We start from the raw sequence: 57,671 nt of genomic DNA on the forward strand, positions 1-57,671 counted from the left end.
CTCAGGGTTGTTGCGTGGCAGGTGACCGGGCTGAGAGATCGAGCCCGGCCTGGGCGCTCAGCCGCCGTGGGCATGGGCAAGGTGCTGCGCCTGGGTGCGGCGCGCGTTCGGCCCGGCAGATTCTTCGTCTGCTGGTGGTGCGCCTGCCTGCGTGGCCTCCCCGGATTCCCCCAGGGGCAGCCTCTGTGGTGGGAGGAGGCAACGTCACCTCCGCTTGAGCAGAGGTGAACCGCCGTGCAGCAGCACCGGGCGACCTCCGGGCGGTGCTGCTGCACGATCGCGTCGAACACGCCCGTACTCGAGGAGAGGCTCAGGCGGGTCGGATCCACCTCTTCATACCGACTGGTCGGTAGCCTCAGATGGGGAGGATGGCTGTCAAGACCTGGCCGCTGTTGAACATGACGCCGAATTCAACTATAACGATCGGAAGGTCGACTCCCTGTCGCTGCCGCGGCCATGACTCACGTCGAAGGTCGATCGAGGAGACGGTCGATGGGCCATCTCCGCACGACAGTTGGCGTTCGGCGCCCCCTGTCGGCAATCGAGCCCGGCTCACGGCGCTCGGAATCCCGGCCCCGAAGCTCCCGGACGAACCGGACCAACAGGAAACAGTGAGGCGACATGAGGGAAGCAGTCATCGTTTCGACGGCACGGACGCCGATCGGAAAGGCCTACCGCGGCGCGTTCAACGACACCCAGGCGCAGGAGCTTGCCGCTCACGCCCTTTCGCACGCGGTGCGACGCGCCGGGCTCGAGGGAGGCGAGGTCGAGGATGTGATCTTCGGCTGCGCCGTGCAGCAGGGGGCCTCGGGTTTCAATGTCGCGCGTCAGGCCGCTCTCCGTGCCGGACTTCCGGACGTCGTGTCGGGGATGACGATCGACCGGCAGTGCTCGTCGGGCCTGATGGCCGTGGCGACGGCCGCCAAGCAGATTGTCACGGACGGCATGCAGGTCGCAGTCGGCGGCGGCGTCGAGTCGATCTCCCTGGTGCAGAACGACCACATGAACACCCATCGCATGACGGATCCCTGGCTGGTCGAGCACAAGCCGGGCATCTACATGCCGATGTTGCAGACGGCGGAGATCGTCGCCGAACGCTACGGCGTGAGCCGGGAACGTCAGGACGAGTTCGCGCTGGTGTCGCAGCAGCGCACCGCGGCGGCGCAGGAGGCCGGCCGGTTCGACCGGGAGATCGTCGCGCTCACCAGCACCAAGAAGGTTCTTGACAAGCAGTCCGGGGAGGTGCGGGACGAGGAGTTCACCCTGGTCCGGGACGAGGGCAACCGCGCGTCGACGACGCTCGAAGGCCTGGCCGGGTTGGTCCCGGTGCTGCCCGACGGTCGGGTGAGCGCGCGTTCCAGCGTGACGGCGGGCAACTCCTCGCAGTTGTCGGACGGGGCTTCGGCGTCGGTGCTGATGGAGTCGAGGGAGGCCGAACGCCGCGGACTGGAACCGCTCGGCGTCTACCGGGGTATGACCGTTGCCGGATGCGGGCCGGACGAGATGGGCATCGGACCGGTGTTCGCCATTCCGAAACTGCTGAAGCAGCACAACCTCACCATCGACGACATCGGTCTGTGGGAACTCAATGAGGCGTTCGCCTCCCAGGCGCTGTACTGCCGGGACGAACTGCACATCGATCCGGAGCGGTTCAACGTCGATGGCGGCGCCATCTCGGTCGGTCATCCGTACGGAATGACCGGTGCCCGGCTGGTGGGGCATGCCCTCGTCGAGGGGAAGCGCAGGGGTGTTCGGTATGTGGTGATCTCGATGTGTGTCGGCGGCGGAATGGGCGCAGCCGGACTGTTCGAGGTCGTCTGAGGTCCCCGTCCCCGCTGGAGAACGTGGCTGCCGTCGGATTGCGCGGCAGCAGGCCGATCGTGAGGAGAGACGTGGATACCGTGTCGAAGTCGCCGGCAGAACCCCGAACCGCGGTCCTGGTGGACTTCGGTGGGGTCATCACCTCCAGTGTGCTGCGGGCTTTCACCGCCTTCGGCGCCTCGCTGGGCGGCGACCCGAACCTGCCGCTCGACCTCCTCGCCCGGGACCAGCGATCACGCACCCTCCTGGCCGATCACGAGTGCGGCCGGCTCGACGCCGGGGGCTTCGAGCGGGGATTCGCCGAACGCCTCCGCGTCCACGGCGCAGACGTACCGGCCGAGGGGCTCACGGCCCGGATGCAGGCGGGTATGTCGATCGACCAGGACATGCTCGCGCTGCTCGGTGATCTTCGAGCCGCCGGCCGTCCCGTCGCGCTCGTCTCCAATTCGTTCGGTACCGGAACCTACGACGGCGTCGACCTCTCCGCCGTCGCCGACGCGGTCGTGATCTCCGCGGAGGTCGGGATCCGCAAGCCCTCCCGGCGGATCTACGCGATCGCATGTGAACGCCTGGGCGTCGAACCCGAAGAGGCGGTCATGGTCGACGATCTGCGGCAGAACCTCGACGGAGCGGCACGGATCGGAATAGGGGGCGTACTGCACACCAGTGCCGTCGACACTCGCCGCCAACTCGCCGAACGCTTCGGGATCACCGCCTGATCGCGATTCGGCGGGGGTGGGACCCGCACGCCATCTGCTCGCATCCTCGGCAGGCGCCGCCAGCGGTCAGCGATTTCGATCCTGTGTGCCGCTACGCGCCGTCACCGTCGACACCGTTGCGCTGCGCGCGCCGGGGATCAGCCGCACCTTTGTGACTATGGCGTCGGATTCAAGTACCGTTTCCGGAATGGACACCACCGCGCCCGAGGAGATCGACGGCGAGTACGCGCCTCCCATGGCGCCCCTCTCGAACCTTCGCGAGCCGCCCACGACGAAGCGCGGAGCGCGGACACGGGCCGCATTGGTGAAGGCCGCGCGGAAGGTGTTCGAACGGGACGGCTACCTCGACACTCGCCTGACCGACATCACCAAAGAAGCTCAATGCGCGGCGGGATCCTTTTACACCTACTTCGCCAACAAGGAGGAGGTCCTCGCCGCCGTCCTCCTGGAGGCGCAGGAGGACATGATGCACCCCGGCATGGGCCGGGTGCAGGGTGCCGACGATCCCTATGCGGTACTCGAGGCGAGCAACCGCGCGTATCTCGAGGCGTACAAGCGGAATGCGAAGCTGATGGCCCTCCTTGAGCAGGTCGCACAAGTGGAGCCGGAGTTCCGCGAGTTCCGGAGCCGGCGCGCTGACGCGTTCATCCGCCGCAATGCCCGCGGCATCGCCGACCTGCAGGCGCGGGATGTCGCAGACCGCGGGGTCGATCCGATGATGGCCTCCCGCGCCCTGTCGGGCATGGTCAGCGTCCTGGCCTACAACGCCTTCGTGGTCGGCGAACGGCAAGAAGAAGGGGCACCGGTGGACTTCGAGGAACTCGTGTCCACGGTCACCCGTCTCTGGGCGAACGCCCTGCGGTTCCCCGGCCACCGCTGACCCCGGCAGCCTGGACAGCCTGGTCCACCGCACCCGGTACTGCCGGGTGCTTCTCATTTCTCGGCTCCCCTTGTCGTCCCCTCCGCAGGGGGCGGTCTTCTTCGCGCGTCGCCGTGTCCCTCGATATTGAACTTGACGCCAGATTCAACTATAAAGTTCGACAAGAGCATGGTCGCGCCGGCTCTCGGCCGTGCCCCGGCTTCGCACGCCAACCCGTCAGGAGCTCAGATGTCCCTGTTCGAGATACGGGATCGCGCCAAGGAGTACCAGGCGGATCTGCTCGAGTTCATGGATGCACACGTCTACCCCGCTGAGGCGGTGTACCACGCGCAGATGTGTGCGTCGGGTGACCCGCACTTCCAGCCTCCGATCATCGAGGAACTCAAGGCGGAGGCGCGAAGGCGCGGACTCTGGAACCTGTTTCACCCGCACCCGGAGTGGGGCCCCGGGCTGACGAACCTCGAGTACGCGCCGCTGGCGGAGATCATGGGGCGCAGTCACATCGCCCCCGAAGCGTGCAACTGCAACGCTCCCGACACCGGGAACATGGAGGTGCTCACGCTGTTCGGCAGCGACGAGCACAAGGAGAAGTACCTCGAGCCCCTGCTCGACGGCACGATGGCCTCGGCCTTCGCGATGACCGAGCCGCGTGTCGCCAGCTCCGACGCCACCAACATCGAGTTGCGGATGGAGCGCGACGGCGACGAGTACGTGCTCAACGGCCGCAAGTGGTTCGCCTCCAATGCCCTGCACCGCAACTGCAAGGTGCTCATCGTCATGGGAAAGACGGACCCTGATGCTGCTCCGCACAGGCAGCAGTCGATGATGGTCGTCCCCATCGACGCCCCCGGGATCACGGTGATGCGCGGCCTGCCGGTGTTCGGCTACCAGGACCGTGAGGGGCACGCCGAAATCGACTTCGCCGACGTACGGGTGCCGGCCAAGGACCTCCTCAAGGGCGAGGGCGAGGGTTTCGCGATCAGCCAGGCCCGGCTCGGGCCCGGTCGTATCCACCACTGCATGCGGGCCATCGGCGCGGCCGAGCGGGCGCTGGAGCTGATGTGCCGGCGCGCGCAGTCGCGGGTGACATTCGGCAGTCCGGTCGCCGAACGGTCCAACATCCAGGACTGGATCGCGGAAGCGCGCATCGACATCGAGATGATCCGGCTGCTCACGCTCAAGGCCGCGTATCTGATGGATACGGTCGGAAACAAGGAAGCGCGCACCGAGATCGCGGCCATCAAGGTGGCCGCCCCGAACATCGCCTTGAAGATCATCGACCGTGCGATCCAGGTGCATGGAGCAGCCGGAGTGACCGAGGACTTCCCACTGGCGATGATGTACGCGCAGTTGCGGACACTGCGGCTGGCGGACGGTCCCGACGAGGTCCACAAGCGGGCCATCGCCAGGCAGGAACTGCGGCGGTACCGCGACGGGGCCACCACGGCGGCGAGCGGCACGGACACCCCCGGCGGCCACAAGGCAGGGGTGAACTGAAATGGCAGGGCTGGACCTCAGTGGTCGCACCGCCGTCGTCACGGGCGCCTCCCGCGGTATCGGGTTGGCGATCGCCCAGGCCATCGCCGCCGCCGGCGGAAACGTCGTCCTCACCTCCCGGTCCCAGGAGGCGGCGGACGCCGCCGCGGCCCAGGTCGGGGGCACGGCGATCGGCGTCGGTGTGCACGCGGTCGACGAAGAAGCGGCCCGGCGCTGCGTCGATCTGACGCTCGAGCGCTTCGGAAGCCTCGACATCCTCGTCAACAACGCGGGGACCAACCCGGCCTTCGGACCCGTCATCGACCAGGACCACGTCCGGTTCGCCAAGACCTTCGACGTGAACGTGTGGGCTCCTGTCCTGTGGACGGGGCTGGCCGTGCGGGCCTGGATGGGCGAGCACGGAGGCGCCGTCGTCAACACCGCCTCGGTCGGCGGCATGACCCTCGAGGCGAACATCGGGTTGTACAACGCGTCGAAGGCCGCACTGATCCACCTCACGAAGCAACTGGCCCTGGAACTCTCGCCCAAGGTCCGCGTCAACGCGGTGGCGCCGGGTGTGGTGCGCACGAAGCTGGCCGAGGCTCTGTGGAAGGACCATGAGCAGGCCTTGTCCGCCGCGACGGCACTCGGGCGCATAGGGGAGCCGGCCGACATCGCCTCGGCGGTCGCCTTTCTCGTCTCGGACGCCGCGAGTTGGATCACCGGCGAGACGATGGTGATCGACGGCGGCCAGCTCCTCGGTGACGCGCTCCCGTTCAGACAGGGAGCCGACACCGGTGTCTAGGACCTGGCCGGCCGATCACGCCGCGGACGCAGCGCTGGACAGGCACCGTCCCTTTCCTGCGACTTGACCGGCCGGACAGGTCCTGGCCTGGACAGCGTCGCGATCGACGCCGAGGCGTACACCCCCGTGGCCGCTGTTGCCCTGAGGCAGCTCGGTGAGGAGGTCATCGGCGTGGAGGCGGCGGGCGAGGTCGATGGCGGCGCTCGGCGCGGGTTGTCCGGGGAGTGAGGCGTCGTCGGGCCGGGGCCGGTCCTGCCGCCTCCGCCCGGTGCCGGGCGTCTCAGCCGGGCGGCGCCGACAGATGGATCAGGATGCCGCACACCTCGTCCACGATCTCGCGGGCTTCCGTCTCGTCCCCGCAGTCACCCAGCTCGCGCGCAGTTCCTCCGATGACGGTGGTCAGCACGCTCACCCTGACCCGGCCGGCGCGTCGCCGCTCGTCGATCTCCAGGAGCCGGGCGTTGCGCCGTACCCATGCGCGGTCCCACTGCCGGCGCAGCGCGTCGAAGCCCGCGGGGCCGTCGTCCTCCACGAGGAGTCTGCCGAGCCTCCGGTTGTCCCAGGCACCCTCCAGATAGGCCCTGGCTCCCGCCATGAAGAGGGCGGCGGGGTCCTCCACACCGCGGTTGCGCTCGGCGGTCAGTGTGGCCGCGGTCCGACGCTCCTGCTCCTCCCGGAACTCCTCCCACAGGGCGAGATACAGCCCTCGCTTTCCGCCGTAGTGCTGAAAGAGGCTGCCCACCGGGATGCCGCAGCGCGCCGCGATCTCGGTGAGACCGGCGTCGGTGTAACCGCGCTCGGCGAACACCTCCAGCGCGGCGTCGAGCAGCGTGCGCCGGAGACTTCCGTCCTGCCCGGCGTATTCCTCGGGCAGACCCATGTCCCCCTGCCCGCCCGGTAGCTGATGTGCCGCTTCGGTCCCGTCGGACTCCACCGTGCCGCTCATTCGCCTTCCCCGCCTTCCTCGGCCCCGTCGCGGATGGCGAGGGCGACCAGTAGTTCCAGGAGGTCGGCGATCCGGCGCGGATTGCGGCCGGTGCGTTCCTCGATCCGGCGCAACCGGTAGTGCGCCGTGTTGTGGTGCACCCGCAAGCGCTCGGCGGCCAGCCGCAGGTTGAGGTCCGCCTCCGCGAAGGTCCGTATGGTGGCGGCCAGCGTGTCGCCGCGCCTGCGGTCCTCCTCCAGCATCGACCGCACCCGGGGATCGACCAGCTGGCGCGCGAGGTCGTCGGCGCGCAGTGCCAGGTAGTCGAACGGGGACAGCCGTGGCAGTGCCGCCACCCCGCCCCCGCTCGGCACCAGGTCGAGGGCGGCCCGCGCCTCCTGGTAGGCACGGGGCAGTTCACCTGCGCCCTGGGCGACCGTACTGATCCCCATGGAGAGCATGGTTCCGGCCCGCGCGAGCCGCCGCTGCACGGTCTCGAAGTGGGCGCATATGTCCTCCGCGTCCATGCCGGCCCGGACCACGGGCACGGCCACCACCTCGCCGTGCCGCACGACGACCAGCGTTCTGCCGGCCCAGGGCCCGGCGACGCTGATCGACGCGCTGGCGGCATACCCGTTCTCGGCCGAGGTCGGGTCGTCGGTGCGGGTGTCGCCGACGCACACCGCCACGACCGCCATCATCGGTGAGCGCGGTCCGACGCCGTACGCCTGAGCCGCGGCCATCAGCGGACCGCGCGTGGGTGCCACCCCGGCCAGGAGCTGGTCCAGGAGATCGCGGCGCTCCCGGTCCGCGTCCGCCACCACATGCTGCTGGTACTCGACGTAAGCCTGCGCGGCATGGGTGCTGGCGTAGTCGACGTACCGCATCAGCGGGGTGACGAGGGACAGCGCGGCCTGCTGGGCCTCGGCGGACGTGCCCGCGCAGTCCAGCAGCGCGTCCCACAGCACCTGCCGGCCGACCCGGAAGGCACTGATCCAGTCCTCCAGGGCGAACCCCGCGCGTGCTCGGCGCATCGCCGCCGCGCGGCTGAAGACCAGGTCCTCGGGGGCCATGTCCCGATCGCCGGCCAGTGCCGCGAGCTGCATCCGGTAGTGCTCGAGCACCTGGTCCCGTACGTCGCCGAAGAACCGTTCGTCCTGCAGTGCGTACGACGGGATCTCCGTGCGCATCACCTCGACGGCGGTCTCCGCCACCTCCTCGACCCGTTCGTGGACGGCGTGCAGGATCCGCCGCCGCTCGCGGCGGAGCGGTTCGGAGAGTCGGGGATCGCCCAGTGCGGGACCGCGCGGCATGGGGCCGATCGTCGCCGCCCTCCTCGTGCTTCGTCAACAGGTTCCACGTGAGACATCTCCCGGCACCTGTGCGCGGCGCACAGTTCGGCCACCGAGAAGTTGGGTGCTCACACCCAATGTGCGCCCGCGGCGCCCCCACCTACTGTGACGCTCGCCCACCCCCCCCAGCACGTCGGAAAGGGCGTCACTCATGCTCGCGGTCGAAGACATCACCGTGCGCTTCGGCGGGATCACGGCATTGGACGGTGTCGCTTTCACCGTCGAGCCGGGCACCGCCGTAGGGCTCATCGGGCCGAACGGAGCCGGCAAGACCACCTTGTTCAACTGCCTCACCAGGCGCTGCGCTCCCGACGGGGGAGAGGTGCGGTTCGAGGACGAGGACCTTCTCGCCCTCCCCCCGCACGCCGTGGCCGGGCGCGGCATCGCCCGCACCTTCCAGAACCTGGGCCTGTTCCCGCAGCTCACGGTCCGGGAGAACGTCATGGTCGGCGCCCACAGCCGGGGGCGCACCGGACACCTCGCCGCGGCGCTCCGGCTGCCCCGCGTCCGGCGGGAGGAGAGGGCACTACGTGACCAGGCGGACGACTTGCTGCGGCGGCTCGGCCTGGCGGACGTCGCCGACCATCCCGCCTCCGGACTGCCGTTCGGCACACTCAAACGCGTCGAACTCGCCCGGGCCCTCGCGGTACGGCCCCGGCTGCTGTTGCTCGACGAACCCGTCAACGGGCTCAGCCACGGCGAGGTGGACCAATTCGCGGATCTGGTCCGCTCGGTGCGCCAGGAGTTCGACCTCACGCTCGTTGTGGTCGAACACCACATGGCTTTCGTGATGGGCCTGTGCGACAAGGTGGTCTGCCTCGACTTCGGCCGCAAGATCGCCGAGGGCACGCCGGAGGAGATCCAGCGCGACCAGGCGGTCGTCGAGGCGTACCTGGGGGTGGCCGCGTGAGCGAGCCCACCACCGGCAGCACCGAGTCCGCGGCGGGTGCGGAGCCGGACTTCCTGAAGGTCTCCGACCTGCACGCCGGATACGGCCAGGCCCGCGTGCTCCAGGGTCTCGACTTCTCCGTCGCCCGCGGTGAGGTGTGCGCGATCCTCGGACCCAACGGCGCTGGCAAGACCACGACGCTGCGGGCGCTGTGCGGCATGGTCCGCGGTCGCGGGTCGGTCACCCTGAACGGCACGGAACTCCTGGGCCGCTCGCCCGAGCAGGCCGCCAGGCTCGGTGTGGCGCATGTGCCCGAGGGCCGGGGCACCTTCAACGACCTGACCGTCGAGGAGAACCTGCGCATCGGTGCCCATCTGCGCACCGGCCCACGGAGGCGGGGCCGCACCGAGCGCGCGGCCGTGGTGGCCGACCTGGAACGGATCTACGACTACTTCCCCAAGCTGCGCCAGCGGTCGCGGCAGGCCGCCGGCAGCCTCAGCGGCGGCGAGCAGCAGATGCTCGCCGTCGGCAGGGCGCTGATGCTGCGGCCCTCGCTGCTGCTCCTGGACGAACCGTCCCTGGGGCTCGCGCCGCTGGTCACCCGCGAGCTGTTCGAGATCGTCCGTGCCGTCAACGAGGAGGAACGCACCACCGTGGTCGTCGTCGAGCAGAACGCCCAGCTCGCGCTGGATATCGCGCACAGGGCCCACGTACTGGAGGCCGGCCGCCTGGTGCTGTCCGGACCGGCCGCACAGATCCGCGAGGACGGGCAGGTCGCCGAGGTTTACCTCGGGGTCTCCGTCCTCTCCCAAAAGGCCGGGTGAGCGCCGTGACCGATCTGCTCCAGCAAGTGGTGGAAGGACTGGGCTCCGGCGCCGTGTACGCCAGCCTGGCGCTGGCCCTGGTACTGATCCACCGGTTCACGGGGATCGTCAACTTCGCGCAGGGCGAGCTGGCCATGCTCTCGACGTACGTCGCTTGGCAGTTGGTGGCGTCCGGGATGCCGTACTGGCTGGCGCTGCCGGCCACCCTCGCGGTGTCCTTCGCCGGCGGCATGCTGCTCGAGCGGATCGTCATCCGCCCCGTACAGGGCGCGCCCGAGCTGACGGTGGTCATCGTCACGGTCGGCCTGTTCATCTTCGTCAACGCGCTGGCGGGCCTGATCTGGTCGTTCACCGTGAAGGACTTCCCGCAGCCCTTCCCCGACGGCGGACTCGACCTGTCCGGTGTGCGCATGGACTGGTCGACGCTCGGGATCATCGGTGTGGTGGCCGTCGTGATGGGCCTGCTGTATCTGCTGTTCCAGCACACCTCCATCGGCCTGGTGATGCGGGCGGTCGCCTGCAATCCGGCCTCCGCCCGGCTGTCGGGCATCCGGGTGGGTCGGGTGCTGATGCTCGGCTGGGGCCTGGCCGCGACGGTCGGCGCGGTGTCGGGCGTGCTCGTCGCCCCGGTGCTGTTCCTGGAGCCCAACATGATGGGCGGGGTGCTGATCTACGCGTTCGCCGCGGCCACCCTCGGAGGCTTCGACAGCCCGGTCGGCGCGGTCGTCGGCGGCCTGTTCGTGGGTGTCGCCGAGACCCTGACCGGGGCGTACGTGGACGTGATCGGCGCCGATCTGAAGGTGGGCGTCCCCTTGGTGATCATTCTGGCGGTGCTGCTGGTGCGGCCACAGGGCCTCTTCGGACGGGCGGCGGTGGAGCGCGCATGAGCACCATCACAGCGTCACTCGGCACCGACCGGGTCCGGTGGCTGCGGCCCACGCTCACCGTCCTCGTCGCGTCGGCGGTCGCCGTCGGCGCACCGTTCTACTTCGCCCCCTTCCAGGTCTTCCAGCTGACCATGGTGCTCGTGTATGCCGTGGCGCTGTCCGGCCTGAACCTGCTGACCGGCTTCGGCGGGCAGATCTCGCTCGGGCACGGCGCGTTCTTCGCGGCGGGCGCCTACACGGCGGCGGTCATGCTCGACCGGTACGGCACCGGCCACCTGGCCACGCTGCCGGCCGCGGCCGCCGGATGCTTCCTGCTGGGCCTCGGGTTCGGCGTGCCCGCGCTGCGACTGCGCGGGCTGTACCTGGCCCTGGTCACCCTCTCGTTCGCGGTGTTCCTGCCGCCCCTGCTCAAGCGGCTCGAACCGGTGACGGGCGGCTCCATGGGGCTGACCGTGAACAAGCTGCAGCCGCCGGCGTGGAGCGGGATGGCCGAGGACCAGTGGATGTACTTCGTCGTCCTCGCCGTCACCGCGGTGGCCCTGCTGCTCGCCCGCAACCTGCTGCGGTCCCGGGTCGGCCGGGCACTGCTGGCCGTGCGGGATAACGAGAGCGCCGCCGAGGTCATGGGCGTGCGGCTGTCGCTGCACAAGACTCTCGCCTTCGCGTGGAGCGCGATGTTCGCGGGTGTCGCCGGGTGTCTGTACACCTGGGTGATCGGCTTCGTCTCGCCCGACTCCTTCAGCTTCGTTCTGTCCGTCACCTTGCTGGCCGGCCTGGTGGTCGGGGGTCTCGGCTCGCTGTACGGACCCCTGTTGGGGGCGGCGTTCGTGATGTACGTGCCGAGCGTGTCCCAGGACGTCAGCGAGGCGGCGCCGGGAGTGGTGTTCGGCCTGTTGATCATCACGGTGATGTTCGTGGCCCCGACGGGGCTGGCCGGTCTTCCGGGCCGTGTCCTGGGCGCGGTCGCCCGTCGCCCGCCTCGCACCACCGCTGCCCTCGACCGGACGCCGGAGGCCGAATCCGCGCCCGATGCGGAGCCGGAGTCCCAGGCCCTGTCCGGCCCCTCCGAGACCCACACTCCTGCGGACCCCGCAGTTGTCGACGCCGAACCCGTGGGCGCACCGCCCCGCACGGAAAAGGAATGAACCACATGCGCAAGACGACCGCTCTGCGGGTGGCCGCGGCCGCGACCGCCGCACTGCTCACCGCGACCGCCTGCAGCAGCCAGCGAGGTCAGGACGCCCAGGACACCACCGCCGGTGGCGCGTGCAAGGGACAGCAGACCACCGGCATCACCGACAAGACCATCAAGCTGGGTGGGATCTACCCGCTGTCGGGACCTGCCTCCGCGTACGGCACGATCAGCAAGGGCGTGGCCGCCTACTTCGGTCACGTCAACGACAAGGGCGGCATAGACGGCCGCAAGGTCGAGTTCGTCGTCCGCGACGACGGCTACCAGCCGCCCAAGGCGGTCGAGGAGGCCCGCAGACTCGTCGAGCAGGAAAAGGTCTTCGCGGTGTTCCAGACCCTGGGCACCCCGTCCACGGCAGCCGTGTGGGACTACCTCAACAAGCAGAAGGTGCCGCAGCCCTTCGTCGCCACGGGTGCCTCCGCCTGGGGCACGGGTGAGCAGCACCCCTGGACCATCGGCTGGCAGCCCAACTACGTGGCCGAGGCACGCGTGTACGCCAAGTACCTCAAGGACGCGAGGCCCAAGGCCAAGGTCGCGGTCCTCTACCAGAACGACGACTTCGGCAAGGACCTGCTCGGCGGGTTCAAGAAGGCCGTCGCCGGCAGCGGCGTCAAGGTGGTCGCCGAGGAGAGCTACGAGGTCACCGACCCCTCCGTGTCGGCACAGATGGCGAGCCTCGCACGCTCCGAGGCGGACGTGCTGCTGGATGTCACCACCCCCAAGTTCGGCAGCCAGGCCCTCGCCGCCGACGCCAAGAACACCAAGTGGAATCCGCTGCACATCGTGAACAACGTGGCCTCGTCCGCCGCCGTGCTCAAGCCGGTCGGGTTCAAGAACGTCCAAGGCGTGGTCTCGGCCACCTACTTCAAGGACCCCGCCGACCCGCAGTGGGCCGCCGACCCGGAGATGAAGGCGTACAAGGACGCGCTCCACACGTACGCACCCGACGCGGACCCGGCCAACCAGTTCAACGCCTACGGCTGGGCCGTCGCCTCCAGCCTGCACCAGGCCCTGGACGCGATGAAGTGCCCGACCAGGGAAGGGCTGCGGGACGCGGTGCGCAGCCTGAAGGACGTGAAGGTGGGCATGCTGCTGCCCGGGATCACCATGTCCACCGGCCACGGTGACGCCTTCCCGCTGGAGACGATGCAGCTGATGCGGTTCAAGGGCGAGCGGTGGCGGCTGTTCGGCAAGCCGGTCGACACCCGCAAGGAGTTCGGCCCGGCGGCGAAGTGAGCCGGCGAGGGCGGTCCGCGTCGATGCCCCGACGTCCGGGGACCGCCCTCGCCCCGTCACGGGAGCCCGGAGCTGTGCGTGCCCGCGGGTACGTGGACGACCCGACGGCCGCCGGGCACGCGGCGTCGGATCGGGCCGTCGGCCGTGGAGGAGGCTCTCTGTCCAGCGGACGCGCAGGAGCCGTATCAGCCTGGGTGTCCGCGGGCCGCTGACAGCGGACCGGCGGGCCTGCCGTGATCACCCGCGCCATCCGCGGTGGGGTCGCGCGCGGCCCCACCGGGTTCACTAGGCTTGGGCGTATCAGCGGGTCAGCCGGCGGTGGAGATGCGGATGACGGAGCTCAGCGCAAGCCACGACGATCCGTTCGCCCCCCTTGCCGTCCTGGCGGTGCTCGACGACCGGGGAGTCGTGGTCGGATGGAACCGGCGTGCCCAGGAACTGCTCGGCCATCTGGACGCGGCCGTGATCGGGCGTCCGGCATTCGAGGTCCTTGTCGATCCTCGTGATCTGCCGACTGTCACGGAGGCCGTGGCAAATTGCAGGAGAGCCGGCGGCTGGTTCGGCGTGCTCAAGGTGCGGCACCGCGACGGGCGACTCATCGAGATGGGGCTCAGGGCCCACGTGCTCTCACGCCATGACCGGGTCCGTGAGTGGATTCTTGCCGGGGCACTCGCGGCTGACCTCCTGGAGTGGCAAAGAGACCGCGCGGTTCTCGACGGGTTGTACCGCCGGAGCCCGGTCGGCCTGGTCGTCCACGGGCCCGACCTGACTCTTCTCCGGGTCAACCGGGCCATCGAACGCGTCACCGGCGTCCCGGCAGCGGACTTCCGGGGGCTGCCCACGGGCTGTTTCCTCGTAGCCGATGACGCACGCAAGGCCGTGGACCGTGTGCGCCAGGTGATGGAGACCGGAAGACCGTTGGTCTACTCGGAGCAGTTCGTCCGCCTGGAGCGGGACCCGGCACAGGAGCGGGTCGCGATGGTCTCGTCCTTCCGGATGGAGGACCCCTCCGGCCGCATCCTGGGTGTGGCCGAGATGATCGAGGACATCACCGAACGCCATCGGGCCCAGCGTCGGCTCGCGCTCCTCGACCAGGCCGGCAGCCGTATCGGAACCACCCTCGACGTGGCAGAGACCGCTCGTGAACTCGCCGAGGTGATGGTGCCTCACCTCGCCGACCATGCGTCAGTGGACCTGCTTCAGCCGGTGACGCGCGGTGAGGAACTGGCGCAGGCCATGGCAGGGCCTGTGGTACGAGTGGGTGCCTGCAGCGTCGGCGCCCAGCAACCCGGCCCGTCCCACCCCGAGGGTGAGCCGGTGGAGTTCGGGCCCGACACACCCCAGGCCAGATGCCTGGCCGAAGGGCGGCCCGTCCTGGAACCGGTTCTTTCGCCCGACTGGTTCTCGATGAAAGGCCACCAGGGGGTCCACGCTCCGGACCTGGGCGTCCACTCGCTGATCGTGGTACCTCTTGCCGCGCGTGGCCTGGTGCTGGGTGTGATGACCCTGTGGCGTTCGCTCCGCCCCGATCCCTTCGAGGCGGACGATCTCACCCTCGCCCAGGAACTCGCCTCGCGCGCAGCCGTTGCCGTCGACAACGCCCGGCGCTTCACCCAGCAGCAGCAGACCGCGTTCACCTTGCAGAGCAGCCTTCTGCCCCGGGCGGTTCCGGACCAGTCGGCCGTCGAGGTGGCCCTGCGCTACCTGCCGGCCAGCGCGGCACCGGGTCTGGGCGGCGACTGGTTCGACGTCATTCCGCTGTCCGGGGCTCGGGTCGCCCTCGTCGTCGGCGACGTGGTGGGACGCGGCATCCATGCTGCCGCCACCATGGGCCGACTGCGTACCGCCGTACATACGCTCGCCAGCCTGGACCTGGAACCGGACGAGGTCCTCTCCCGCCTGGACGACCTGGTCACCCTGCTGGCGGCCGAACAGGAGGGAGCCGGCGAACGGCCCGTGGGCGAGCAGGTAGTCGGCGCCACCTGCCTTTATGCCGTATACGATCCGGTATCCCGGCGCTGCTCCGTGGCCCGTGCCGGCCACCCGCCGCCGGTGGTGACGGCTCCGGACGGACAGGCGGCACCGCTCGACCTGCCCGCCGGCCCGCCGCTCGGCCTGGGCGGACTGCCGTTCGAGGCCCGGGAGATCGAGCTGGCAGAGGGAAGCCTGCTGTGCCTGTACACCAACGGAGTCATCGGCGAACGCCACATCGATGCCGACGTCGGCCTGACCAAACTGTGTGCGGCGCTCTCCCGCCCTGCGGACGCACTGGAACGGACATGCCAAGCGGTGGTCGACTCGCTCGTGCCATCGCGCCCCATCGACGACGTCGCTCTGCTGATCGCCCGCACCCACCTCCTGCCACCGGACGATGTCGCCTCGTGGAGTCTGCCGCTGGAGCCTGCCAGCGCCGCCCGGGCCCGGGCGTTGACCTCGGCCAAGCTGACCGAATGGGGCCTGGAGCACTTGGTGTTCAGCACCGAGTTGATCGCCAGCGAACTGGTCACGAACGCCTATCGGTACGCCAGTGGCCCTGCGACCCTGCGGCTGATCCGTGAACGGTTTCTGGTGTGCGAGGTCAGCGACGCCAGCCACACCGCACCACACCTGCGCCGCGCCCGTACCACCGATGAGGGCGGGCGCGGCCTGTTCCTGGTGGCCCAGATGGCCGAACGCTGGGGCACTCGCTACACCCGCGAAGGCAAAACGGTGTGGACCGAGCAACCACTGGCCGGCACGTTCACCTGACCGTCGCACGCCCTTGCTGTCGACTCATACATCGGCGCGCGTGGAGGCGTACGGCTGTCATGGGGCTCCGCGCAGGGCCCTGGGCGGACCGCGGCGGCAGCGAGGCCGCCTGCCCGGTCCGCCCCCGCCACCTCGGTCACTCGGCTGCGGCGAGCAGACGCTCCTCGCTCTCCTCGTACAGCACTCGGCTCTCCCGACTGTCAGCGGCGCGGCGCCGGTGGTCCAGCCGGCTGCCCAGCCAGCCCGCCAGGTAGCCGAACGGGATGGAGACCAGTCCGGTGGACTGCATGGGGAACCAATGGAAGTCGGCGTTCGGGAAGACGGCCGACGACGTGCCCGAGACGGCCTTGGAAAAGATCATCAGCACCACCGCGCAGGCCGCGCCGCCATAGAGGGTGGCGAGCAGACCGGTGCGCGTGAATCCTCTCCAGAACAGGGAGTAGGTCAGCGCGGGAGCCACAGCGGATGCCCCGATGCAGACGGCCAGAGTGGTCAGCACGCCGACGTCCCAGCTCTGGACCAGGGTGGCGAGCCCGATGGCCACGGTTCCCACGGCCACGCTCGTCCACGCCGCCACCGTCATCTCCGTACGCGGCTCCGCCTGTCCCCGCCGCGCCGCATGGGCGAACAGGTCGTGGGCGAGCGACGAGGCCGCGGCCAGCGTCATCCCCGCGACCGAGGACAGCAGGGTGATGAACACCATTCCCGCCACGGCCGAGTAGAGAATCGTCGCACCCGCGGAGGCGGGGGCCCCGCCGAGCACCTGCGACAGCATGAGCACCGCCGTCCTGCCGTGCGGGTCGGCCGCAATGATGGACCGCGATCCCACCAGGGCTGCCGCGCCCGTACCCAAGATGATCACGAGCAGGCAGAAGGTGGTGACCGTGCCGACGGCCCACGACATGGAGCGACGCACGGCCGGCACGTCCTGCGCGGAGAACAGACGCATGGTGATGTGGGGCAGGCAGGCCACGCCGAGGACCACGGTGATCTGGAGACCGACGAAGTCCAGCCGGTCACCGGCCGAGGTGCCCAACTGAAGGCCCTGTCGAAGGAAGGCTGGGCCCGTGCCGCTGCCGTGCTGTGCGGCCCTGAGCAGGTCTCCGGGGTTCCAGCCGAAGCGGTTCAGCACCAGGGCGGCGACGACGACGCTGGTGCCGAGCAGGATGACGATCTTGATCATCTGAAGGAGCGCGGTTCCCCGCATACCGCCGAGCGCCGCGTAAATGATCATCAGGCTGCCGACGATGACGATGCACGCCGTCCTGGCGCCCGCCCCGTGCGGGATGTTCAGGATGAAGGTGAGCAGAGACCCGGCCCCGGAGAGCTGGACGACCAGGAAGGGCAGCGTCGCCGAAAGCGTCACGACGCAGGAAGCGATGCGCACGGCCCGCCCGGGCATGGTGCGGGCCAGGACGTCGCCCATGGTGAACCTGCCGGCGTTGCGCAGAGGTTCGGCCAGCAGGAACATCAGCAGCACCAGAGACAAGGCGGTGCTGACCGTGAGGACATAGCCGTCGTATCCGGCGAGCGCGATGATGCCGCTGGTGCTCAGCACCGTGGCCGCGGAGATGTAGTCGCCCGCGATGGCCAGGCCGTTCTTGAACGGGGTGAGCGAAAGGTAGCCGGTGTAGAAGTTCGTCAGGTCGTCGCGGTCCGGTCCCGTCATCACACACATCAGCAGCGTGATGGTGACCAGGGCGGTGAAGAGGACGAGGACGATGGCCTGCGACCCGGCGTCGAAGGCGGTCATCTCGCCACCCCCGCGGACCGGCCGCCCGCCGGCTCCCTGACGACGCGGGCCAACGGGTCCACCGAGCGTTGTGCGCTGCGCTCGTACGAGAAGACCGCCGCGAAGGTGACGACGAGCTGAAGGATCCCCAGGGCTATGCCCAGGTTCAGCTCCCCGGTGATCCTGGCCCCCATCAGTTCCGGTGCGTAGCAGGACAGCAGCACGTACACCACGAACGAGCCGAGTGCGGTGATCGTGGAGACCCGGCGGAGCACGCGGTAGGCCGAGCGAAGGGCGGCGAGGTCGGCGCTGTGCCGAGGTGTCTCGTGCGCGTACGGTTCCTGCCGGGCGGCTTGCCCGTACCAGTCGTACGGGGCGTCGTCGTATCCGGACGGGGAGGGCTCCTGCCCCGGATCCCGCCCGTACGACTCGTACCGAGGGGCACGGGCGTACGGCTCGGTCCGCGGCTGCGGCCATTCCTGCTGTGGGTACCGCTGGTCATGGGGATGTGTCATCGCGTGGCCTTCCGGCTCGGCTCGGCTCGGTTCCGTGGAGGGCTGGGGGAGAGGCGTGGCGGCGCACGATACCGACTAGTTGGTATGCCGGACAGCCCGTGGGGCGTCACGTTTTGGGCTCGGCGCGACATCCGGCGGGCGCTGTCGGTCGACGGCTCGGCGGGGCGCGAACCACAGGTGCCCGCCGGGCGGGGCGGCCTGTGGCGCATGTCACGGCCACTGGCCTACCTACTGGTCGGTATGGTCAGGGGAGCCGCAACGACAGGAGGCGCGATGTCCGCGACCAACCGCCAGATCCGTCTGTCAGCCCGCCCCGTGGGCGAGGTGCAACCCGATGACTGGGAGCACTGCGCGGGGCCCGTCGAGGAACCGGGCCCGGGCCGGTTCGCGGGTCGCACACGCGTCATCTCCCTGGACCCGGCGATGCGGGGCTGGCTGGACGACCGTCCCTCCTACCTGCCGCCGGTGGCGATCGGAGAGGTGATGCGCGCCGGATCGGTCATCGAGGTCACCTCCTCCGACCACCCCGACTTCCAGCCGGGTGATCACGTGGTCGGAATGTTCGGCGTCCAGGAGCACGTGGTCTCCGACGGCAAGGGCGCCATGAAGATCGACACCTCTTTCGCCCCGCCCTCGACGTACCTGGGCGCACTGGGTATGCCCGGTATGACCGCCTATTTCGGCCTGCTGGACGTCGGGGCGTTGAAGGACGGCGAGACCGTCGTGGTGTCGGGGGCGGCCGGCGCGGTCGGCACCATCGCGGGTCAGATCGCGAAGGCCAAGGGCTGCCGGGTGGTCGGCATCGCCGGTGGGCCGGAGAAGTGCGCGTTGCTCACCGACGAACTGGGATTCGACGCGGCGATCGACTACCGCACCGACGACGTCGGGAAGGCGCTGCGCCGGCACGCCCCCGACGGCATCGACGTCTACTTCGACAACGTGGGCGGCGACATCCTCGACGCCGCCCTGACCCGGCTGGCGATGCACGCGCGCGTCGTGATCTGCGGTGCGATCAGCCAGTACAACAACGCCACCCCGGTCAAGGGCCCCTCGAACTACCTGACACTGCTGGTGCGCCGCGCCCGGATGGAGGGATTCGTCGTCTTCGACTATGCCGAGCGCTATCCACAGGCCGCGCAGGACATCTCCGCCTGGATCGCCGACGGCCGCATCAAGGTCAAGGAACACGTCGTGAGGGGGAGTGTGGACGACTTCCCCGAGACGCTGCAGATGCTCTTCCGCGGCGAGAACGTCGGCAAGCTCGTCCTGGAGCTGGCATGACGGCCGCCGGGAACGTGGCCGCGCTTTGAGGGTCGGCGAGGCCACCGCGGTGGCCTCGCGGCAGTTCGACTCTCCGCGGTGGTCAGCAGATCGGGCCGCTCGCCGTGGTCGGCCTCGGCCCGGCGGACCCATGGCGGCACCTCCTTGTGGATGCCCAGGTCCCGGACGGCGTGCGAGACGGGGCGGCCTGAGGTCCTCACCTCGCGGACGGCTCGCTCACGCAACTCGTCGGGGTACTTCCAGGCCGTGTGGTCAGGGCGAGTTCACGGTTGTCAGCGCCCCGGAGAGCGGCCGTGCCGGCAGCCGGACGTTTTCACCCGTCGTCAAGCCCGTCGACGCCGCGGGCGATCCTGCGGAGGATGCCCTCGCGGACCCACCGGCCGAGTTCGGCACGCAGTCCGCGTGCGTCGTCCAAGCCGATCCCCCGGCTGACCTCGCAGGCGCGCCAGGGACGTGCCGGGTCGGTCCCCATCAACTGCGGCGTCCGGTCGGCAGCAGGTTCTCCGGAACAGCCTGTCCGATCCGGCCTGGTTCTCCGTCAGGCAGCACGCCACGGCGATGTGCGCGTCGATGATCCGTAGCCGGACCCCCGTTGATCCGTGTCAGATACGTCTGTTGGGGGCAGCGGCGCCCAGCGGGCCGGGGTGCGGGCCCCTTTGAGCCGGACCAGCGGCTGGGCGGGCGACCGACCCCGATCGGTGGGCCATCTCGACCATGTCCGAGAGCTTTTGCCCCCCGTGGCCGCAAGGCCGGCGGACGGTGGGTGGGGTCCGTGGGCGCGTGACCCGCACAGCCAGTCGTCGGCCATTCCGTGCTCGGTCGGTCCGGTGGTCTGTGTGTGCCTGTCGTCGAAGCGGCAGGTGAGGTCGTGCACGACGTCGGCGACACCGTCCAGCGGGCGCGTCGGACCCACCGCGACGGCGGCTCTGCGCCGCTTTCCAGCTGCCCGGTGAGCGTGACCGCATCGTTGTGGACGGCGACTTCGGAGATCTGGGGGCTGACCTGGAGCGCGTCGGCGAACACCTCGCGTCGCACGGCCTGCCACATCTCCTCGGCGGAGCGCAGGGAGACCTGGAGCAGGTCGCGGCGGGTGACGATGTCGACGAGCCGGTCCTTTTCGTCGACCACCGGGAGTCGTTCGATCCCTTGTCGCGTCATCAGCCGGGTGGCCTCCGGCAGGGCCGCCTCCACGGACCGTCACGGCGGGCGCCGGCACCGGCCCGTCGGCGGTGCGCGCCCGGACCAGGCACTCCTGACTGACGGCGAGTCAGGTAAGACCTGTGGACCCGCTCCGAGAGCCCCTCTGTTTCAGCGGTGTGTGCCGTATCACGCCCTTCAAAGTCGCCCAAGTTGTCTTAGTCACAGCGGAAATGTCCCTTTCGTGTCCATGCTCGACCTGGACAGCGACTCCCGAAGTGGAGCCCGTCGGCATGGGCGCGAAGTTCCGAAGCGGACCATGACGCAGCCCTCGTGACGTTCCTCCTTGTTCCCCTGGAAAGGTGCCCATCATGGCCGCATACCTCTGCCCTCCTGCCGTGATACACGGCGAGCACGCCGTGGAGACCAGCCAGATCGTGGCGGAGGTGCGCGACCGGCACCCGCATGCGGCGTGGGCCCCGCGGATCGACGGCATCGCGGCCAGTACGGGCATCGAGACCCGCGGGTGGATGCTGCCGCTGGAGACCGCCGTCGCGCCCGGCGACGGCAGCGGCCTGCAGGCTGTCGGCATCGGGACCGCCCAAGAGGCGCTGGCACGCGAGGGGTTCACCCAGCAGGACGTGGACCGCGTGATCGCCGCCCTCGAGGCGATACCCGCGCCGCAGACCGTCCAGGAGCGCACCGCGCCGGCCTGGGAGGCCGTGCAGTCCTACGGGGAGCGTGCGGCGCGCGGGGCCCTGCAGATCGCCGGGCTGGACACCGCGGACATCGACTGCCTGATCACCAGTCACTCCACCACCCCGGCGCTGCCCGGTCTTGACGTCGCCCTGGCCAACAAGCTCGCGCTCCGCAACGACGTGATGCTGCTGCCGGCCACGCAGTGGGCCTGTGTCGCGGGGACCCGCTCCCTGGCCCTGGCGGCTGAACTCGTGGCCGCGGACCCCGACCGGGTGGTCCTGGTCGTGATCGCGGAGGCGCTGAGCACGACCTACCAGCCCGCGGACGACACCCTCGAGTCCCTGATCGTCCGGTTGCTGTTCGCGGACACCGCGGTCGCCGCGGTGGTCACGGGCCGCCCGAGGCGCGAGTCGGTCCTGCGGCTGGACGCGGCCTGGCACCACACCGTGCCCGACACCCAAGACCTGCACTGCCTGGAAACACGGGCGGACGGCACCCACTTCGTGATGGACCGGCGCGGACCGCGCGCCGTACAGGAGACGGTCACCGCGATGTGGGAGTGGCTGCGCGTCCGTTACCTGGACGACCCCGACTCCTGGCACCCCGACGTGCTGCTCGCGCACCCCGGCGGGACCCGGGTGCTGGAGTACATGGAGCAGACGATGCCCGACGCGTGGCCGTCCGGGCTGCTGGACTACAGCCGGGACAGCTACACCAGCGGCAACCGCGGAGGCGCCGCCGTGTTCGACATCCTGAGGCGGGCGCACGACGCCGGACAGAAGTCGGGCAGTCGCGCCGTCCTGTACGCGGCGGCACCGGGCCTCACCGCCACCGCCCTGGAAGGGGAGTGGCTGTAGTGCGAGCCCGCGCCACCCGTGGCAGCGAACGGCCCGCCCGCATCACCGGTCACGCCACCGGTACCGCCGAGGGCGCCTTCCGTACCGTCGGGGGCGCCGGCTGACGCGCACGCCGCCCCTGCCCTCGTCGCGCTCGCGTACGCCCGGCAGCGCCCCGCCCCGCAGCCGCGTCATCTTGCGACTTCCGCCCAGACCACCTTGCCGGTGTCCGTCCACCGCACCCCCCACCGGGTGGTGAGCCGGTGCACGATGTGCAGGCCACGCCCGCCGTCGTCGAGGAGGCCGCCCCGACTCAGACGCGGCCTGCCGTTGCCGGTGTCGCCCACCTCGCACAGCAGGCCGTTACCACCGCCCCTGATCAGTCGTATCGTGACGGGACCGGCGGCGAAGCGCACCGCGTTCGTGACCAGCTCGCTGATCAGCAGCGCCACGTCGTCCTGGGTGTCGCTCCTGGTGTGCCATTGCCGCAGCAGTGCGGAGACGTGCGCGCGGGCACGGGCGGGCGCGTCGTCGCGAGCGGGTAGCCGCCAGGTCGCGGTGTCCCCCTTGCGGTAGCCGATCATGCGCGCGAGCAGCAGGGTCACGTCGTCGCGCCGGCGCACGGGCGCCAGCGCGGAGACGACGTGCCGTGCGGCCTGCTGCAGGGCATCCCAGGGGTGCACCGTGGAAACGGCATCCGCCAGCCTGCTGATGCCCTCGTCGATCGACAGGGCCGGATCCTCCACCAGGCCGTCGGTGTAGAGGGCGAGCAGGGAGCCCGGGGGCACACCGAACGTGTGCACCTCGAACGGCTCCCGCAGCGCGAACTCGGCGCCCAGGCCGGGATGAGGGCGGACCGCGAGCGGGCCTGCGTGCCCGTTCGGAAGCACCAGGACCGGAGGGAGGTGGCCCGCACTGGCGAGCGCCACGTGGTGGCTGACCGGGTCGTAGAGGGCGATGCAGCAGGTGGAGCCGAGGGCGCTGTAGCCGGCCGCCAGTCCGGACTCCGCGTCGTCCAGCAGCGTCACGGTCTCGTCCAGGTGCTCCAGCACCTCGTCGGGTGCCAGCCCCGCGGACAGCAGCGCGCGGGCCTCCATGCTCAGCTGGCCCATGGTCGCCGCGGCTCCCAGGCCGTGCCCGACGACGTCACCGACCACCAGCGCGGTACGGCCGTCCGGCAGCGGAAAGCTGTTCACCCAGTCGCCGCCGACGCCCGCGCTGTCGGGGGTGGCGGGCTGGTAGACGCTGGCGATCTCGATCGTGTGGCCGCCGGTCCGGGGCAGCAGCCGGCGCTGCAACGCCAGCACCTGCGTGTGCTCGCGCTGGTGCTGACGGGCCAGGTCGACGTGATGGGCGGTCCTGGCCACCAGTTCCTGCAGGTCGAGCAACTCGCTGTCGCGGAAGGGGCGGTCCGCCCGCCGCCAGACCTCCGCCAGGCCCAGTACGACGGGTGGCGTGCCGTCCAGGACCAGCGGTACGCACGCCACACACGCCGACCGGTCACCGGGCACCAGGGCACGGATCACTCGCTGACTGCTGAGCAGCCGCTCGACCGCCTCCCGGTCGGGTATGACGATGGGCTGCGGGGCATCGTCCCGCCGTACCGCCTGTGCCAGCAGGCGACTCGCGTCGCTCGGAAGATCGCCGCCCGGAGTCACGTAACCCTCGGGCCACGCCCGGTCCGGCACCAGGGCCGCCCGCCGTAGCCGGATGCGCCCCTGCGCCTGCTCGGTGACTCCCTCACCCGTCCACACGGCGAAGTCGAGGTCGACGGCGGCCACGTCTCCCCAGGCCAGCAGGGACTCCGCCAGCGACTGCGCGGTCTCGCCGATGTCCAGCGAGGTGCCGATCGCGGTCTCGGCGGCGTACAGGTGCAGCCTCCTGGCCATGGCGATCACGGAGACGGTCAAGCCCTCCTGAGGCACCGCGGCGGGCAGGATGCTCAGCGAGACCACCAGCTCCGACCCGTCGCCGCGCCGCAGGCGCTGGATCCGGGCGACGTGCGCCTCACCGATCTCCAGGACCTGCCGCAACCGCCGTGTGACCGTCGGTACGTCCCCGGCGGGCAGGAGATCGGCGAACGGACTCCCGGCCTCGACGTCCAGACCCGCGAATACGGGGGCGTCCAGATTGCAGCCGGTGATTCGCAGATCCCTGTCCAGGTTGACCACGCCGAGAATCTGATCCTGACGGTCGGCTGCCGGGTTGTCGGGTACGCGTTGGAGGGTGGTGCGGTCGTCCTGCGCGTTCGCAGGACCGGCCGCCGCTGCAGCTCCGCCGCGCGGGACGTAGCGCCCGAGGGCACTGCTGACCATGTCGAACGGCGAAGAGGACGAGGGGGAGGATGTGGAGTCCATGCGGCTCTCTCGCAATCCCCGGCGCAGCGCCGGGGCTGCACTCGGACCCGTGCGTCGGGGCTGCACTCGGACCCGTGCGTCGGGGCACCGAGATCCCTGACCGCACACCTCATTGAATAACACCGGGGGTCGCTTCGCCCACACCAGCGGATCGCGCGGTGAACGCTGACCATGCGGGAATGCCGCGACCGGTGGGCCCGTGCTCACCTTGCCGGGGGCGTCGCCCGCCAGGATGCGACGACCGCCGCAGGACCACCGGGCGTCGGCGCCGACGGTGATGGCCGGTCCGAGTCCGCTGGAGGGACGCGCACAGGAGCAGCATGATCAGGCCGCCCTCGAGCGCGTCACGTGGGTGGAGGGGGCGGGCGGGTCGAAAGGGCGACCTGTGGGGCGCGCTGCAGAAAAGGCTGTGCTGAGTGATTCCCGGCTGCTGGCAAATGCGCCATGAAAGACCTGGGGCCTCATCGGCGGAGGGGAATCGGGGGAGGCTGTGTAAGTCGAAATTCTCCCACGAATGTCCCTGGGGTTTTCCTTAGAGATTCCCGGCTGTCCATACTCGTGCACGTCGACCATTGGGGATTCCCCTAAAGCTGATCCGCTGCAGCGGCGGAGCGTGGCCGCGGGGCCGAAACTAGGGCCACACCGCAACTTGTTGCCGCCCGGTCGAACCGATCGCCTGTGTCCGGTCGAACCGATCGCCTGTGCCGTGGCCGGCACGGTGCGGTGCCTTTTCATTCTCTGTGCGGGTGGGTGGAGTGCAATATGGTCGAGTCCGAGCTCAGCGGAATGGTGAATCGGTCCGGTTCGGCTTCGGCGGATTCGGCCGATGGTATAGCTGTGATCGGCTTGGCGTGCCGACTGCCGGGGGCCGCCGACCCAGCCGCCTTCTGGCGGCTGCTCGGCGAGGGCGCGGACGCGATCACCGACGTCCCCCCGGACCGGTGGGACGGGGCCGCGGCGGGTGACGCCGACCCGTCCGCACCCGGCAGGACCGACATCCGACGGGGAGGATTCCTCGACCGCATCGGCCACTTCGACGCCGGGTTCTTCGGAGTCTCCCCCAAGGAGGCCGCCGCCATGGATCCGCAGCAGCGGCTTGTGCTGGAGCTGGCCTGGGAAGCGCTGGAGGACGCGCACGTGCGGGCCGGGACGCTGCGCTCCACCCGGACCGGGGTGTTCGTCGGCGCCATCTGGGACGACTACGCGACCTTGCACCACCGCTCCGGTCTCACCGCCATCTCTCCGCACACCGTCACAGGCCTGCACCGCAGCATCATCGCCAACCGGGTCTCCTACTTCCTCGGGCTCAACGGCCCCAGCCTGACCGTGGACTCCGGCCAGTCCTCCTCCCTGGTCTCGGTCCACCTCGCCTGCGAGAGCCTCCGCGAGGGCGAATCGACGATCGCCCTCGCGGGCGGCGTGAACCTCAACATCGTTCCCGAGAGCGCCATGGGCGCCGCCAAGTTCGGCGGCCTGTCCCCCGACGGCCGCTGCTTCACCTTCGACGCCCGCGCGAACGGCTACGTCCGCGGCGAGGGCGGCGGCATCGTCGTGCTCAAACCTCTCGCCCGGGCCGTCGCGGACGGCGACCCCGTCTACTGCGTGATCCGCGGCAGCGCGGTCAACAACGACGGTGGCGGCGACGGGCTGACCGTGCCGCTGCAGGCAGGGCAGGAACAGGTACTGCGTCTCGCCCACGAGCGGGCCGGGACCGACCCCGCCCACGTCGGCTACGTGGAGTTGCACGGCACCGGCACCAAGGTCGGCGACCCCGTCGAGGCAGCCGCGCTCGGCGCAGTGCTCGGTGCGGGACGCGAGCCCGGCCGCCCACTGCGGGTCGGCTCGGCCAAGACCAACGTCGGCCATCTGGAGGGTGCCGCCGGCATCACCGGTCTGCTGAAGGCCGCCCTGTCGCTCAGCCACCGCGAACTGCCCGCCAGCCTCAACTTCGAGACGCCGAACCCGGCGATCCCCCTGGACCGGTTGAACTTACGTGTGCAGACCGAGCACACGTCGTGGGAGGGCCAGGAGGACCGCCCGCTGCTCGCCGGCGTCAGCTCGTTCGGCATGGGCGGCACCAACTGCCACATCGTGCTGGCGGAACACCGGGCGGCCGCGGCGGGCGCGGCCGCGGAGGCGGGTACGAGCACGGCGCCGACCCTCTGGCCGCTGTCCGCCAGGACCGCGTCCGGGCTGCGCGCCCAGGCCGTCGCCCTGCTCGCACACGCCGAGGCGCACCCCGGTCTCGTCCTGCCCGACGCCGGCTGGTCGCTGGCCACCGGCCGCACCGCCTTCGAACACCGGGCGGTCGTCGTGGGCGAGGACCGCGACGACTTCTTGCGCGCCCTGCGCGAGCTGTCCACCGGCGGCATCGACGCCGCGCTGACCACGGGCCGCACGGACCGCACCGGCGCGCGCGGCGAGCTCGCCTTCCTCTTCTCCGGCCAGGGCAGCCAGCGAGCCGGCATGGGACGTGAACTGGCCGAGGCCGTCCCCGCGTTCGCCACCGAGCTGGACGAGGTGTGCGTGCACCTCGACCCCTTGCTGCCGCGGCCGCTGCGCGAGGTCATGTTCGCCCCCGAAGGCACCGAGGAAGCGGCCGAACTCGATCGGACCCTCTACACGCAGACCTCGCTGTTCGCCGTCGAGGTCGCCCTGTTCCGGCTGCTGGAGAGCTGGGGCATCACCCCCGGCGTGCTGATGGGCCACTCCATCGGCGAACTCGCCGCCGCGCACGTGGCCGGCGTCCTCTCGCTCGCCGACGCCTGCGCCCTCGTGGCCGCGCGCGGCCGCCTGATGCAGGCGCTGCCCGCCGGCGGCGTCATGATCGCCGTCCAGGCCACGGAGGACGAGGTCCGCGCCCGCATCGGCGACCGCACGGACCGCGTGAGCATCGCCGCGCTGAACGGACCGGACTCCGTCGTCGTCTCCGGCGACGAGGACCTCGCCACCGGGATCGCCGACGCCTTCGCCGCCCTGGGCCGCAAGACCAGTCGGCTGCGGGTCAGCCACGCCTTCCACTCCCCGCACATGGAGCCCATGCTGGCGGAGTTCCGCGACGTGGCCGAGGGCCTGACCTTCCACACCCCGCGCATCCCGATCGTGTCCAACGTGACAGGCCGGCTGTCCGAGGATCCCTCGGGGTACGAAGGGTGCACGGCCGCGTACTGGGTCCGCCACGTGCGCGACGCGGTCCGCTTCGCCGACGGCGTCGCGCGCCTCGACGAGCAGGGCGTCCGCACGTACCTGGAGCTCGGCCCCGGCGGCGTGCTCACCTCCATGGCCCGCGCCGGCGCCGACAGCGAGTCCTTGTTCGTCCCCGCCCTGCGCGCCCGTCGCCCCGAGGCGCAGGCCCTGCTGACGTCGGTCGCCTCGCTGCACGTCCACGGCGTGGAGCCGGACTGGGACGCCCTGTTCGGCGGCGGGCGAGACGCACGCCGCAAGGTCGCGCTCCCCACCTACGCGTTCGAACGGCAGCGGTACTGGCTGGACGGCGACACCACGCCGTCCGTCGCCACCACCGGCTGGGCTCCCGCGGCTCCGGAGCCGGACGCCATCGCCATCGCCGAGACCGACAGCACGCCCCTCGGAGCCCTGGGCCGACGGCTGACCGCACTGCCCCGGTCCGAACGCGACGAGGCCGTGCTCGACCTGGTCCGCGCGCACGTCGCCGCCGTCCTGGGCCACGCCGAAGCCCGCCAGGTCGAGACCGAGTGGACGTTCAAGGACCTCGGCTTCGACTCGCTCAGCTCGGTGGAACTGCGCGACCAACTGGGCGAGGCCACCGGCCTGCGCCTGCCCAGCGGGCTGCTGTTCGACCACCCGACCCCCGCCGCGCTCGCCCGCCACCTCGCCGCCCGGTCCCTGGGCGGCGAGGACACGGCGGCCTCCGCGTCCGCGACGTCGGCCGACCCCGACGAGCCCATCGCCATCGTGGCCATGAGCTGCCGTCTGCCCGGCGGGGTGAGTTCTCCCGAGGACCTGTGGCGGCTGGTCGCCTCAGGTGGCGACGCCGTCTCCGGATTCCCGGCGGACCGCGGCTGGGACGTCGAAGCGCTCTACGACCCGGAGCCCGGGACGCTCGGCAAGTCCTCGACGCGGCACGGCGGCTTCCTGCACGAGGCGGCCGAGTTCGACGCCGGCTTCTTCGGCATCAGCCCCCGCGAGGCCGCCGCGATCGACCCGCAGCAGCGGCTGGTCCTGGAGACCGCGTGGGAGGCCTTCGAGCGGGCCGGCATCGACCCGGCCACGCTACGCGGGAGCCGGACGGGCGTGTTCATCGGCGCGACGGCACAGGACTACGGCCCCCGGCTGCACGAGCCGGCCGACGGTATCGAGGGCTACCTGCTGACCGGCACGACGACCAGCGTCGCCTCGGGCCGCGTGGCCTACTCGTTCGGGCTCGAGGGCCCGGCGGTCACGGTCGACACGGCGTGCTCGTCCTCGCTGGTGGCGCTGCACCTGGCCGTCCAGTCGCTGCGGAGCGGCGAGTGCACGATGGCCCTGGCCGGCGGCGTCACCGTGATGTCCACGCCCGGCATGTTCGTGGAGTTCAGCCGTCAGCGCGGCCTGTCGGCGGATGGCCGCTGCAAGGCGTTCGCGGCCGGTGCGGACGGTACGGGCTGGGCCGAGGGCGTCGGCATGCTGCTGGTGGAGCGGCTCAGCGACGCCCGGCGCAACGGCCACCGGGTACTGGCCGTCGTGCGTGGCAGCGCGGTCAACCAGGACGGCGCGTCGAACGGACTCACGGCGCCGAACGGCCCCTCCCAGCAGCGCGTCATCCGCCAGGCCCTGGCGGCCGCCGGACTCGCGCCCGCGGACGTCGACGCCGTGGAGGCGCACGGGACGGGCACGCGGCTCGGCGACCCGATCGAGGCAGAAGCCCTCATCGCCGCCTACGGCCAGGGACGGGACGGCGACCGGCCGTTGTGGCTGGGCTCGCTGAAGTCGAACATCGGCCACACGCAGGCCGCGGCGGGTGTCGCCGGTGTGATCAAGATGGTGATGGCGATGCGGCACGGTGTGCTGCCGCAGACGCTGCACGTCGACGAGCCGACCCCGCACGTGGCCTGGTCGGCAAGCGGCGTACGACTGCTGGCCGAGGCGGTGGAGTGGCCCGCGCGTGAGGCTCCGCGCCGGGCAGCGGTGTCCTCCTTCGGGATCAGCGGCACCAACGCGCACGTCATCGTCGAGCAGGCCGCGACGAGCGAAGAACCCGCCCGCGGAACGGCCGTTGTGGGGCCGGTCCCGTGGGTGCTGTCGGCGAAGAGCGATGCGGCGCTGCGGGAGCAGGCGGGCCGACTGCTGTCCTTCCTGAACGCCGAGGGCGCCGAGGACGCTGTGGGCGCCGAGGACGCTGTGGGCGTTGGGGGTGCCGGGGTCCGGCTGGAGGACGTGGCGTTCTCGCTGGCGACGTCGCGTGCGGTGCTGGAGCGCCGTGCGGTGGTCGTGGGGGAGGAGCTCGGAGAGTTCCGGCAGGGGCTGGAGACGCTTGCTTCCGGTGCTGCTCCGGTGGGCGGTGTCGTCGGCGGCAAGACCGGGTTCTTGTTCTCGGGTCAGGGTTCGCAGCGGGTCGGCATGGGGCGTGAGCTGTACGCGGCGTACCCGGTGTTCGCGGCGGCGTACGACGAGGTGTGCGCGCTTCTGGACGCCCCGGTCGACGTCGATACGGAGACGCTTCATCAGACCGGTTCGACGCAGCCGGCGTTGTTCGCGATCGAGGTGGCTCTGTTCCGGCTGCTGGAATCGTGGGGCGTCCGGCCGGACTATGTGGCCGGTCACTCGGTGGGTGAGATCGCGGCCGCTCACGTGGCCGGGGTGTTGTCACTCGAGGATGCGGCGAAGTTGGTGTCGGCGCGTGCCGCGTTGATGCAGGCGCTGCCCGGCGGCGGCGCCATGGTCGCGGTCCAGGCGACCGAAGACGAGGTACTGCCGCACCTGACCGACGGCGTCGGGATCGCGGCGGTCAACGGCCCGCGGTCCGTAGTCATTTCCGGTGCCGAGGACGCGGTCACGACGATTGCCGAAGCGTTCGCTGCGCAGGGCCGCAAGACGTCCCGGTTGAAGGTGAGCCACGCGTTCCATTCGCCGTTGATGGATCCGATGCTGGACGAGTTTGCCCAGGTTGCCAGCGTTCTGACCTTCAACGAGCCGCGGATTCCCGTCGTTTCGAACCTCACCGGTCTCCTGGCCGAGGCGTACACCCCGGAGTACTGGGTCCGGCACGTCCGTGAGGCGGTGCGGTTCGCCGACGGCGTCGAGACCCTCGGCGGTCTGGGCGTGAGCACGTTCGTCGAGGTCGGCCCCGGCGGTGTGCTGAGCGCCCTCGTCCAGGGCTGCTTCGACGACGGCACGGACGTCCTCACCGTTCCCGCCCTGCGCGCCGACCGCCTTGAGCCGTACGCCCTCGTCACCGCCGTAGGGCAGTTGCACACCCACGGCGTCTCGCCCGACTGGCAGGCGCTCTTCCCCGGCGCCCGCCGCGTCGACCTGCCCACCTACGCCTTCCAGCGCGAGCGCTACTGGCTCGACGCGCCTCAGGCGACCGCCGGCGCCCCGGAGGCGATGGACGCCGAGTTCTGGGACTCCGTCGAGAGCGAGGACCGGGCATCTCTCGGTGCGCTCCTGGGACTGGAGCCCGCCGAACTGGGCGTGGTCGCACCCAGGCTGGCCGCCTGGCGCCGGCAGCGGCGCGAGCAGTCCACCGCCGACGGCTGGCGCTACCGGATCACCTGGCAGCCGCTCGGTGACATGGTCGGGGCCGCTCCGTCGGGGACCTGGCTCTACGCGGTCTCCGAGGAGACCGCGTGGACCGAGGCGATCCGCGCCGGGCTCACGGAACTCGGCGTCGCGCTCGTACCGTTCGCCGTGAGCGAGGACACCGACCGCGACGTGCTCGCCCGGGCCTTCGCCGACGCCGGGCACGAGCAGGCCGACGGCATCCTGTTCGCCGCAGCACAGGGAGAAGCGGGGGCTGATGCCCTCCAGCGGCTCGTTTTGTCGCTCCAGGCCCTCGGCGACGCCGGGATCGAGGCCCCGCTGTGGTGTCTGACCAGCGGCGCGGTGTCGACCGGCACGACGGATCTGCTGACCGACCCCGTCTCCGCCCGGCTCTGGGGCCTGGGCAGGATCGTCGCCCTGGAACAGCCGCAGCGCTGGGGCGGGCTCGTCGACCTGCCTGCCGAGCTCGACTCCCGCGCGCTGGAGCGACTGGTCGGCGTGCTGGCCCAGGCCGACGAGGACCAGCTCGCCGTACGCGCCTCCGGAGTGTCCGGCCGCCGCCTCGTGCGCGCGCCGCACAGCACGGAACCCGCGGACGCACCCTGGTCGCCGCGCGGCACCGTGCTCGTGACCGGTGGTACGGGTGCGCTGGGCGGGCACGTGGCCCGCTGGCTCGCCGGTGCCGGTGCCGAACACCTGGTGCTCACCGGCCGCCGGGGCCCCGACGCGCCGGGCGCCACCGAACTCAAGGCGGAGCTGGAGGAGTTGGGCGCCCAGGTCACCGTCGTCGCGTGCGATGCGGCCGACCGCGACGCGCTCGCCGAGTTGTTCGGCCGGCACACCGTGAACGCCGTGGTGCACACCGCGGGCGTACTCGACGACGGTCTGGTCGAATCGCTCACGCCCGAGCGCCTCGACCACGTGCTGCGCCCCAAGGTGGACGCAGCGCTCAACCTGCACGAGCTCACCCGGGACCGCCAGGACCTCGACGCCTTCGTGCTCTTCTCCTCGATGACCGGTGTCTGGGGCAACGGCGGCCAGGGCGCCTACGGTGCCGCGAACGCCTTCCTCGACGCCCTCGCCGAGCAGCGCCGGGCGCAGGGCCTGCCCGCGCTGGCCGTTGCCTGGGGATCCTGGGCGGACGGAGGCATGGCCGACGGCGCCGCCGGTGACCATCTGCGGCGGCGCGGCGTACGGGCGATCGCGGCCCTTCCCGCGATCTCCGTGCTGCACGGTGCGCTGACCCACGGCGAAACCTCCGTGACCGTCGCGGACGTGGACTGGGACCGCTTCGTCCCGGCCTTCGCCGGCACGCGCCCCTGCCCGCTGCTGCACGGTGTACCCGAGGCCCGCAAGGCCCTCGAAGTACGTGCCCGGGCCGCGCAGAAGGCCGAAGTGCCCGCGTCCGCGCTGGTCCAGCGCCTCCTCGGCGCCACGCCGGGGGAGCAGAGCCGCATCCTGCTGGACCTGGTCCGCGAGCAGGCCGCCACGGTGCTCGGCCACACGGGCAAGGGCGCCTTCGAAGCCGACCGGACGTTCCGCGAGACCGGCTTCGACTCGCTCACCGCCGTCGAACTGCGCCACAGGCTCAACACGGCCACCGGCCTCAAGCTGCCCACCACCTTGGTCTTCGACCACCCGACCCCCACCGCCCTCGCCCGTCACCTGGGCGTGGAACTCCTCGGCCGGCACGGGCCGGCGGCGGACGCCGCGCAGGCGACGGCCGCCGCCGCGGCCGACGAGCCCCTCGCGATCGTCAGCATGAGCTGCCGCTTCCCCGGTGGCGTCCAGTCGCCGGAGGACCTGTGGGAGCTGCTGAGCTCCGGCCAGGACGCGATGTCCGGCTTCCCCACCGACCGCGGCTGGGACATCGACGCGCTCTACGACCCCGACCCCGACCGACCCGGCAAGACGTACGCGCGCGAGGGCGGCTTCATCCAGGGCGCCGACCGCTTCGACGCCGGTCTCTTCGGGATCTCGCCGCGCGAGGCGCTGGCCATGGACCCGCAGCAGCGGCTGCTGCTGGAGACCGCGTGGGAGGCCTTCGAGCGCGCCGGTATCGCCCCCGCCTCCGTCCGCGCCAGCCGCACCGGTGTCTTCATCGGCACCAACGGCCAGGACTACGCCAACGGACTGCGCAATGCGCCCGAGGAGATCGAGGGGTACGCGCTCACCGGCAAGGCGGCCTCGGTCGTCTCCGGACGCATCTCCTACACGTTCGGCCTGGAGGGTTCGGCGGTCACGGTCGACACGGCGTGCTCGTCGTCGCTCGTGGCCCTCCATCTCGCCGCGCAGGCCCTACGGAGCGGCGAGTGCACGATGGCCCTGGTCGGGGGCGTCACCGTCATGACCACGCCGGACCTGTTCGTGGAGTTCAGCCGACAGCGCGGTCTGTCGCCCGACGGGCGGTGCAAGGCGTTCGCGGCCGGTGCCGACGGTACGGGCTGGGGCGAGGGCGTCGGTCTGCTGTTGGTGGAGCGGTTGTCCGACGCCCGTCGGAACGGCCACGAGGTACTGGCCGTCGTGCGGGGGAGTGCGGTGAACCAGGACGGGGCGTCCAACGGTCTGACCGCGCCGAACGGTCCCTCGCAGCAGCGGGTGATCCGGCAGGCGCTGGCGTCCGCCGGGCTCACGCCGGCCGACGTGGACGCCGTCGAGGCGCACGGCACGGGCACGAGGCTGGGCGACCCGATCGAGGCGCAGGCGCTCCTCGCCACGTACGGGCAGGAACACTCCGCCGACCGGCCGTTGTGGCTGGGCTCGGTCAAGTCCAACATCGGTCACACGCAGGCCGCCGCGGGTGTCGCCGGTGTGATCAAGATGGTGTTGGCGATGCGGCACGGCATGCTGCCGCAGACGCTTCATGTGGACGAGCCGACCGCGCACGTCGACTGGTCGGCGGGCGCCGTGCGGCTGCTGACCGAGCCGGTGCGATGGCCCGGGACCGCCAGGCCCCGCAGGGCCGCGGTGTCGTCCTTCGGCATCGGCGGCACCAACGCGCACACGATCATCGAGGAGGCGCCCGCCGCGGCCGTGGCCGACCCGGCCCGGGAACACCGCCCGGTGCCCGTGCCGTGGGTGCTGTCAGCAAGGAATGAAGTGGCGTTGCGGGCCCAGGCGGAGCGTCTACTGGCCTTCGCGACCGACGATGTGTCGCCCGTCGACGTCGGATTCTCGTCGGCCACGACGCGGTCGGCGCTGGAGCACCGGGCTGTGGTGATCGGCGCCGACCCGGCCGGGTTGCGGGCAGGTCTTGAGGCCTTGGTGGCAGGCGAACCGGCGGCGAACGTCGTCGCCGGACGCGCTCACTCGGCGAGCGAGGTCGGGTTCTTGTTCTCGGGTCAGGGTTCGCAGCGGGTCGGTATGGGCCGCGGACTTTACGACGCCTTCCCGGTGTTCGCCGCCGCCTACGACGAGATCCGCGCCCATCTCGACGTCACGCTCGACGTCGACGCGGAGGAGTTGAACCGGACGGGTTGCACGCAGCCGGCGTTGTTCGCGGTGGAGGTGGCCCTGTTCCGGCTTCTCGAATCGTGGGGCATCCGGCCGGACTATGTGGCCGGTCATTCGGTGGGTGAGATCGCGGCCGCGCACGTGGCGGGTGTGTTGTCGCTCGAGGACGCGGCGAAGCTGGTGTCGACGCGTGCGGCGTTGATGCAGGCGCTGCCCGCGGGCGGGGCGATGGTGGCGGTCCAGGCGGCCGAGGACGAGGTGCTGCCGCACCTGACCGACGAGGTCGGGATCGCGGCGGTCAACGGTCCGAGGTCGGTCGTTGTCTCCGGGGCCGAGGACGTGGTGGTCGCCATCGGTGAGGTCTTCGCCGGTCAGGGTCGTAGGACGTCCCGTCTGAAGGTCAGTCACGCGTTCCATTCGCCGTTGATGGACCCGATGCTGGAGGAGTTCGCGCAGGTCGTTCGCGGGCTGTCCTACGGTGAGCCGCGGATTCCGGTGGTCTCGAACCTCACCGGTCGCCTGGCCGAGCGGTACACCCCGGAGTACTGGGTGCGGCACGTGCGTGAGGCGGTGCGCTTCGCCGACGGCATCGAGACTCTGGGCGATCTGGGTGTGACCACGTTCGTGGAGATCGGTCCGGGCGGTGTGCTGAGCGGCATGGCGCAGGGCTGTGCGGATGGCATCGTCACCGTCCCCGTGCTCCGGGCCGACCGTCCCGAGCGGCAGGCCGTCGTGACCGCGCTCGCCGAGTTGCACGTCAGCGGTGCCGAAGTGGACTGGCACGCCTTCTTCCCCGGCGCCCGGCGCGTCGACCTGCCCACCTACGCCTTCCAGCGCGAGCGCTACTGGCTCGACGCCCCCGCCTCGGCCGGTGACCTGCGCGCGGTGGGGCAGGGCGAAGCCAATCACCCGCTCCTCGGCGCCGCCGTGCCGCTGGCCGACGGCGACGGACACCTGCTCACCGGGCGGCTCTCGACGCATACGCACCCGTGGCTGGTGGACCACGCCGTCAGTGGGGTCGCGCTCCTGCCGGGAACCGCGTTCGTCGAGCTGGCGATCGCCGCTGCCGACGCCGTGGGCTGCGACCTGTTGGAAGAGCTGACATTGGAGACACCGCTGCTCGTGCCCGAGCGCGGCGGCGTCGCCCTGCAGGTGCGCGTCGGCGCCGACGACGGCTCGGGCCGCAGGCCGCTGACCGTGCACTCGCGGATCGACGACGGGGACGTGTACGCCCACGAGGACGACTTCGAACGGGTATGGGTCCGGCACGCCTCCGGCTCGCTGACCGTCGCCACAGGAGGGCCCGCGGACGGCTCGCTCACCGCGTGGCCGCCCGTGGGTGCGGAGCCGGTCGACGTCGACGGGTTCTACGACCGCCTCGCCGACATGGCGCTCGACTACGGCCCCGTCTTCCAGGGGCTGCGTACCGCGTGGCGGAGCGGGGACGACTTCTTCGCAGAGGTGGAGCTGCCCGGCACGGAGCGGACGGACGCCGGGAAGTACGGACTGCACCCCGCCCTGTTCGACGCCGCCCTGCACTCCGTCTGGCTGGGCGCGGTCGAGCCTGAGGCCGGGACGGGGAACGGACTGCTGCCGTTCGCCTGGAGCGGCGTGCGCCTGGCGGCTGCCGGAGCCTCCGACCTGCGGGTGAAGGTCTCGCGCGTCGGCACCGGCACCTCCACGGTGTCGCTGGTACTGGCCGACGGCACCGGTGAACCGGTCGCGCAGGTCGACTCGCTGACGCTGCGCCCGGCGCCCGCCGACCAGTCCCGCGCCGGTTCCGGCAGCGACGACGCGGTCTTCGGCCTGGAGTGGACGCCGTTAGGCCTGCCGCCCGCGCCGGACGGCATGAGGATCGAGACGTACGAGGATCTCGCCGCGCTCCGTTCCACCGACTCGCCGGCGGACAGCGATGCCGCGGCCGTCGCCGATGCCGTGGTCGTGCCCTGCCCGACCGGGACCGGTGCGGACCTGGCCACCCGGGTCCGTGAGATCACCCACGCCGTGCTGGAGTTGGTGCAGTGGTGGCTTGCAGAGGAACGCCAGGGGCGCCTGGTGCTGGTGACGCGTACGGGAGACCTCGCCCAGTCGGCGGTCCGCGGACTGGTGCGCTCGGCGCAGACCGAGAACCCCGACCGCATCGTGCTGGTCGAGACCGCCGGTGATGCCCGTGCCGATGTCGTCGGCGGTGTTGACGACCCCCGTCTTGCTCGCGTGCTGCCCGGCCTGATCGCGTCGGGTGAGCCGCAGGCCGCGGTGCACGCGGGCGACGAGGTCCGGGTGCCGAGACTGGTCCGCGTCGCCGCGCCGGACGCGGGGCCTGAGCTGCCCGGCCTCGGCTCCGGCACCGTTCTGTTGACCGGCGCGTCGGGCGGGCTGGGCGGACTGTTCGCCCGGCACCTGGTCGCCGAGCACGGTGTGCGCAGTCTGCTGCTCGTCAGCCGTCGCGGCGGCGACGCACCCGGCGCGGCCGAACTCACCGCCGAGCTGACCGCGAAGGGCGCCGACGTCACCTGGGCCGCGTGTGATGTGGCCGACCGCGACGCCGTGCGTGCACTCCTGACCGGTCCCGGGCAGAGCCTGTCCGCGATCGTCCACACCGCCGGCGTCCTGGACGACGGAATCATCGGCTCACTGACCCACGAGCGGCTGGACGCCGTGTTCCGTCCGAAGGTGGACGCGGCGCTGAACCTGCACGACCTGGCGGGCGAGCTGTCCGGCGACCTGTCCGCGTTCGTGCTCTTCTCCTCGGTGGCGGGCACCCTCGGCACGCCCGGCCAGGCGAACTACGCCGCTGCCAACACCTTCCTCGACGCCCTCGCCGAGCACCGCCGTTCCGTGGGCCTGCGGGCCACGTCGCTGGCCTGGGGCCTGTGGGCGCAGGACAGCGAGAGCGCCATGACCGGCAGCCTCGACCACACCGATCTCACCCGCATCAAGCGGATGGGCCTCGCCGCGATCCCGCCGACGGACGGCCTGCGGATGTTCGACGCGGCACTGGCCGTCGATCGGGCGGCAGTCGCCCCGATCCGGCTCGACACGTCCGCCTTCCGTGACGGACCGGGGCAGCCCGTGCCGCCTGTCCTGCGCGGACTGGTGCGGGTCGCGCCGGTGCGGCGCACGGCGCGGACCGCGCCGAAGGGATCACTGGGTCAGCGGCTGGCCGGGCTGCCGGAAGCCGAGCGCGAGCAGGTGGTGCTGGACCTGGTGCGTACCGAGGTCGCCGCCGTGCTCGGGCACGCCGCCGCGCAGTCGGTCGGCGCGGACGACTCGTTCAAGGACATCGGGTTCGACTCGCTGACCGCCGTCGAACTGCGCAACCGGCTCAACTCGGCCGTCGGTATGCGCCTGCCCGCCACGCTGGTCTTCGACTACCCGAACCCGCTTGCCCTCGCCCGCTTCCTCACCGCCGAAGCCGCAGGCGCCGGCGAGGCGGCGGCAGTCGTGCCGGCGACCCTCTCCACGCCCACCGGAACGGCGGACGAGCCGATCGCGATCGTGGGCATGGCCTGCCGCTACCCCGGCGGCGTGCGGTCGCCCGAGGACCTGTGGCAGCTGGTGTCTTCCGGCGGCGACGCCGTGTCGGGCTTTCCCGAGGACCGCGGCTGGGACGTGGAGCGGCTCTACGACCCGAACCCCGAACAGTGGGGCACCAGCTACACCCGAGAGGGCGGCTTCCTGCACGACGCGGCGGACTTCGACGCCGAGTTCTTCGGGATCTCGCCGCGTGAGGCGCTGGCGATGGACCCGCAGCAGCGGTTGCTGCTGGAGACGTCGTGGGAGGCGTTCGAGCGGGCCGGGATCGACCCGGCGACGGTACGGGGCAGCAGGACCGGTGTCTTCGCCGGCGTGATGTACCACGACTACGGCGGCCGCGTGCACACCTCGCCGGCAGGGCTGGAGGGCTACCTCGTCAACGGCAGCGCGGGCAGCGTCGCTTCGGGGCGTGTTTCGTACACGCTCGGGCTCGAGGGGCCGGCGGTCACGGTCGACACGGCGTGCTCGTCGTCGCTCGTGGCCCTCCACCTCGCCGCGCAGGCACTGCGGAGCGGTGAGTGCTCGATGGCCCTCGTCGGCGGCGTCACGGTGATGGCAGGCCCGTCCGTGTTCGTGGAGTTCAGCCGTCAGCGGGGCTTGTCGGCGGACGGCCGGTGCAAGGCGTTCGCGGCCGGTGCGGACGGTACGGGCTGGGCCGAGGGCGCGGGCATGCTGCTGGTGGAGCGGCTGTCGGATGCGCGTCGCAACGGTCACCGGGTGCTGGCGGTCGTTCGCGGTACGGCGGTGAACCAGGACGGCGCGTCGAACGGTCTGACGGCTCCGAACGGTCCGGCGCAGCAGCGGGTGATCCGGCAGGCGCTGGCCAATGCGGGTCTGTCTTCGGAGCAGGTGGATGCGGTGGAGGCGCACGGTACGGGTACGAGGCTGGGTGATCCGATCGAGGCGCAGGCGCTGATCGCCACGTACGGTCAGGAGCGTGCGGAGGAGCGGCCGTTGTGGCTGGGCTCGCTGAAGTCGAACGTCGGTCATGCGCAGGCGGCCGCGGGTGTCGGTGGTGTGATCAAGATGGTGATGGCGATGCGGCACGGTGTGCTGCCGCGGACCCTGCACGTGGACGAGCCGACGCCGCACGTGGACTGGTCGGCGGGCGCCGTACGGCTGTTGACCGAGTCCGTGGAGTGGCCGGTGACCGACGTGCCGCGCCGGGCCGCCGTGTCGTCCTTCGGTGTGAGCGGCACCAACGCGCACGTGATCGTCGAACAGGCGCCTGGTGTGACGGAGGATTCCCCGGCTTCGGCCTCGGGTGCTGTCGTGCCGTGGGTGCTGTCGGCGAAGAGTGATGCGGCGTTGCGGGAGCAGGCGGGCCGGTTGCTGTCCTTCGTGGACGCCGAGGGCGTCGGGGGTGGTGAGGTTCGGCCGGAGGACGTGGCGTTCTCGCTGGCGACGTCGCGTGCGGTGCTGGAGCGCCGTGCGGTGGTCGTGGGGGAGGAGCTCGGAGAGTTCCGGCAGGGGCTGGAGACGCTTGCTTCCGGTGCTGCTCCGGTGGGCGGTGTCGTCGGGGGCAAGGTGGGGTTCTTGTTCTCGGGTCAGGGTTCGCAGCGGGTCGGCATGGGGCGTGAGCTGTACGCGGCGTACCCGGTGTTCGCGGCGGCGTACGACGAGGTGTGCGCGCTTCTGGACGCCCCGGTCGACGTCGACGTGGAGGAGCTCGATCAGACGGGTTCGACGCAGCCGGCTTTGTTCGCCCTTGAGGTGGCCTTGTTCCGGCTTCTCGAATCGTGGGGTGTACGGCCGGACTATGTGGCCGGTCATTCGGTGGGTGAGATCGCGGCCGCGCACGTGGCCGGGGTGCTGTCGCTCGGGGATGCGGCGAAGTTGGTGTCGGCGCGTGCCGCGTTGATGCAGGCGCTGCCCGGCGGCGGCGCCATGGTCGCGGTGCAGGCCACCGAGGACGAGGTATTGCCGCACCTGACCGACGGGGTTGGCATCGCCGCGGTCAACGGCCCTCGGTCCGTGGTCGTTTCCGGTGCGGAGGACGTGGTCACCGCCGTCGGTGAGGTCTTCGCCGGTCAGGGTCGTAGGACGTCCCGTCTGAAGGTCAGTCACGCGTTCCACTCGCCGTTGATGGATCCGATGCTGGAGGAGTTCGCGCGGGTCGTCAGTGGTCTGGTCTTCGACGAGCCGCGGATTCCCGTGGTCTCGAACCTCACCGGCCGACTGGCCGAGCCGTACACGCCCGAGTACTGGGTCCGGCACGTCCGCGAGGCGGTGCGCTTCGCCGACGGCGTCCGGACTCTCCACGAGCTGGGCGTGAGCACGTTCGTGGAGATCGGCCCCGGCGGTGTGCTGAGCGCCCTCGTCCAGGGCTGCTTCGACGACGGCACAGACATCGTCACCGTTCCCGCCCTGCGCGCCGACCGCCTTGAGCCGTACGCCCTCGTCACCGCCGTAGGGCAGTTGCACACCCACGGCGTCTCGCCCGACTGGCAGGCGCTCTTCCCCGGCGCCCGCCGCGTCGACCTGCCCACCTACGCCTTCCAGCGCGAGCGCTACTGGCTCGACGTTCCCCGGACGTCCGGTGACGTCCGGGCCGCCGGCCTGGGGGCGGCGGACCATCCGCTGCTCGGTGCCGCGATTGCGACGGCCGACAGCAACGGGGTCCTGCTCACCGGACTGATTTCCCTCAAAACCCACCCGTGGCTCGCCGACCACGCCGTGAACGGGACCGTTCTGCTGCCCGGCACCGCGTTCGTCGAGTTGGCGATCCGGGCGGGCGACGAGACGGGATGCGGCTGGGTCGAAGACCTCACCCTCGAGCTTCCCCTGGTCGTGCCCGAGCGCGGTGGCGTCACCCTTCAGGTGGCTGTCGGTCCGGAGGACGAGTCCGGCCGGAGGCAGCTGAGCGTGCACTCACGCGTCGACGACGGTTCGTGGCTGCGACACGCGACGGGTGTGCTGTCCTCGGCAGAGGCACCGTTTGCTGCGGACCTCGGCGCGTGGCCGCCGGCGGGTGCGGATGCCGTCGACCTGACCGGGTTCTACGAGGGCATGGCCGCTGCGGGCCTGGACTATGGTCCGGTCTTCCAGGGGCTGCGCTCGGTGTGGCGCGCCGGGAACGATGTCTTCGCCGAGGTCGAGCTGCCGGACGAGTCGGCTGCCGAGGCGGCGGCCTTCGCCCTGCACCCGGCGCTGCTGGACGCCGCCCTGCACGCACTGGCCGCCGGTGGGCTGGTGGCGCTGGACGAGGGCCCGGTCCTGCCGTTCGCGTGGTCCGGCGTCGCCGTGCAGGCGGCCGGTGCGGCGATGGCGCGGGTGAAGCTGTCGCGGACGGTCACCGGTTCGGTGAAGCTGGCCGTGGCCGATGGCGCCGGTGACCCGGTGGCCTCGGTCGAGTCGCTGTCGTTGAGGGCCGTTTCGGCGGAGCAATCGCGCGGTGCCGGTGGTGGCGATCAGCTGTTCGCGCTGGAGTGGACGCCGTTCACCCTTCCCTCCGCCACCGACGCGCTGGTGATCGAGACCGTCGCGGACTTCGACGCACTGCGGGAGTCGGAAGGGGCACCGGATGTCACCGTCGTTCCGTGCCCGGCGGGGTTCGGTACGGAGACCGCCGACCGTGTGCACGGCGTCGTGAGTGAGGTTCTGGGGTTGGTGCAGTGGTGGTTGGCGGAGGAGCGGCCGGGGTGTCTGGCGCTGGTGACGCGTCCGGGCGATCTGGCTCATGCTGCGGTGTGGGGGCTCGTGCGGTCCGCGCAGTCGGAGAATCCGGACCGGATCGTGCTGGTGGAGGCCGAGGACACCGATGAGGCGGTCGGTGTGCTGCCCGCCGCGCTCGCTTCCGGCGAGCCGCAGTTCGCGGTGGTCGACGGGGAGGTGTTCGTACCGCGCCTGGTGAAGGCCACCGGGGCGGCCACCGGCACGCCGGACTTCGGCTCCGGCACCGTCCTGCTGACCGGTGCCTCCGGTGCGCTGGGCGGGCTGTTCGCCCGGCACCTGGTCGCCGAGCACGGTGTGCGCAGTCTGCTGCTGCTCAGCCGTCGCGGCGCGGACGCACCCGGTGCGGCCGAGCTGGAGGCCGAACTGGCCGCGTGGGGCGCCGAGGTGCGCTGGGCGGCCTGCGACGTGGCCGACCGGGACGCCCTCGCCGAGGTGCTGTCCGGCACGCCGGTGACGGCCGTGGTGCACACGGCCGGCGTCCTCGACGACGGAGTGATCGCCGCGCTCACCCCGGAGCGCATGGAGAAGGTGCTGCGCCCGAAGACCGACGCCGTGCTCAACCTCCATGAGCTGACGAGCGACCTGTCGGCGTTCGTCGTCTTCTCCTCGGTGTCCGGAATCCTGGGCAGCGCGGGACAGGGCAACTACGCGGCGGCGAACACCTTCCTCGACGCTTTCGCCGAAGCCCGCCGCGCCCGGGGGCTCCCCGCCACGTCGCTGGCATGGGGCTTGTGGGAGCAGGGCAGTGGCATGGCCGACCGGCTCGACCAGGCGGACCTCGCCCGGCTCAGGCGGGTGGGCCTGGCTCCGATGGCCGTCGACGAAGGACTGCGGCTGTTCGACGCGGCACTGACCCTGGACCGGGCCGTCGTCGCCCCGCTGAGGCTGGACCCGGGCGGGCCGCAGGGCATGGTGCCGCCGGTCCTGCGAGGGCTGCGCGGCCCGGTACGGGGCACCGCGCGGCGCACGGCGAGGACCGCGCCGAAGGGATCGCTGGGCCGGCGGCTGGCCGGGCTGTCCGAGGTCGAGCGCGAGCAGGTGGTGCTGGACCTGGTGCGTACCGAGGTCGCCGCCGTGCTCGGCCACGCCTCGGCCCAGGCCGTCCAGCCGGAACACGCGTTCCAGGACGCCGGTTTCGACTCGCTCACCTCGGTGGAACTGCGCAACCGGCTGAACACGGCGACCGGGCTGCGGCTCCCCGCGACCATGGTCTTCGACCACCCCACGCCCGTCGCGCTCTCCCGCTTCCTGCTCGCCGAGACGCTGGGCGTCCAGGAGCGGTCCGAGGCCGCGGTCGCCGCGGTGACCGGGACGGACGAGCCGATCGCGATCGTGGGCATGGCCTGCCGGTTTCCCGGTGACGTGCGGTCGCCCGAAGACCTGTGGCGCCTCGTCGCCTCCGGCGGCGACGCGGTCTCGGGATTCCCCGAGAACCGCGGCTGGGACGTCGAGAACCTCTACGACCCGGACCCCGACCGCTCCGGCAAGTCCTACGTGCGCCACGGCGGCTTCCTGCACGACGCGGCGGACTTCGACGCCGAGTTCTTCGGGATCTCGCCGCGTGAGGCGCTGGCGATGGACCCGCAGCAGCGGTTGCTGCTGGAGACGTCGTGGGAGGCGTTCGAGCGGGCCGGGATCGACCCGGCGACGGTACGGGGCAGCAGGACCGGTGTCTTCGCCGGCGTGATGTACCACGACTACGGCGGCCGCGTGAAGACGGCTCCGGAGGGCATGGACGCCTACCTGGGCAGCGGCAGCGCGGGCAGCATCGCCTCCGGCCGGCTCTCGTACACGTTCGGGCTCGAGGGCCCGGCGGTCACCGTGGACACGGCGTGCTCGTCCTCGCTCGTGGCCCTCCACCTGGCGACCCAGTCGCTACGCAGCGGCGAGTGCTCGATGGCGCTGGTCGGTGGCGTGACCGTCATGGCGACTCCCTCGACGTTCGTGGAGTTCAGCCGTCAGCGGGGCTTGTCGGCGGACGGCCGGTGCAAGGCGTTCGGCGCCGGGGCCGACGGTACGGGCTGGGCCGAGGGCGCGGGCATGCTGCTGGTGGAGCGGCTGTCGGATGCGCGTCGCAACGGTCACCGGGTGCTGGCGGTCGTTCGCGGTACGGCGGTGAACCAGGACGGCGCGTCGAACGGTCTGACGGCTCCGAACGGTCCGGCGCAGCAGCGGGTGATCCGGCAGGCGCTGGCGAACGCGGGCCTGTCCTCGGGTCAGGTCGATGCGGTGGAGGCGCACGGTACGGGTACGAGGCTGGGTGATCCGATCGAGGCGCAGGCGCTGATCGCCACGTACGGTCAGGAGCGTGCGGAGGAGCGGCCGTTGTGGCTGGGCTCGCTGAAGTCGAACGTCGGTCATGCGCAGGCGGCCGCGGGTGTCGGTGGTGTGATCAAGATGGTCATGGCGATGCGGCACGGTGTGCTGCCGCGGACCCTGCACGTGGACGAGCCGACGCCGCACGTGGACTGGTCGGCGGGCGCGGTCCGGCTGCTCACCGAGGCCGTGGAATGGCCGGTGACCGACGTGCCGCGCCGCGCCGCCGTGTCGTCCTTCGGCATCAGCGGAACCAACGCCCACGTGATCGTCGAACAGGCGCCTGGTGCGGCGGAGTTGCCGTCCGTGTCCGACACCGGTGCGGTCGTACCGTGGGTGCTGTCCGGCAGGACGGAGGCGGCGCTGCGGGCCCAGGCGGAGCGCCTGCTGTCCCTGGCGACGGCGACGGCCACGGACCTGCGGCTGGCCGACATCGGCTTCTCGCTCGCCACCACACGCTCGGCCATGGAGCACCGGGCCGCCGTGGTGGGGGAGCACCGGGATGAACTCCTGGAAGGGCTCCGCGCGCTGGCCGCAGGGTCCCCGTCCAACCGGGTCGTCCTGGGTGAACCGGGCATCGGCGGCAAGACCGGGTTCTTGTTCTCGGGTCAGGGTTCGCAGCGGCTGGGGATGGGGCGTGAACTCTACGATGCCTTCCCGGTGTTCGCGGCGGCGTACGACGAGGTGTGCGCGCTTCTGGATGCGCCGGTCGATGTCGACGCGGAGGAGCTGAACCAGACGGGTTCGACGCAGCCGGCGTTGTTCGCCCTTGAGGTGGCTCTGTTCCGGCTGCTGGAATCGTGGGGTGTGCGGCCGGATCATGTGGCCGGTCATTCGGTGGGTGAGATCGCGGCCGCTCATGTGGCGGGTGTGTTGTCGCTCGGGGACGCGGCGAGGCTGGTGTCGGCGCGGGCGGCGTTGATGCAGGCGCTGCCCGCCGGTGGTGCGATGGTGGCGGTGCAGGCCACCGAGGACGAGGTGCTGCCGTATCTGACCGACGGGGTCGGGATTGCCGCGGTCAACGGCCCGCGGTCGGTCGTGGTCTCCGGTGCCGAGGATGCCGTGCTGGAGATCGCCGAGGTTTTCGCCCGACAGGGCCGCAAGACCTCGCGGTTGAAGGTGAGTCACGCGTTCCATTCGCCGTTGATGGATCCGATGCTGGAGGAGTTCGCGCAGGTCGTCCGTGGTCTGGCCTTCGACGAGCCGCGGATTCCGGTGGTCTCGAACCTCACCGGCCGACTGGCCGAGCCGTACACCCCGGAGTACTGGGTGCGACACGTCCGTGAGGCGGTCCGCTTCGCCGACGGCGTCCGGACCCTGCACGAGCTGGGCGTGAGCACGTTCGTGGAGATCGGCCCCGGCGCTGTCCTCAGCGCCCTTGCCGAAGGCTGCCTTGACGCGGACATCGTCACCGTCCCGCTGCTGCTGCGCGCCGACCGCCCCGAGCCGCAGGCCCTCGTGACCGCGCTCGCCGAACTGCACGCTCATGGTGTCTCCCCGGACTGGCAGGCGCTCTTCCCCGGCGCCCGCCGCGTCGACCTGCCGACCTACGCCTTCCAGTACGAGCGCTACTGGCTGGACGCGCCCGAGGAGTTCACCGGCAGCGCCGCCGCCACCGGACTCGGGCTGGGTGCGGCGGAGCACCCGTTGGCCGGTGCGGCGGTCGCATTGCCCGGCGCCGACGGGTTCCTGGTCACCGGGCGGCTCTCGCTCAGGACGCACCCCTGGCTCGCCGACCACACGGTCATGGACAGCGTGCTGCTGCCGGGTACCGCGCTCGTGGAGCTGGCGGTGCGTGCGGGCGACGAGGCCGGTTGTGCACAGGTCGAGGAGCTGACACTGGAAGCGCCTCTGATCGTCCCGGACCGCGGCGGTGTGGCCGTGCAGGTGTGGGTCGGGGCCGAGGAGGAGCCGGGCAGACGCGCGCTGAGCATGCACTCGCGACGGGAGGATGCCCCGGACGCGCCGTGGGTGCGGCACGCGGTCGGCTCCCTGACGGACGCGCTGCCCGAGCCGCCGCACGGTGCGGACCTCGGCGCGTGGCCGCCGGCGGGTGCCGAGGCCGTCGACCTGACCGGGTTCTACGAGGGCCTGGACGAACTCGGTCTGGGCTACGGCCCGGTCTTCCGGGGCCTGCGGTCGGTGTGGCGCAGCGGGAACGACGTTCTAGCCGAGGTCACCCTGCCCGAGGGCACGGACGCGGGCGCGTTCGCCGTTCATCCGGCGCTGCTGGACGCGGCGCTGCACGCGATCGGCGCGGGCGGGCTCGGCCCCGTCGTCGACGGGCCGCTGCTGCCCTTCGTCTGGTCCGAGGTGGGTGTGCGTGCCGTGGGGGCCACGGCGCTGCGGGTCAAGGTCTCTCGCACGGGTACGGACGCGGTGTCGCTGACCGTGGCCGACGCCTCGGGCGGTCTGGTGGCCACGGTCGGCTCACTGTCGCTGCGGCCGGTGTCGCGCGAGCAACTGCTCGTGGCGGGCGGCTCCGGCAGGCGTGCCGACGACTCGCTGTTCCGCCTCGTATGGCAGCCCGCGGCCCTCACGGCGACTGACGCTGCCGTCGGCCTCGACGTACGGAGCTACTCGGATCCGGCCGCTCTGCCCGCAGAGCCGGCCCTTCCCGATGTCGCGGTGGTCACCGTCGTTCCGTGCCCGGCGGGGTTCGGTACGGAGACCGCCGACCGCGTGCACCGCACTGCGAGTGAGGTTCTGGGGTTGGTGCAGTGGTGGTTGGCGGAGGAGCGGCCGGGGTGTCTGGCGCTGGTGACGCGTCCGGGCGATCTGGCTCATGCTGCGGTGTGGGGGCTCGTGCGGTCCGCGCAGTCGGAGAATCCGGACCGGATCGTGCTGGTGGAGGCCGAGGACACCGATGAGGCGGTCGGTGTGCTGCCCGCCGCGCTCGCTTCCGGCGAGCCGCAATGCGCGGTCCGCGACGGGGAGGTGTTCGTACCGCGCCTGGTGAAGGCCACCGGGACCGCCACCACTACCGCCGCCGACCTGCCGGACCTCGCCGCCGGCACCGTCCTCGTGACCGGTGCCTCCGGGGCGCTGGGCGCGCTCGTCGCGCGGCACCTGGTGTCCGAGCACAAGGTGCGCCGACTCCTGCTGGCGAGCCGCCGGGGCGCGGACGCACCCGGTGCGGCCGAGCTGGAGGCCGAACTGGTCGCATGGGGTGGCAAGGTCACCTGGGCGGCCTGTGACGTCGCGGACAGGGAGGCCGTCTCCGGAATGCTGGACGGGCTCGGCGAGCATGCGCTGTCGGCCGTCGTGCACACCGCGGGTGTTCTCGACGACGGGGTCGTCGCCTCGGTCACACCGGAGAGGATGAGGGAGGTCTTCCGCCCCAAGGTGGACGCCGTGCTGAACCTGCACGAGTGCACCCGGGAAATGGGCCTGACCGCCTTCGTGGTGTTCTCGTCCGTCGCCGGCATGGTCGGCAGCGCCGGTCAGGCGAGCTACGCGGCGGCGAATTCCTTCCTCGACGCCTTCGCGGCGCACCGGCGCCGTGAAGGGCTGCCCGCCACATCGCTGGCATGGGGTGTGTGGGAACAGTCCGGTGCGATGACGGTCGGCCTCGCCGAGGCCGACCGGGCGCGGATGGCGCGCAGCGGAGTGCTGTCGCTGCCGCCGGAGGAGGGGCTGCGGCTGTTCGACGCGGCACTGGCTTCGGACGAGGCGGTACTCGCCCCGGTCCGCATCGACACCGGCGCGCTGCGCGCCGGTGAGGCCCCGCCGGTGCTGCGCGCCCTCGTGCCGGCCACGGCCGCCCGGAGGGCCGCGCAGGCCGCCGCCGCTCCCTTTGCGTCCTCGCTGGCCGAGCGCCTGGAGGGGCTGCCGGAGGCTGAGCGGGAGAAGACCGTGCTGGACCTGGTCCGGGCCGAGGCGGCCGCGGTCCTGGGGCACGCGTCGGACCGTACGGTCCGGCCGGAACACGCCTTCCAGGACCTGGGCTTCGACTCCCTCACGGCCGTCGAACTGCGCAACCGGCTGAACAAGGCCACCGGGCTGCGGCTCCCCGCGACGCTGGTCTTCGACTACCCGACACCCGCTCTTCTGGCCCGTCACGTACTCATGGAGACGGCGGGGGCGGCCGGACCGGCCCTAGTGAATTCCCTACTTGCCGACCTGGACAGGATTGAACAAGAATTGGTCACGCGGTTGTCGGCGAGTGAAACTCGCGACCGGATCGTGTCAAAGCTCCAGGCCGTATTGGCGAATGCCGGTGAATTCGGCAAGGTGCCGGTCCAGGAAGGACCTGGTACGGGCGGCAGCGATCTGGAATCGGCTACGGACGACGAAGTATTCGATCTGCTCGGCAAGGAATTCGGGATTTCCTGACCGCTTCGGCGCGGTCCGGTGATCCCTTGCCGAATTCCGGTAAGTCTTCGCAGGGGTGAGGGACGATTTCGGTGGCGAACGACGACAAGCTCCGCTATTTCCTGAAGCGAGTCACCACAGATCTCCAGGAGACCCGGCGGCGCCTTCGTGACCACGAGGACGCCGCCGGGGAGCCGGTGGCCATCATCGGGATGAGCTGCCGCTACCCGGGAGGGGTCGACTCGCCCGAGGACCTGTGGGAGTTGGTCGCGGGCGGCCACGACGCCGTCTCGGAGTTCCCCGCCGACCGCGGCTGGGACCTCGACGCGCTCTACGACCCGGACCCGGAGTCCCGCGGCACCAGCTACGCCCGCGAGGGGGCGTTCCTGCGGGACCTGGCGCGGTTCGACGCCGGCCTCTTCGGGATCTCGCCGCGTGAGGCGCTCGCCATGGACCCCCAGCAACGGCTGCTGCTGGAGACGTCGTGGGAGCTCTTCGAGCGGGCCGGTATCGATGCCGCCTCGCTGGCGGGGAGCAGGACCGGCGTGTTCGCCGGCGTGATGAACCACGAGTTCCTCGCCGCCCTCCAGAACTCCCCGCAGGACCTGGAGGGTTACCTCGGGACGGGCACCTCGGGCAGTGTCGCCTCCGGCCGGGTGGCCTACACCTTCGGCCTCGAAGGCCCGGCCGTCACGGTCGACACGGCCTGCTCGTCGTCCCTGGTGGCCCTGCACCTGGCGGTCCAGGCGCTGCGGGGCGGCGAGTGCTCGCTGGCCGTGGCGGGCGGTGTCACCGCGATGGTCGGTCCCGCCACCTTCGTCGGCTTCAGCCGCCAGCGCGGACTGGCACCCGACGGCCGCTGCAAGGCGTTCGCGGCCGGTGCCGACGGCACCGGCTGGGGCGAGGGCGCCGGCCTGCTGCTCGTGGAGCGCCTCTCGGACGCCCGCCGCAACGGACACGAGGTCCTCGCGGTCGTCCGGGGCTCCGCCGTCAACCAGGACGGCGCGTCCAACGGCCTGACCGCCCCCAACGGCCCCTCCCAGCAGCGGGTCATCCGACAGGCCCTGGCCGCCGCCCGGTTGACCACCGCGCAGGTCGACGCGGTGGAGGCGCACGGCACGGGCACCCGGCTCGGCGACCCGATCGAGGCGCAGGCACTGCTCGCCACGTACGGGCAGGGCCGTCCCGACGACAGGCCGCTGTGGCTGGGCTCGATCAAGTCCAACATCGGTCACACCCAGGCCGCGGCCGGTGTGGCGGGCATCATCAAGATGGTCATGGCCATGCGCCACGGCGAACTGCCGCGCACGCTGCACGTCGACGCGCCGTCCCCGCACGTCGACTGGTCGGCGGGGGCCGTACGGTTGCTCACCGGGCGTACGCCCTGGCCGGCGTCGGACCAGCCGCGCCGAGCCGGTATCTCCTCCTTCGGGATCAGCGGCACCAACGCGCACACGATCATCGAGGAAGCCCCGTCGGCCGAAGCGTTCGCGCAGGACGCCGAGGCCCGACAAGCGCCGGAGGAAGGCGCGGAGAGCGCCGGGGCCGTCGTCCCGGAGGCGGCGCGCCCGGCCGCGGGCGGACCGGTGCCGTGGGTGATCTCCGGCAGGACCGAGGAGGCCCTGCGCGCACAGGCCGAACGCCTGCTGTCCCGCACGGACGCCGAAGTCCCCCCGCTCGACGTCGCGTTCTCGCTCGCCACGACGCGCACGGCCCTGGAGCACCGCGCCGTAATCCAGGGCGAGACGCCGGAGGAACTCGCCGAGGGACTGCGGGCCGTGGCTTCCGGCTCCCCGGCACCGGGCGTCGCACGCGGCCTCTCCGGCACCGGCGGGCGCGTCGGGTTCCTCTTCTCCGGCCAGGGATCGCAACGCCCGGGCATGGGGCGCGAGTTGTACGCGTCGTACCCGGCGTTCGCCGCCGCGTACGACGAGGTCTGCGCGCACCTCGGCACCGCGGCCGACGTCGGCTCGGAAGAACTGCACCGCACGGGCGTCGCACAGCCTGCTCTCTTCGCGGTCGAGGTGGCGCTGTTCCGGCTCCTCGAATCCTGGGGCGTGCGGCCGGACTACGTGGCCGGTCACTCCGTGGGCGAGATCGCCGCCGCGCACGTGGCCGGGGTGCTGTCGCTCGACGCCGCCGCGAAGCTCGTGTCCGCCCGCGCCCGCCTCATGCAGGCCCTGCCCGCCGGCGGAGCGATGATCGCCGTCCAGGCCACCGAGGACGAAGTCCTTCCGCACCTCACCGACGGCGTCGGCATCGCGGCGATCAACGGTCCGCGGTCCGTCGTGGTGTCCGGAGCCGAGGACGCGGTCACCGCGATCGCCGAGGTCTTCCGGCAGCAGGGCCGCAAGACCTCCCGGCTGAAGGTCAGCCACGCGTTCCACTCGCCGCTGATGGACCCCATGCTGGAGGAGTTCGCCCAGGTCGTCCGCGGGCTGACCTTCGAGAAGCCGCGGATCCCGGTGGTCTCCAACCTCACCGGCCGCCTGGCCGAGCCTTACACCCCGGAGTACTGGGTCCGGCACGTGCGCGAGGCGGTCCGCTTCGCCGACGGCGTCCGGACTCTGCACGACCTGGGCGTGACGACGTTCGTGGAGATCGGGCCGGGGGGCGTGCTGAGCGCCCTCGCCCAAGGCTGCCTGGACGACGACGTGGTCACCGTGCCCGCCCTGCGCGCCGACCGCCCCGAGCGGGCCGCACTCGTCGCCGCCGTCTCCGAACTGCACGCACACGGCGTCTCCCCGGACTGGCACGCCTTCTTCCCCGGCGCCCGCCGCGTCGACCTGCCCACCTACGCCTTCCAGTACGAGCGCTACTGGCTCGACGCCTCACCGGCCGCACCCGGTGACGTCCGCGCCGCCGGACTGGGCTCGGCCGACCACCCGCTGCTGGGCGCCGCCGTCTCCCTGGCCGGCGGCGACGAGCGGGTGCTGACCGGCCGGCTGGCCCTGCGCACGCACCCGTGGCTGAGCGACCACGCCGTGCTCGGAACCGTGCTGCTGCCGGGCACCGCGTTCGTCGAACTGGCCGTGCGTGCCGCCGACGAAGCCGGCTGCGACCTGCTGGAGGACCTCACCCTCGAAGCGCCCCTGACGGTGCCCGAGCGGGGCGGCGTCGCGGTTCAGGTGTGGGTCGGCGCGGACGACGGCACCGGCCGCAGGCCGCTGACCGTGCACTCGCGCCCCGAGGACGACGCCGACCTGCCGTGGGTCCGCCACGCGACCGGCTTCGTCACCGAAGGGACCGAGGAGACGGGCGCCGCGGCTGCCGACCGTACACTCACGGCGTGGCCGCCGACGGGCTCCGAGCCGGTCGACCTCGACGGCTTCTACGACCGGCTGGCCGCCCTCGGCCTCGCCTACGGACCGGCGTTCCGTGGACTGCGGAACGCCTGGCGCGCGGGCGAGGAGGTCTTCGCGGAGGTCGCCCTCCCCGACGGCACGGACACCGGCTCCTTCCTCCTGCACCCGGCGCTGCTGGACGCGGCGCTGCACGCGATCGGCGCGGGCGGCTCCCTCGCGGCCGAGACGGACGGGCCGCTCCTGCCGTTCGCCTGGTCCGGGGTGTCCGTGCGCGCCACGGGCGCGTCCACCGTACGGGTCAGGCTGGCACCGGCCGGTACGAACGCGGTGTCCCTGCTGGTGGCCGACGGTGCCGGCGAGCCGGTGGCGTCCGTCGAGTCGCTGACACTGCGCGCGGTGTCGACCGAGCAGCTCCGCAAGCGCCCCGGTGACGCGATGTTCACCGTCGGGCGGGCGCCGCTGGCCTTGCCCTCCGACGCCGCGGACGGGACGGCGGTCGCGTACCTCCCGGACATCGCCGCACTGGCCGAGGCCGACGGGTCGTCGCGGCCGGACGTGGTCGTGGTCCCGTGCCCCGACGGTCCGGAAGGGGCGACCGGGGCCGAGCGGGTGCGGGCGGTCACCACCGACGTGCTGCGGCTGGTCCAGCGCTGGTTCGCCGAGGACCGGACGTCGCGCCTCGTGCTGGTGGCGCGCTGCGACGACCTCGCGCACGCCGCGGCGGGCGGACTGGTCCGCTCGGCCCAGGCGGAGAACCCCGGCCGGATCGTGCTGCTCGAAACCGACCGCCCGGACAAGGCGGCCGCGCTCGTGCCCGGCGCCGTCCTGTCCGGCGAGCCCCACGTCGTCGTCCGGGAAGGGGAGGCCGGCGCACCGCGCCTGGTCCGCGCCGCCTCCCCGGCAGCGCAGGACGCGGCCACCGGCCCCGCGGACGAAGCCGCTTCCGCCCCCGCCGAAGGCGCTGCCCTCGGCCTCGGCACCGTGCTGCTCACCGGCGCCTCCGGCGCGCTGGGCAAAACCCTCGCCCGTCACCTGGTGACCGCACACGGCGTGCGCCGGCTGCTGCTCGTCAGCCGCCGTGGCGCGGACGCCCCGGGCGCCGCGGACCTGAAGGCCGAACTCGCGGCGCTCGGCGCCGACGCGACGTGGGCCGCCTGCGACCTCGCCGACCGTGACGCCCTCGCCCGACTGCTGGCCGCCGTCCCGGTCGACTTCGTCGTGCACACCGCCGGCGTGCTCGACGACGGCGTGATCGCCGCGCTGACCCCGGAGCGCGTGGGCGCCGTCCTCGCGCCCAAGGCCGACGCCGTGCTCAACCTGGACGAACTCACCGGCGGGAGCACGACGTTCGTGCTGTTCTCCTCCGCAGCGGGCGTCTTCGGCAACCCCGGACAGGGCAACTACGCCGCGGCCAACGCCTTCCTCGACGCCTTCGCCCGGTACCGCCACGCCCAGGGGCGGCCCACGGTCTCGCTGGCGTGGGGCCTGTGGGAGCAGGAGGGCGCCATGGCCGACGCCCTCGACGAGACGGGCAGGTCGCGGATGGCGCGCTCCGGCGTCCTGCCGCTGCCCACCGAAGAAGGCCTGCGGCTGTTCGACGCGGCTCTCGCCTCCGACGAGCCCGTGCTCGTCCCCGTCCGCCTCGACACCGCCGCCCTGCGCGACCGGGGGGCGGAAACCGTACCGGCCCTGCTGCGCGGACTCGTGCGCGTCTCCACACGCGGCACGGCCCGGCGCGCCGCCACCGGATCCCTGGCCGAACGCCTCGCCGGTCTGGCCGACGGCGAGCGCGACGAGGCCCTCCTGGAGCTGGTCCGGGCCGAGGTCGCCGCCGTGCTCGGGCACTCCTCGCCCCGGGCCGTCCAGCCCACGCACGCCTTCCAGGACCTGGGCTTCGACTCGCTGACGGCCGTGGAGCTGCGCAACCGGCTGTCCCCCGCCACCGGCCTGCGCCTGCCCGCCACCCTCGTCTTCGACCACCCCACCCCCGCCGCCCTCGCCCGGTACATCGGCACCGAACTCCTCGGCGAAGCCCCGGCCACCACGGCCGCGACCTCGGCGCGGCAGGCCGCGGCCGCCGTCGACGAGCCGATCGCCATTGTCGGCATGAGCTGCCGCCTCCCGGGTGGGGTCCGCTCGCCGGAGGACCTGTGGCGGCTGGTGGCCTCCGGCCGGGACGGCATCTCCCGGTTCCCGGACGACCGGGGCTGGGACGTCGACGGGCTCTACGACCCCGACCCCGAGCGCCTCGGCAAGACCTACGCGCGCGACGGCGGCTTCCTGCACGAGGCGGCTGAGTTCGACGCCGGTTTCTTCGGCATCAGCCCCCGGGAGGCCCTGGCGACGGACCCGCAGCAGCGGCTGCTGCTGGAGGCGTCCTGGGAGGCGTTCGAACGCGCCGGGATCGACCCGGCGACGGTCCGGGGCAGCCGTACCGGTGTCTTCACCGGCCTGATGTACCACGACTACGGCCAGGGCCCGCGCGAACTGCCCGAGGGCGTCGAGGGTCTGCTCACCACCGGAGGCTCCGGCAGCGTCGCCTCCGGGCGCGTGTCCTACACGTTCGGTCTGGAGGGTCCCGCCGTCACGGTCGACACGGCGTGCTCGTCGTCGCTCGTCGCCCTGCACCTGGCCGTCCAGTCGCTGCGGAGCGGCGAGAGCACGATGGCGCTGGCCGGCGGCGTCACCGTCATGGCCAGTCCGAGCGTTTTCGTGGAGTTCAGCCGGCAGCGCGGTCTGTCGCCCGACGGACGGTGCAAGCCGTTCGGCGCCGGGGCCGACGGCACCGGCTGGGCCGAGGGCGTCGGCCTGCTCCTGGTGGAGCGGCTGTCCGACGCGGAGCGCAACGGCCACGAGGTGCTGGCGGTGGTTCGGGGCAGCGCTGTGAACCAGGACGGTGCGTCCAACGGTCTGACCGCGCCCAACGGTCCCGCGCAGCAGCGGGTGATCCGCCAGGCACTCGCCTCCGCGGGCCTCACCACCGCCGACGTCGACGCGGTGGAGGCGCACGGTACGGGTACGAGGCTGGGTGACCCGATCGAGGCGCAGGCGCTGCTCGCCACGTACGGGCAGGGACGGGACGACCGGCCTTTGTGGCTGGGCTCGTTGAAGTCCAACATCGGTCACGCGCAGGCCGCGGCGGGTGTCGCCGGTGTGATCAAGATGGTGATGGCGATGCGCCACGGAGTGCTTCCGCGGACCCTGCACGCCGATGAGCCGACGCCGCACGTGGACTGGTCGGCCGGTGATGTCCGGTTGCTGACCGAGGCCGTCGACTGGCCCGAGTCGGACCGTCCGCGCCGTGCCGCGATCTCGTCCTTCGGCGTCAGCGGAACCAACGCCCACACCATCATCGAACAGGCCCCCGCCGCCGAGGAGTTGCCTCCCACGCCCGACTCCGGCACGGCCGTGCCGTGGGTGCTCTCCGGCAGGACCGAAGCAGCACTGCGGGCGCAAGCCGCCCGCCTCGCGTCCTTCCTGGACGACAACGACGGCGACAGGGACGACGACGGTGAGGCGGCCCTGGCGGCCGACGTGGCGTACTCGCTGGCCACGACCAGGGCGGCCTTCGAACACCGCGCCGCAGTGGTCGGGCGGACTCTCCAGGAACTCCGGCGGGGACTGGCCGGTGTCGCCGGCGGCGCTACGCCACCCGGCGTGGTGACCGGGACCGCACGCACCGGCGGCAGGACCGTCTTCGTCTTCCCCGGGCAGGGGTCGCAGTGGGTGGGCATGGCCGCCGAACTGCTGGAGACCTCCCCGGTCTTCCACGACCGGATCGACGCCTGCGAACGCGCCCTCGCGCCGCACGTGGACTGGTCGCTGACCGCGGTGCTCCGCGGCATGTCCGACGTCGAGCAGGACCGGGTCGACGTGCTGCAGCCCGTGCTGTGGGCGATGACGGTCGCCCTGGCCGAGGTGTGGCGCTCTTTCGGAGTGACCCCCGACGCGGTCGTCGGGCACTCCCAGGGCGAGGTCTCCGCGGCGGTGATCGCCGGAGCGGTCTCCCTGGAGGACGGAGCGCGCATCGTGGTGCGGCGCAGCCTCGCGGTCCGCGAACTCCAGGGCCGCGGCGCCATGGCCTCGGTGACGCTCCCGGACGAGAAGGCACGGGAACTGGTCGGCCGGTGGACCGGCCGCCTCGGCGTCGCCGCCGTGAACGGGCCCGCCACCGTCGTGGTCTCCGGGGACACCGACGCCCTCGACGAACTCCTCGCGCACTGCCGACAGGAGGGCGTCCAGGCTCGCAAGGTCGCCGTCGACTACGCCGCGCACTCGCCGCAGATCGAACGCGTCGAAGCACAGGCGAGTGAGGGGTTCGCCGGCATCAGCCCGCTCCCCGGCTCCGTGTCCTTCTACTCCACGGTGACGGGCGGGAAGCTGGCCGCGGACGAGCTGGGCTCCGGCTACTGGTACCGCAACATGCGGCAGACGGTACGGTTCCACGACGCGATCCGGTCCGCTCTCGCCGACGGGCACGACGTGTTCGTCGAAGTCAGCCCGCACCCGGTCCAGTTGGCGGGCATCCAGGACGCCATCGAGGCCGTCGACGCGGACGCCGCGGTCGTACCGACGCTGCGCCGCCGCGACGGCGGACGGAACCGGCTGATGCTCGCCCTGGCCCAGGCCCACGCGCACGGTGTCGCCGTCGACTGGGACGCCGTCCTGCCGGGCGCGCGCCGTGTCGGCCTCCCGACCTACGCGTTCCAGCACGAGAGGTACTGGCTGGAGGCGGGCGCTCCGGCCGGTGACGTACGAGCGGCCGGGCTGGACGTCACCGATCACCCGTTCCTCGGCGCCGCGGTGGAGCTGCCGGACGCCGGCGGCCACCTGCTGACCGGGCTGTTGTCCCTGCGGTCCCAGCCCTGGCTGGCCGACCACGTGGTGCTGGGCACGGTGCTGCTGCCGGGCACGGCCTTCGTGGAACTGGCCGCCCACGCCGCGGCCGAGACCGGCTGCGACCATGTCGAGGAACTCACCCTGCAGGCGCCGCTGGTGCTGCCCGAGCACGGCGGCGTCGCGCTCCAGGTCCTCGTGGGAGCCCAGGACGACTCCGGCCGTCGCCCGCTGAGCGTGCACTCGCGAGCCGGGGACGGCCCCTGGACACGCAACGCCACCGGCACCCTCACCACCGGCGCGACCCCCTCCGGGACCGACCTGAGCAGCTGGCCCCCGGCCGATGCCCGGCCGGTGGACCTGGACGGCTTCTACGACCGCCTGGCGGACCTCGGCCTGAGCTACGGCCCGCTGTTCCGGGGGCTGCGCGCCGTGTGGCGCGGCCACGACGCGGTCTACGCCGAACTCGCCGTCACCGACGGGGCACAGACGGACGCGGACGCGTTCGGCGTGCACCCGGCCCTGCTCGACTCCGCGCTGCACGCGCTGGGCGCGGGGGGCCTCGTACCGGCCGCCGACGGGCCCCTGCTGCCCTTCGCGTGGTCCCGCGTCACGCTGCACGGGACCGGAGCGGCGAGCCTGCGGGTACGGCTCTCCCCGGCCGGCGGGGACACGGTAAGGCTGGAGGCCGCCGACGGCACGGGCCGTCCCGTCCTGTCGGTCGAGTCGCTGACGCTGCGCCCGGTGTCGGCCGAGCAACTGCGCACGAGCTCCCGGGACTCCCTGTTCACCGTCGAGTGGGCACCGCTCGCCGCAACGGCCGACGCGCGGACACCGGTCGTACAGGCCTACGACGACATCGCCGCCCTCCTCGCCGCCCCCACGGTGGAGACCGGGACGCAGGCGGACACGGACGCCGTCGTCGTCCCCTGCCCCGGCGGGTCGGGTACCGATGCCGAGCGGGTCCGTAGCGTCCTCGCCGAAGTGCTCCGGCTGGTCCAGTGGTGGCAGGCCGAGGACCGGGCCGCCCGCCTGGTGCTGGTGACCCGGGGCGCGGTCGCCGCCGGGGACGAGCCGGAAGAGGGCGACCCGGTGCAGGCGGCCGTGTGGGGCCTGGTCCGGTCGGCGCAGTCGGAGAATCCGGACCGCATCGTCCTCCTCGACACCGAAGAGAATGCCGACCCGGAGCGGGCCGCGGCGACAG

22 protein-coding genes and 2 pseudogenes (1 of these 24 running past the window's edge) are annotated in these 57,671 nt (G+C 71.9%); 16 read left to right on the forward strand and 8 right to left on the reverse strand.

What is annotated here, in order from left to right:
- Positions 1–621: 621 nt before the first annotated feature.
- From ACFYW7_RS36300 to ACFYW7_RS36325, 6 genes are all read left to right on the forward strand, one after another.
- A complete protein-coding gene (locus ACFYW7_RS36300) occupies positions 622–1,821 on the forward strand; it encodes an acetyl-CoA C-acyltransferase (RefSeq protein ID WP_389510455.1) in 1,200 nt (399 codons plus the stop codon).
- Positions 1,822–1,892: 71 nt separating this feature from the next.
- A complete protein-coding gene (locus ACFYW7_RS36305) occupies positions 1,893–2,540 on the forward strand; it encodes an HAD family hydrolase (protein WP_389510457.1) in 648 nt (215 codons plus the stop codon).
- A 187-nt stretch (positions 2,541–2,727) separates the two neighbouring features.
- On the forward strand, positions 2,728–3,420 hold the full coding sequence (locus ACFYW7_RS36310; protein WP_326789381.1) for a TetR/AcrR family transcriptional regulator: 693 nt from the start codon (positions 2,728–2,730) through the stop codon (positions 3,418–3,420).
- A gap of 228 nt (positions 3,421–3,648) precedes the next feature.
- Positions 3,649–4,917, forward strand: coding sequence for an acyl-CoA dehydrogenase family protein (locus ACFYW7_RS36315; protein WP_389510459.1), 1,269 nt, complete (start codon positions 3,649–3,651; stop codon positions 4,915–4,917).
- A gap of 1 nt (position 4,918) precedes the next feature.
- A complete protein-coding gene (locus tag ACFYW7_RS36320; RefSeq protein WP_385695179.1) occupies positions 4,919–5,701 on the forward strand; it encodes an SDR family oxidoreductase in 783 nt (260 codons plus the stop codon).
- A 63-nt stretch (positions 5,702–5,764) separates the two neighbouring features.
- Complete coding sequence (locus ACFYW7_RS36325; RefSeq protein WP_389510462.1) at positions 5,765–5,929, forward strand: hypothetical protein; 165 nt, start codon at positions 5,765–5,767, stop codon at positions 5,927–5,929.
- 52 nt (positions 5,930–5,981) lie between these two features.
- On the opposite strand, the gene ACFYW7_RS36330 is transcribed toward ACFYW7_RS36325, so the two are convergent.
- Both ACFYW7_RS36330 and ACFYW7_RS36335 read right to left on the reverse strand, forming a co-directional pair.
- Complete coding sequence (locus ACFYW7_RS36330) at positions 5,982–6,647, reverse strand: TetR/AcrR family transcriptional regulator (protein WP_389510464.1); 666 nt, start codon at positions 6,645–6,647, stop codon at positions 5,982–5,984.
- Positions 6,644–7,939 carry a PucR family transcriptional regulator gene (locus ACFYW7_RS36335; protein ID WP_389510466.1) on the reverse strand — a complete coding sequence of 432 codons (1,296 nt, stop codon included), beginning with the start codon at positions 7,937–7,939 and terminating at the stop codon, positions 6,644–6,646. Before ACFYW7_RS36335 ends, ACFYW7_RS36330 begins: the two co-directional genes overlap by 4 nt.
- 190 nt (positions 7,940–8,129) lie before the next feature.
- Here ACFYW7_RS36335 and ACFYW7_RS36340 point away from each other — a divergent pair, with 190 nt between their 5' ends.
- From ACFYW7_RS36340 to ACFYW7_RS36365, 6 genes are all read left to right on the forward strand, one after another.
- The gene (locus tag ACFYW7_RS36340; protein WP_389510469.1) at positions 8,130–8,888 is read left to right on the forward strand and encodes an ABC transporter ATP-binding protein; all 759 of its coding nucleotides are present in this window, start codon (positions 8,130–8,132) and stop codon (positions 8,886–8,888) included.
- Complete coding sequence (locus tag ACFYW7_RS36345) at positions 8,885–9,691, forward strand: ABC transporter ATP-binding protein (RefSeq protein WP_389510472.1); 807 nt, start codon at positions 8,885–8,887, stop codon at positions 9,689–9,691. The genes ACFYW7_RS36340 and ACFYW7_RS36345 overlap by 4 nt, the downstream gene beginning before the upstream one ends.
- Before the next feature lie 5 nt (positions 9,692–9,696).
- Positions 9,697–10,578, forward strand: a complete 882-nt coding sequence (locus tag ACFYW7_RS36350) for a branched-chain amino acid ABC transporter permease (RefSeq protein WP_389510474.1) — start codon at positions 9,697–9,699, stop codon at positions 10,576–10,578.
- Positions 10,575–11,723 (forward strand): branched-chain amino acid ABC transporter permease, encoded by a 1,149-nt coding sequence (locus tag ACFYW7_RS36355; RefSeq protein WP_389510476.1) that lies wholly within the window; start codon positions 10,575–10,577, stop codon positions 11,721–11,723. The genes ACFYW7_RS36350 and ACFYW7_RS36355 overlap by 4 nt, the downstream gene beginning before the upstream one ends.
- Positions 11,724–11,728: 5 nt before the next feature.
- Positions 11,729–13,006, forward strand: coding sequence for an ABC transporter substrate-binding protein (locus ACFYW7_RS36360; RefSeq protein WP_389510478.1), 1,278 nt, complete (start codon positions 11,729–11,731; stop codon positions 13,004–13,006).
- A 330-nt stretch (positions 13,007–13,336) separates the two neighbouring features.
- On the forward strand, positions 13,337–15,754 hold the full coding sequence (locus ACFYW7_RS36365) for a SpoIIE family protein phosphatase (RefSeq protein WP_389510480.1): 2,418 nt from the start codon (positions 13,337–13,339) through the stop codon (positions 15,752–15,754).
- A gap of 136 nt (positions 15,755–15,890) precedes the next feature.
- On the opposite strand, the gene ACFYW7_RS36370 is transcribed toward ACFYW7_RS36365, so the two are convergent.
- Positions 15,891–17,507: a cation acetate symporter gene (locus tag ACFYW7_RS36370; RefSeq protein ID WP_389510482.1), complete on the reverse strand. Its 1,617-nt coding sequence runs from the start codon at positions 17,505–17,507 to the stop codon at positions 15,891–15,893.
- Positions 17,504–18,001 carry a DUF485 domain-containing protein gene (locus ACFYW7_RS36375; RefSeq protein ID WP_389510484.1) on the reverse strand — a complete coding sequence of 166 codons (498 nt, stop codon included), beginning with the start codon at positions 17,999–18,001 and terminating at the stop codon, positions 17,504–17,506. The genes ACFYW7_RS36370 and ACFYW7_RS36375 overlap by 4 nt, the downstream gene beginning before the upstream one ends.
- A gap of 273 nt (positions 18,002–18,274) precedes the next feature.
- Between ACFYW7_RS36375 and ACFYW7_RS36380 the strand changes: the two genes are divergently transcribed.
- On the forward strand, positions 18,275–19,282 hold the full coding sequence (locus tag ACFYW7_RS36380; protein ID WP_389510486.1) for an NADP-dependent oxidoreductase: 1,008 nt from the start codon (positions 18,275–18,277) through the stop codon (positions 19,280–19,282).
- Positions 19,283–19,380: 98 nt separating this feature from the next.
- Here the strand turns inward: ACFYW7_RS36380 and ACFYW7_RS36385 are convergent.
- The 3 genes and pseudogenes from ACFYW7_RS36385 to ACFYW7_RS36395 form a co-directional block, all read right to left on the reverse strand.
- Positions 19,381–19,509: pseudogene (locus tag ACFYW7_RS36385) on the reverse strand (hypothetical protein); the annotation flags it as partial.
- 95 nt (positions 19,510–19,604) lie between these two features.
- Positions 19,605–19,796 (reverse strand): annotated as a pseudogene (locus tag ACFYW7_RS36390) (IS4 family transposase); the annotation flags it as partial.
- Positions 19,754–20,473: a CBS domain-containing protein gene (locus ACFYW7_RS36395; protein ID WP_389510488.1), complete on the reverse strand. Its 720-nt coding sequence runs from the start codon at positions 20,471–20,473 to the stop codon at positions 19,754–19,756. The gene ACFYW7_RS36395 and the pseudogene ACFYW7_RS36390, both read right to left, overlap by 43 nt.
- A gap of 317 nt (positions 20,474–20,790) precedes the next feature.
- On the opposite strand from ACFYW7_RS36395, the gene ACFYW7_RS36400 reads away from it, so the two are divergent.
- On the forward strand, positions 20,791–21,975 hold the full coding sequence (locus ACFYW7_RS36400) for a type III polyketide synthase (protein ID WP_389510490.1): 1,185 nt from the start codon (positions 20,791–20,793) through the stop codon (positions 21,973–21,975).
- Positions 21,976–22,145: 170 nt separating this feature from the next.
- Here the strand turns inward: ACFYW7_RS36400 and ACFYW7_RS36405 are convergent, their stop codons facing one another.
- Positions 22,146–24,311, reverse strand: a complete 2,166-nt coding sequence (locus ACFYW7_RS36405) for a SpoIIE family protein phosphatase (protein ID WP_389510492.1) — start codon at positions 24,309–24,311, stop codon at positions 22,146–22,148.
- 762 nt (positions 24,312–25,073) lie between these two features.
- Between ACFYW7_RS36405 and ACFYW7_RS36410 the strand changes: the two genes are divergently transcribed.
- Together ACFYW7_RS36410 and ACFYW7_RS36415 are read left to right on the forward strand one after the other, a co-directional pair.
- The gene (locus ACFYW7_RS36410) at positions 25,074–48,347 is read left to right on the forward strand and encodes a type I polyketide synthase (protein ID WP_389510494.1); all 23,274 of its coding nucleotides are present in this window, start codon (positions 25,074–25,076) and stop codon (positions 48,345–48,347) included.
- Positions 48,348–48,418: 71 nt separating this feature from the next.
- Positions 48,419–57,671 carry the 5' portion of an SDR family NAD(P)-dependent oxidoreductase gene (locus ACFYW7_RS36415; RefSeq protein WP_389510496.1) on the forward strand. The gene runs 1,427 nt beyond the window's last position, so 9,253 of the gene's 10,680 nt are visible here — the first part of the coding sequence; it begins with the start codon at positions 48,419–48,421; its stop codon lies off the right edge, out of view.

Source organism: Streptomyces sp. NPDC002580 (assembly GCF_042889485.1).
GTDB lineage: Bacteria > Actinomycetota > Actinomycetes > Streptomycetales > Streptomycetaceae > Streptomyces.

Excerpts from the sequence above, each read along its gene's own strand:
- ACFYW7_RS36340 (WP_389510469.1), top strand. The coding sequence starts at position 8,130 with ATGCTCGCGGTCGAAGACATCACCGTGCGCTTCGGCGGGATCACGGCA.
- ACFYW7_RS36300 (WP_389510455.1), top strand. The coding sequence starts at position 622 with ATGAGGGAAGCAGTCATCGTTTCGACGGCACGGACGCCGATCGGAAAG.
- ACFYW7_RS36360 (WP_389510478.1), top strand. The coding sequence starts at position 11,729 with ATGCGCAAGACGACCGCTCTGCGGGTGGCCGCGGCCGCGACCGCCGCA.
- ACFYW7_RS36405 (WP_389510492.1), bottom strand. The coding sequence starts at position 24,311 with ATGGACTCCACATCCTCCCCCTCGTCCTCTTCGCCGTTCGACATGGTC.
- ACFYW7_RS36310 (WP_326789381.1), top strand. The coding sequence starts at position 2,728 with ATGGACACCACCGCGCCCGAGGAGATCGACGGCGAGTACGCGCCTCCC.
- ACFYW7_RS36365 (WP_389510480.1), top strand. The coding sequence starts at position 13,337 with ATGACGGAGCTCAGCGCAAGCCACGACGATCCGTTCGCCCCCCTTGCC.
- ACFYW7_RS36315 (WP_389510459.1), top strand. The coding sequence starts at position 3,649 with ATGTCCCTGTTCGAGATACGGGATCGCGCCAAGGAGTACCAGGCGGAT.
- ACFYW7_RS36320 (WP_385695179.1), top strand. The coding sequence starts at position 4,919 with ATGGCAGGGCTGGACCTCAGTGGTCGCACCGCCGTCGTCACGGGCGCC.
- ACFYW7_RS36375 (WP_389510484.1), bottom strand. The coding sequence starts at position 18,001 with ATGACACATCCCCATGACCAGCGGTACCCACAGCAGGAATGGCCGCAG.
- ACFYW7_RS36330 (WP_389510464.1), bottom strand. The coding sequence starts at position 6,647 with ATGAGCGGCACGGTGGAGTCCGACGGGACCGAAGCGGCACATCAGCTA.
- ACFYW7_RS36410 (WP_389510494.1), top strand. The coding sequence starts at position 25,074 with ATGGTCGAGTCCGAGCTCAGCGGAATGGTGAATCGGTCCGGTTCGGCT.
- ACFYW7_RS36380 (WP_389510486.1), top strand. The coding sequence starts at position 18,275 with ATGTCCGCGACCAACCGCCAGATCCGTCTGTCAGCCCGCCCCGTGGGC.
- ACFYW7_RS36355 (WP_389510476.1), top strand. The coding sequence starts at position 10,575 with ATGAGCACCATCACAGCGTCACTCGGCACCGACCGGGTCCGGTGGCTG.
- ACFYW7_RS36335 (WP_389510466.1), bottom strand. The coding sequence starts at position 7,939 with ATGCCGCGCGGTCCCGCACTGGGCGATCCCCGACTCTCCGAACCGCTC.
- ACFYW7_RS36400 (WP_389510490.1), top strand. The coding sequence starts at position 20,791 with ATGGCCGCATACCTCTGCCCTCCTGCCGTGATACACGGCGAGCACGCC.
- ACFYW7_RS36370 (WP_389510482.1), bottom strand. The coding sequence starts at position 17,507 with ATGACCGCCTTCGACGCCGGGTCGCAGGCCATCGTCCTCGTCCTCTTC.